At 74.2% G+C, this 56,029-nt stretch carries 53 protein-coding genes (1 of these 53 cut by a window edge); 35 read left to right on the forward strand and 18 right to left on the reverse strand.

The genetic code is table 11. The features are described from left to right. Positions 1-39: 39 nt before the first annotated feature. Positions 40-1,623, reverse strand: coding sequence for a sodium:solute symporter (locus ABZ479_RS34880; RefSeq protein ID WP_500465299.1), 1,584 nt, complete (start codon positions 1,621-1,623; stop codon positions 40-42). 8 nt (positions 1,624-1,631) lie between these two features. Next, positions 1,632-2,627, reverse strand: coding sequence for an N-acetylglucosamine kinase (locus tag ABZ479_RS34885; protein ID WP_500465300.1), 996 nt, complete (start codon positions 2,625-2,627; stop codon positions 1,632-1,634). A 205-nt stretch (positions 2,628-2,832) separates the two neighbouring features. Here ABZ479_RS34885 and ABZ479_RS34890 point away from each other — a divergent pair, with 205 nt between their 5' ends. The 5 genes from ABZ479_RS34890 (at position 2,833) to ABZ479_RS34910 (ending at position 8,326) form a co-directional block, all read left to right on the forward strand. After that, positions 2,833-3,783 (forward strand): MurR/RpiR family transcriptional regulator, encoded by a 951-nt coding sequence (locus ABZ479_RS34890; protein WP_500465301.1) that lies wholly within the window; start codon positions 2,833-2,835, stop codon positions 3,781-3,783. A gap of 58 nt (positions 3,784-3,841) precedes the next feature. Continuing rightward, positions 3,842-4,738: an N-acetylmuramic acid 6-phosphate etherase gene (murQ, locus tag ABZ479_RS34895; protein WP_500465302.1), complete on the forward strand. Its 897-nt coding sequence runs from the start codon at positions 3,842-3,844 to the stop codon at positions 4,736-4,738. Positions 4,739-4,946: 208 nt separating this feature from the next. Further along, positions 4,947-7,358 carry an ATP-binding SpoIIE family protein phosphatase gene (locus ABZ479_RS34900; protein WP_500465303.1) on the forward strand — a complete coding sequence of 804 codons (2,412 nt, stop codon included), beginning with the start codon at positions 4,947-4,949 and terminating at the stop codon, positions 7,356-7,358. Positions 7,359-7,433: 75 nt separating this feature from the next. Beyond that, positions 7,434-7,817 (forward strand): DUF488 domain-containing protein, encoded by a 384-nt coding sequence (locus ABZ479_RS34905; RefSeq protein WP_500465349.1) that lies wholly within the window; start codon positions 7,434-7,436, stop codon positions 7,815-7,817. A gap of 122 nt (positions 7,818-7,939) precedes the next feature. Next, the gene (locus ABZ479_RS34910; protein ID WP_500465304.1) at positions 7,940-8,326 is read left to right on the forward strand and encodes a thioesterase family protein; all 387 of its coding nucleotides are present in this window, start codon (positions 7,940-7,942) and stop codon (positions 8,324-8,326) included. Here ABZ479_RS34910 and ABZ479_RS34915 read toward each other — a convergent pair. From ABZ479_RS34915 to ABZ479_RS34925, 3 genes are all read right to left on the reverse strand, one after another. Further along, entirely contained in the window at positions 8,289-8,873 is a 585-nt protein-coding gene (locus tag ABZ479_RS34915; protein WP_500465305.1) for a hypothetical protein, read from the reverse strand. The genes ABZ479_RS34910 and ABZ479_RS34915 overlap by 38 nt on opposite strands. A gap of 88 nt (positions 8,874-8,961) precedes the next feature. Beyond that, the gene (locus ABZ479_RS34920; RefSeq protein ID WP_499606727.1) at positions 8,962-9,135 is read right to left on the reverse strand and encodes a hypothetical protein; all 174 of its coding nucleotides are present in this window, start codon (positions 9,133-9,135) and stop codon (positions 8,962-8,964) included. Positions 9,136-9,263: 128 nt separating this feature from the next. Continuing rightward, entirely contained in the window at positions 9,264-10,049 is a 786-nt protein-coding gene (locus ABZ479_RS34925) for an SDR family NAD(P)-dependent oxidoreductase (RefSeq protein WP_500465306.1), read from the reverse strand. A gap of 100 nt (positions 10,050-10,149) precedes the next feature. Between ABZ479_RS34925 and ABZ479_RS34930 the strand changes: the two genes are divergently transcribed. Further along, positions 10,150-11,088: a LysR family transcriptional regulator gene (locus tag ABZ479_RS34930; protein WP_500465307.1), complete on the forward strand. Its 939-nt coding sequence runs from the start codon at positions 10,150-10,152 to the stop codon at positions 11,086-11,088. 9 nt (positions 11,089-11,097) lie between these two features. Here ABZ479_RS34930 and ABZ479_RS34935 read toward each other — a convergent pair whose 3' ends face one another. Beyond that, positions 11,098-11,598 (reverse strand): hypothetical protein, encoded by a 501-nt coding sequence (locus ABZ479_RS34935; protein ID WP_500465308.1) that lies wholly within the window; start codon positions 11,596-11,598, stop codon positions 11,098-11,100. A 235-nt stretch (positions 11,599-11,833) separates the two neighbouring features. Between ABZ479_RS34935 and ABZ479_RS34940 the strand changes: the two genes are divergently transcribed. Then, positions 11,834-15,556 carry a S8 family serine peptidase gene (locus ABZ479_RS34940; protein ID WP_500465309.1) on the forward strand — a complete coding sequence of 1,241 codons (3,723 nt, stop codon included), beginning with the start codon at positions 11,834-11,836 and terminating at the stop codon, positions 15,554-15,556. 111 nt (positions 15,557-15,667) lie between these two features. Here the strand turns inward: ABZ479_RS34940 and ABZ479_RS34945 are convergent, their stop codons facing one another. Continuing rightward, positions 15,668-16,306: a TetR/AcrR family transcriptional regulator gene (locus ABZ479_RS34945; RefSeq protein ID WP_500465310.1), complete on the reverse strand. Its 639-nt coding sequence runs from the start codon at positions 16,304-16,306 to the stop codon at positions 15,668-15,670. Positions 16,307-16,460: 154 nt separating this feature from the next. Between ABZ479_RS34945 and ABZ479_RS34950 the strand changes: the two genes are divergently transcribed. From ABZ479_RS34950 to ABZ479_RS34960, 3 genes are all read left to right on the forward strand, one after another. Further along, the gene (locus tag ABZ479_RS34950; protein WP_500465311.1) at positions 16,461-17,423 is read left to right on the forward strand and encodes a zinc-binding dehydrogenase; all 963 of its coding nucleotides are present in this window, start codon (positions 16,461-16,463) and stop codon (positions 17,421-17,423) included. A 1,481-nt stretch (positions 17,424-18,904) separates the two neighbouring features. Next, positions 18,905-19,285, forward strand: coding sequence for a hypothetical protein (locus ABZ479_RS34955; RefSeq protein ID WP_500465312.1), 381 nt, complete (start codon positions 18,905-18,907; stop codon positions 19,283-19,285). Positions 19,286-19,534: 249 nt separating this feature from the next. Continuing rightward, complete coding sequence (locus ABZ479_RS34960) at positions 19,535-19,738, forward strand: hypothetical protein (RefSeq protein ID WP_499606718.1); 204 nt, start codon at positions 19,535-19,537, stop codon at positions 19,736-19,738. 58 nt (positions 19,739-19,796) lie between these two features. On the opposite strand, the gene ABZ479_RS34965 is transcribed toward ABZ479_RS34960, so the two are convergent. Beyond that, entirely contained in the window at positions 19,797-23,603 is a 3,807-nt protein-coding gene (locus ABZ479_RS34965) for a carboxypeptidase regulatory-like domain-containing protein (protein WP_500465350.1), read from the reverse strand. 133 nt (positions 23,604-23,736) lie between these two features. After that, positions 23,737-24,288, reverse strand: a complete 552-nt coding sequence (locus ABZ479_RS34970; protein WP_500465313.1) for an RNA polymerase sigma factor — start codon at positions 24,286-24,288, stop codon at positions 23,737-23,739. 45 nt (positions 24,289-24,333) lie between these two features. Between ABZ479_RS34970 and ABZ479_RS34975 the strand changes: the two genes are divergently transcribed. Then, a complete protein-coding gene (locus tag ABZ479_RS34975) occupies positions 24,334-25,728 on the forward strand; it encodes a serine/threonine-protein kinase (protein WP_500465314.1) in 1,395 nt (464 codons plus the stop codon). Positions 25,729-25,870: 142 nt separating this feature from the next. After that, positions 25,871-26,644 carry a DUF4232 domain-containing protein gene (locus ABZ479_RS34980; protein ID WP_500465315.1) on the forward strand — a complete coding sequence of 258 codons (774 nt, stop codon included), beginning with the start codon at positions 25,871-25,873 and terminating at the stop codon, positions 26,642-26,644. 13 nt (positions 26,645-26,657) lie between these two features. Here the strand turns inward: ABZ479_RS34980 and ABZ479_RS34985 are convergent, their stop codons facing one another. Beyond that, positions 26,658-27,365: a TMEM175 family protein gene (locus ABZ479_RS34985; RefSeq protein WP_500465316.1), complete on the reverse strand. Its 708-nt coding sequence runs from the start codon at positions 27,363-27,365 to the stop codon at positions 26,658-26,660. 414 nt (positions 27,366-27,779) lie between these two features. Between ABZ479_RS34985 and ABZ479_RS34990 the strand changes: the two genes are divergently transcribed. The 5 genes from ABZ479_RS34990 to ABZ479_RS35010 all read left to right on the forward strand — a co-directional run bounded on the left by ABZ479_RS34990 (position 27,780) and on the right by ABZ479_RS35010 (position 31,984). Beyond that, positions 27,780-28,214 (forward strand): VOC family protein, encoded by a 435-nt coding sequence (locus ABZ479_RS34990; RefSeq protein ID WP_500465317.1) that lies wholly within the window; start codon positions 27,780-27,782, stop codon positions 28,212-28,214. Positions 28,215-28,292: 78 nt separating this feature from the next. Further along, complete coding sequence (locus ABZ479_RS34995; protein WP_500465318.1) at positions 28,293-29,198, forward strand: LysR family transcriptional regulator; 906 nt, start codon at positions 28,293-28,295, stop codon at positions 29,196-29,198. An 85-nt stretch (positions 29,199-29,283) separates the two neighbouring features. Continuing rightward, positions 29,284-30,153: an alpha/beta fold hydrolase gene (locus tag ABZ479_RS35000; protein ID WP_500465319.1), complete on the forward strand. Its 870-nt coding sequence runs from the start codon at positions 29,284-29,286 to the stop codon at positions 30,151-30,153. 138 nt (positions 30,154-30,291) lie between these two features. Then, positions 30,292-31,188, forward strand: coding sequence for a DUF427 domain-containing protein (locus ABZ479_RS35005; protein WP_500465320.1), 897 nt, complete (start codon positions 30,292-30,294; stop codon positions 31,186-31,188). A 79-nt stretch (positions 31,189-31,267) separates the two neighbouring features. Beyond that, positions 31,268-31,984 (forward strand): SDR family oxidoreductase, encoded by a 717-nt coding sequence (locus ABZ479_RS35010; RefSeq protein ID WP_500465321.1) that lies wholly within the window; start codon positions 31,268-31,270, stop codon positions 31,982-31,984. 32 nt (positions 31,985-32,016) lie between these two features. Here the strand turns inward: ABZ479_RS35010 and ABZ479_RS35015 are convergent, their stop codons facing one another. Then, entirely contained in the window at positions 32,017-32,673 is a 657-nt protein-coding gene (locus ABZ479_RS35015; protein ID WP_500465322.1) for a DUF2238 domain-containing protein, read from the reverse strand. A gap of 167 nt (positions 32,674-32,840) precedes the next feature. Here ABZ479_RS35015 and ABZ479_RS35020 point away from each other — a divergent pair, with 167 nt between their 5' ends. The 4 genes from ABZ479_RS35020 to ABZ479_RS35035 all read left to right on the forward strand — a co-directional run bounded on the left by ABZ479_RS35020 (position 32,841) and on the right by ABZ479_RS35035 (position 36,059). Then, entirely contained in the window at positions 32,841-33,314 is a 474-nt protein-coding gene (locus ABZ479_RS35020) for a carboxymuconolactone decarboxylase family protein (protein ID WP_499606706.1), read from the forward strand. Between the two features lie 26 nt (positions 33,315-33,340). Next, entirely contained in the window at positions 33,341-34,264 is a 924-nt protein-coding gene (locus ABZ479_RS35025) for an RNA polymerase sigma-70 factor (RefSeq protein ID WP_500465323.1), read from the forward strand. A gap of 290 nt (positions 34,265-34,554) precedes the next feature. Continuing rightward, the gene (locus tag ABZ479_RS35030) at positions 34,555-35,133 is read left to right on the forward strand and encodes a GNAT family N-acetyltransferase (protein ID WP_500465324.1); all 579 of its coding nucleotides are present in this window, start codon (positions 34,555-34,557) and stop codon (positions 35,131-35,133) included. Positions 35,134-35,147: 14 nt separating this feature from the next. Next, positions 35,148-36,059: an EamA family transporter gene (locus ABZ479_RS35035; RefSeq protein WP_500465325.1), complete on the forward strand. Its 912-nt coding sequence runs from the start codon at positions 35,148-35,150 to the stop codon at positions 36,057-36,059. Between the two features lie 91 nt (positions 36,060-36,150). On the opposite strand, the gene ABZ479_RS35040 is transcribed toward ABZ479_RS35035, so the two are convergent. Further along, positions 36,151-36,645 carry a PaaI family thioesterase gene (locus ABZ479_RS35040; protein ID WP_500465326.1) on the reverse strand — a complete coding sequence of 165 codons (495 nt, stop codon included), beginning with the start codon at positions 36,643-36,645 and terminating at the stop codon, positions 36,151-36,153. A gap of 94 nt (positions 36,646-36,739) precedes the next feature. On the opposite strand from ABZ479_RS35040, the gene ABZ479_RS35045 reads away from it, so the two are divergent. Then, entirely contained in the window at positions 36,740-37,210 is a 471-nt protein-coding gene (locus ABZ479_RS35045; protein WP_500465327.1) for a winged helix-turn-helix transcriptional regulator, read from the forward strand. 362 nt (positions 37,211-37,572) lie between these two features. On the opposite strand, the gene ABZ479_RS35050 is transcribed toward ABZ479_RS35045, so the two are convergent. After that, complete coding sequence (locus ABZ479_RS35050) at positions 37,573-38,673, reverse strand: PucR family transcriptional regulator (protein ID WP_500465328.1); 1,101 nt, start codon at positions 38,671-38,673, stop codon at positions 37,573-37,575. Positions 38,674-38,892: 219 nt separating this feature from the next. Continuing rightward, positions 38,893-39,876, reverse strand: coding sequence for a helix-turn-helix domain-containing protein (locus tag ABZ479_RS35055; protein WP_500465329.1), 984 nt, complete (start codon positions 39,874-39,876; stop codon positions 38,893-38,895). A gap of 58 nt (positions 39,877-39,934) precedes the next feature. Between ABZ479_RS35055 and ABZ479_RS35060 the strand changes: the two genes are divergently transcribed. Further along, on the forward strand, positions 39,935-41,203 hold the full coding sequence (locus ABZ479_RS35060; RefSeq protein WP_500465330.1) for an MFS transporter: 1,269 nt from the start codon (positions 39,935-39,937) through the stop codon (positions 41,201-41,203). 170 nt (positions 41,204-41,373) lie between these two features. Continuing rightward, positions 41,374-41,604: a DUF397 domain-containing protein gene (locus tag ABZ479_RS35065; protein ID WP_500465331.1), complete on the forward strand. Its 231-nt coding sequence runs from the start codon at positions 41,374-41,376 to the stop codon at positions 41,602-41,604. 95 nt (positions 41,605-41,699) lie between these two features. Here the strand turns inward: ABZ479_RS35065 and ABZ479_RS35070 are convergent, their stop codons facing one another. Next, positions 41,700-43,325, reverse strand: a complete 1,626-nt coding sequence (locus ABZ479_RS35070; RefSeq protein WP_500465332.1) for an FAD-binding oxidoreductase — start codon at positions 43,323-43,325, stop codon at positions 41,700-41,702. A gap of 116 nt (positions 43,326-43,441) precedes the next feature. Here ABZ479_RS35070 and ABZ479_RS35075 point away from each other — a divergent pair, with 116 nt between their 5' ends. Together ABZ479_RS35075 and ABZ479_RS35080 are read left to right on the forward strand one after the other, a co-directional pair. Next, positions 43,442-44,053 carry a TetR/AcrR family transcriptional regulator gene (locus ABZ479_RS35075; RefSeq protein WP_500465333.1) on the forward strand — a complete coding sequence of 204 codons (612 nt, stop codon included), beginning with the start codon at positions 43,442-43,444 and terminating at the stop codon, positions 44,051-44,053. 159 nt (positions 44,054-44,212) lie between these two features. Beyond that, on the forward strand, positions 44,213-44,659 hold the full coding sequence (locus tag ABZ479_RS35080; RefSeq protein WP_500465334.1) for a hypothetical protein: 447 nt from the start codon (positions 44,213-44,215) through the stop codon (positions 44,657-44,659). Between the two features lie 42 nt (positions 44,660-44,701). Here ABZ479_RS35080 and ABZ479_RS35085 read toward each other — a convergent pair whose 3' ends face one another. Beyond that, positions 44,702-45,442 (reverse strand): sulfite exporter TauE/SafE family protein, encoded by a 741-nt coding sequence (locus ABZ479_RS35085; RefSeq protein ID WP_500465335.1) that lies wholly within the window; start codon positions 45,440-45,442, stop codon positions 44,702-44,704. Between the two features lie 255 nt (positions 45,443-45,697). On the opposite strand from ABZ479_RS35085, the gene ABZ479_RS35090 reads away from it, so the two are divergent. From ABZ479_RS35090 to ABZ479_RS35115, 6 genes are all read left to right on the forward strand, one after another. Beyond that, the gene (locus ABZ479_RS35090) at positions 45,698-47,335 is read left to right on the forward strand and encodes a phosphodiester glycosidase family protein (RefSeq protein WP_500465336.1); all 1,638 of its coding nucleotides are present in this window, start codon (positions 45,698-45,700) and stop codon (positions 47,333-47,335) included. Positions 47,336-47,464: 129 nt separating this feature from the next. Further along, complete coding sequence (locus ABZ479_RS35095; protein ID WP_500465337.1) at positions 47,465-48,580, forward strand: PP2C family protein-serine/threonine phosphatase; 1,116 nt, start codon at positions 47,465-47,467, stop codon at positions 48,578-48,580. Positions 48,581-48,622: 42 nt separating this feature from the next. Continuing rightward, complete coding sequence (locus ABZ479_RS35100; protein ID WP_500465338.1) at positions 48,623-48,844, forward strand: hypothetical protein; 222 nt, start codon at positions 48,623-48,625, stop codon at positions 48,842-48,844. Between the two features lie 141 nt (positions 48,845-48,985). Next, a complete protein-coding gene (locus ABZ479_RS35105) occupies positions 48,986-49,681 on the forward strand; it encodes a TetR/AcrR family transcriptional regulator (protein WP_500465339.1) in 696 nt (231 codons plus the stop codon). A gap of 40 nt (positions 49,682-49,721) precedes the next feature. Further along, on the forward strand, positions 49,722-50,927 hold the full coding sequence (locus tag ABZ479_RS35110) for a cytochrome P450 (RefSeq protein ID WP_500465340.1): 1,206 nt from the start codon (positions 49,722-49,724) through the stop codon (positions 50,925-50,927). Between the two features lie 61 nt (positions 50,928-50,988). Next, positions 50,989-51,210 (forward strand): ferredoxin, encoded by a 222-nt coding sequence (locus ABZ479_RS35115; protein WP_499606682.1) that lies wholly within the window; start codon positions 50,989-50,991, stop codon positions 51,208-51,210. 31 nt (positions 51,211-51,241) lie between these two features. Here ABZ479_RS35115 and ABZ479_RS35120 read toward each other — a convergent pair whose 3' ends face one another. Continuing rightward, on the reverse strand, positions 51,242-52,189 hold the full coding sequence (locus tag ABZ479_RS35120) for a glycosylasparaginase (RefSeq protein ID WP_500465341.1): 948 nt from the start codon (positions 52,187-52,189) through the stop codon (positions 51,242-51,244). Positions 52,190-52,916: 727 nt separating this feature from the next. On the opposite strand from ABZ479_RS35120, the gene ABZ479_RS35125 reads away from it, so the two are divergent. Further along, on the forward strand, positions 52,917-53,840 hold the full coding sequence (locus ABZ479_RS35125) for a DivIVA domain-containing protein (RefSeq protein ID WP_500465342.1): 924 nt from the start codon (positions 52,917-52,919) through the stop codon (positions 53,838-53,840). 9 nt (positions 53,841-53,849) lie between these two features. Here the strand turns inward: ABZ479_RS35125 and ABZ479_RS35130 are convergent, their stop codons facing one another. Beyond that, positions 53,850-54,596, reverse strand: a complete 747-nt coding sequence (locus tag ABZ479_RS35130) for a class I SAM-dependent methyltransferase (RefSeq protein ID WP_500465343.1) — start codon at positions 54,594-54,596, stop codon at positions 53,850-53,852. Between the two features lie 145 nt (positions 54,597-54,741). Here ABZ479_RS35130 and glgA point away from each other — a divergent pair, with 145 nt between their 5' ends. Continuing rightward, the gene (glgA, locus tag ABZ479_RS35135; protein ID WP_500465344.1) at positions 54,742-55,941 is read left to right on the forward strand and encodes a glycogen synthase; all 1,200 of its coding nucleotides are present in this window, start codon (positions 54,742-54,744) and stop codon (positions 55,939-55,941) included. Positions 55,942-55,955: 14 nt separating this feature from the next. Next, on the forward strand, positions 55,956-56,029 hold the 5' portion of the coding sequence (glgC, locus tag ABZ479_RS35140; protein ID WP_499606677.1) for a glucose-1-phosphate adenylyltransferase. It continues 1,147 nt past the right edge of the window; the window shows 74 of its 1,221 coding nt (coding positions 1-74); its start codon is at positions 55,956-55,958; the stop codon falls past the right edge of the window.

The following is a 56,029-nucleotide window of genomic DNA, read 5'->3' on the forward strand; positions in this document are numbered from 1 at the left end:
GGGGCCGCCCGTCGGCGGCCCCCACCCCGGGAGTCCTCGTCAGGCGCCGGCGCCCGCCGCGACGCGGCCCGGTCCGGAGCCGGACTCCGGTCCGCCGTCGGTCAGCTCGACCTCGTGCACCTCGCGGACCTCGGGAGCCTTGTGGAACAGGCTCATCACACCGCCGATGACCAGGGTGATCAGCACGCCGATCGGCACCAGCCACTGGGCGGCGATGGCGGTCGGCACCGTCGCGCCCGCCACGGTGACGTCGATCTTCACCGAGCGCACGATGTAGGTCATCACGCCGACCGTGACCAGGAACGCGACGACCGCGTCGACCTCGTTGGCGCGCCTGACGATCCGGCCGAGCAGGAAGGCGCCGAGCAGCGCGCCGTAGGTGTAGCCCGCGATGGTCAGCCCGGTGATGTACACGTTGCCGGTGCTGGTGCTGAAGGCGCAGGCGAAGACCGCCATGAGCACGGCCCAGACCAGCGTCATCACCCGGGCGAGCTTGAGCAGCGACTCCTCCGAGGGGGTGCTGCGGAAGAAGCTGTGGATGATGTCGGCGACGGTCGAGTTGGACATGGAGTTCAGCGCGGAGGACAGGGAGCCCATCGCGGCGCCGAGGATGCCGGCCACGAGCAGGCCGGAGATCACCACGGGCAGCCCGTGCAGGATGAAGTTCGGGTAGAGGTTGTCGGAGCTGTGCAGGCCCAGGTCGGCGAAGCTCTTGCCCTTGTTGTACGACCACAGCAGCGCGCCGACGAGCGAGAAGGCGGCGAACTGGAGGGTGACGAAGACGCCGGAGGCGATCATGGCCTTCTGGCCGTCGCGCAGGGAGCGGGTGGCCAGGACGCGCTGGACGATCAGCTGGTCGGAACCGTGGCTGGCCATCGCGAAGATGGCGCCGCCGATGATCGCGGTCGGCAGGGCGAACGGGCTGGTGAGGATGTGCGCGAGGTCGAAGTTGGTGTCGAACAGCTTGAAGTGGCCCGAGTGCAGGGCGTCGGAGAAGCCGCTGGTGCCGACGTGGCCGGAGAGCACGGCGATGGCGAGGATGGCGCCACCGAGGTAGAGGCCCATCTGGATGGCGTCGGTCCAGATGACCGCCTTGATGCCGCCGAGGTAGGTGTAGACGACGGTGATCAGCGTGAGGACGATGATGATCACGCGGTAGCTCGCGTTCACGCCGAACTCGTCGAGCAGCAGCTTGATCGGGATCGCGGAGGCGAACAGGCGGACGCCCTCGGCGAGGAGGCGGGTGAAGACGAAGGTCACCGAGGCGAGCCCTTGCAGCTTCAACCCGAATCTGTTGCCCAGGTACTGGTAGGCGCTGACGAACCCGCCGCGCTTGTACAGGGGGATCAGCACGGTGGCGACGACCACGCGGCCGATGACGTAGCCGAGGGCGAGTTCGACGTTGCCGAAGCCCTGCCCGCTGTAGGCACCGCCGGGCACGCTGATGACGGTCAGCACGCTGGTCTCGGTGGCCACCACGGAGAAGGAGACGGTCCACCAGGGCATGTGCCCTTCGCCGACGAAGTAGTCCTTCGCCGTCTTCTGCCGTCCGGCCAGTCGCAGTCCGATCCAGGCGATCGCGACCAGGTAGACGACGATCACGACGAGGTCGAGTTGACGCACGCTCGCTCCTAAGCAACAGCCGGCGGGATCACCGGCGCGGTGGGGACAGTGGGTGACGTCGTCCGGCGGACTCGGACGACGTGGGGTTCGTGCGGCACGGTGGCGTCCCGTGCCAGCAGGCGCGCGCCGTCCAGCGGGTCCCCGAGCGGGGGCCGCGGGTCCAGCGGTCGCGGGGAGGCCTCGAGCGCCGCGCGCAGCGGCGCCATGAGCGGTTCACCGAGGCCGGTCAGCCCGCCGGTGACGGTGACGGGCAGGACCTCGCCGCCGATCCGGGCGGCGGCGGCGAGGACGGCCTCGCCGAGTGCGGTGGCGGCGTCCCGGACGATCTCCCCGGCGACGGGGTCGCCGGCGGCGGCCGCCGCGGCCACGTCCGGGGCGAAGGAGGCCGCGGTGCGGGCGGGGTTGCCGCCGGCGGCGAGTGCCGCGGGCAGGGTGTCCGGGTCGCCGAAGCGCCGGGTGGCGGCGGCCAGCAGGGCGGTGGCCTGGCCGCGGCCGTCGTGGGCGCGCAGTGCGGCCCGCAGGCCGGTCACCCCGATCCACGCGCCGCTGCCCTCGTCGCCGAGCCAGGGGCCCCAGCCGTCGACGCGGGCGTACGAGCCGTCCTCGCCGATGCCGATGGCGACCGACCCGGTGCCGATGGCCAGCACCACGCCCGTACGGCCGCCGAGGGCGCCCGCGTGGGCGGTGACGGCGTCGCTGGTGACGGCGACCTCGTCGGCGGGCAGGTCCCGCAGCAGCAGTCCTGCCAGGGTGCGGGCGGCCTCGGGGGCCGCGGCCGCTCCGGCGGCGCCGACGCAGACGGCGGCGAGCCGGCCGGGGGCGTGCCCCTCGATCAGCGGCAGGACGGCGGCGCGCACCGCGGCACGCGCGGCCTCGACACCGCCCTCGGCAGCGAGCCCGGGTGCCCCCGGGACCTCGTGGACGGGGCCGGCGGTGCCGTCCGTGCCGACGAGCACGGCACGGCAGCCCGTCTTCCCCAGGTCCACAGCCACTGCTGCTGTCATGCGGCACGCCCTCGTGTCGTACGGGATCCGGCACCTCGGGTGGTCACGGTCGGCGGTGACCGGTGCGGATCGCGGTGCAGCGAGTATCGGAAGGCAGACCTCCGTATGTCAATAAGTAACTTCACGAAATGCATCACGTAAATTTTTGACGCAGCCGACGGGACGTGGTTACGCTGACGCCACCCACTCAGGAGGGAACCCATCCATGGCCTCCCAGGACCCGACCCCCGCCTCCGCGCCGCCGGCACAGGAGACCGCCTCCGGCGGCGACATCCTGGCCCGGGTCCGCGCGGCCATGCCCGGCCTGGCGCCCTCCGAGCGGCGGGTGGCGGAGGCCGTCCTGGCCGATCCGGCCCAGGCGTCGGAGCTGTCCATCAGCGCCCTCGCCGAGCGGGCCAGCACCTCGGTCGCCACCGTGATGCGCTTCTGCCGGACCATGAAGCTGGGCAACTACCCGCAACTGCGGCTCGCGCTGGCCGCGGCCGCCGCCCGCGAGCACGCCCTCGGCGGCGAGCGCCCGACCCCGGGCACCGACATCAGCGCCACCGACACCCTCGAACAGATCGTCCACAAGATCGTCTACAACGAGGTCCGCGCCCTGGAGGACTCCGGGGCCGCGCTGGACGTCGAGGCGCTCGGCCGGGCCGTCGACGCCGTCGCGGGCGCCCGGCGCGTGGACATCTTCGGCATCGGCGCCAGCGCCTTCGTCGGCCAGGACCTGCACCAGAAGCTGCACCGCATCGGGCACATGGCGTTCATCTGGACGGACCGCCACGCGGCCCTGACCGCCACCGCCCTCCTCGGCCCCGGCGACGTGGCCCTGGCGATCTCCCACTCCGGGGAGACCGAGGACACCGTCGAGCCCCTGCAGGCCGCCGCGGAACGCGGCGCCACCACCATCGCCCTGACCAACGTCCCGGGCTCCACCCTGGCCGACAGCGCCGACCTGGTGCTCGCCACCTGCGCCCGCGAGACCCCCTTCCGCTCCGGCGCCACCGTCAGCCGGATCGCCCAGCTCGCCGTGATCGACTGCCTGTTCGTCGGCGTCGCCCAGCGCTCCTACGACGCCACGACCGCGGCGCTGCAGAAGACCTACGGGGCCGTGCAACGCCGCAGGCGCCCGCAGCCCCAGCGCCGCACACCGGCCGAAGACTGACCGCCGGCCCCGCACCACACCCCCGCACCACCAGCACCACCGAAAGGACGACCGCGCCGTGGACCTCAGCACACTCGGCACCGAGACCCGCAACGAGCGGACCGCCGAACTGGACCGCATGCCGGTCTCCGAGCTCCTGACCGTGATGAACGCCGAGGACCAGACCGTCGCCCTCGCCGTCCGCGAGGCCCTCCCCGAGATCGGCACCGCCGTCGAGGCGATCACCGAGTCCCTGCGCCGCGGCGGCCGGCTGGTCTACCTCGGCGCCGGCACCAGCGGCCGCATCGGCCTGCTCGACGCCGTGGAGTGCCCGCCGACCTTCGGCACCGCGCCCGAGCAGGTCGTGGGCCTGCTCTCCGGTGGCCCCGGCGCCTTCATCGTCGCGGTCGAGGGCGCCGAGGACGAGCCCGCCCGGGCCGTCGCCGACCTCGACGAGATCGGCATCAACGAGCGGGACACCGTCGTCGGCCTCGCCGCGAGCGGCCGTACCCCGTACGTCATCGGCGGCCTCCAGCACGCCGCGAAGCGCGGTGCCGTGACCGTCTCGGTGGCCTGCAACAGCGACGCCCTCGTCAGCCGCTACGCCGACATCCCGATCGAGGTGCCCACCGGCCCGGAGATCCTCACCGGCTCCACCCGGCTCAAGGGCGGCACCGCCGAGAAGATGGTCTGCAACATGCTCTCCACCGCGTCGATGGTCCGCCTCGGCAAGGTCTACGGGAACCTCATGGTGGACGTGCGGGCCACCAACAAGAAGCTCGTCGACCGGGCACGGCGCATGGTCGTCCAGGCGACCGGCGCCGACCCCGACACCGCGGCCGAGGCCCTGGACGCCGCGGGCGGCCACGCCAAGACCGCCATCGTCATGCTGCTCACCGGCAGCACCGCGGAGGACGCCGCCCGGCGCATCGAGCAGGCCCACGGCGACACCCGCACCGCCGCCGGCCAGGCCTGATCCGGTCGCCACGGGCGGCGGCCGGGCACGACGCTCCGGTCACGACGGTCCGGCACGGTCCACGCCACGGGCGCCCCGTCCGCACCCCCGGTCACCGCGCCCGCCGTGTAGGGCTCGGCGATCGGGGGAATCTGCCGCACTACGCGGCAGTTTCCCCCTGGGGAGGCGAGCCGCCCCCACACACGGCCATGGACGAGACGATCCCGACATGCACGCAGCGGAACCGGGGGACGCACACGGAGGACCGGCGGCGCACCAAGGCGCCGTCATCTCCGTCGACCCGGCGGGCCGCGTCGACGGATGGAGCGCCGGAGCCGAGAGCATCCTCGGCTACCGCCGCGACGAGGTGATCGGCCGGCCCGCGCTGGACCTCGTCGACACCGACGCGCGCCGGACCCTGGCGGCGGGCCTGGCCGCCCGCCGCTGGGCGGACCGGACGGTGCTCCGGGACAAGGCCGGGCGAAGGGTCGAGGCGGACGTCATGATCCGGCCGGCGTCCGCGGACGGCCGTTCCACCGTGTGGTTCGTCAGCGGGCCGCCCGGCCCGGCGGCGGGCGAGGACGGCGACGACGAGGCCGACCGCACCGTCGCCATGCTGGAGCGCGCCTGGTCCCAGTCGTCCGCGGCGATCGTCGTGTGGTCCCCCGGCCTGCGCCTGCTGTGGGCCAACGAGCGCACGGTCCGGCTGTTCGACGCCGAGGTCGACGCCATGCGCGGGCGCCGGCTCACCGAGATCCTCACCCCCGACAGCCAGCACTTCGCCGTCGAGGAGGCGCTGCGCCGCGCCCGTGACACCGGCACCACACAGTACGTCGTCACCCACGAGCAGGTGCCCGCGGAGAAGCGGCCCCGCCAATGGGCCATCCACGTGGACCCCCTCCAGGACGAGAGCGGCACGGTGGTGGCACTGTGCTCCATGGCGCGGGACAACTCCGCGGAGTACTGGGCCCGCCGTCGGCTGATCCTGCTCAACGACGCCCGCCGGAGCATCGGGCTCTCCCTCGACGTCGGCAGCACGGCCCATGAGCTCACCGACCTCGCGGTGCCCGACCTCGCCGACGTCGCCATGGTGCACCTGCTGCCCCAGGCACTCGGGGGCGGCACGACCTCCCGCGACCCGGTGGAGGTCCGGCTCGCGGCCGCGAGCGGCCGTGAGTGGCCACTCCCCCGGCTGGACCGCTTCCCCTGCGAGGGGCCCGGCGACACCCCCGGCTGGCACGTCGTGGACCGGCGGTCGCTGCCCGGCCGCGCCCTGTCCGAGCGCCGGGCCGTACGGGTCGACCTGCCGCACGAGGCCGCGATCTGGGCCGAGCTGGAGGGCGGCTTCGACCGGAACGCGCGCGGCGGAGCCATCTGCGCCCCGCTGACCGCCCGGGGCAGCACCCTCGGCGTGGTGACGTTCCTGCGCCGCGGGCCCGGGTTCGACGCCGACGACCTGCTGCTCGCCGAGGAACTCGCCGCCACGACGGCCATGTCCATCGACAACGCCCGCAACTTCCAGCGCGAGCACAGCACGGCCCTGACGCTGCAGCAGAGCCTGCTGCCCCGGGAGCCGCCCGTCCAGAACGCGGTCGACGCCGCCTACGGCTACCGTCCCGCCGACCTCGCCGCGGGGGTGGGCGGCGACTGGTTCGACGTGATCCCGCTGTCCGGCGCCCGCGTCGCCCTGGTCATGGGCGACGTCGTGGGACACGGCGTGCGGGCGGCCGCGACGATGGGCCGTCTGCGCTCGGTCGTCCGCACCCTCGCCGACGTCGACCTCCCCCCTGAGGAACTGCTCACCGGCCTCGACGACATCGTGAACCGGCTGGACCAGGAGAGAGCGGCCGACGCCCCCGATCCGGAGGTCGGGGCCTCGGTCCTCTACGCGGTGTACGACCCCGTCTCGCGCCGGTGCCGGATGGCCCGGGCCGCCCACGTGGAACCCCTGCTGGTGCTGGCGGACGGCACCAGCCACCGGGTGGAACTCCCCGAGGGACCGCCGCTGGGGCTGGGCGGGCTCCCCTTCGAGTCGGTCGAGATCACCCTGCCCGAGGACTGCATGCTCGTCCTGTTCACCGACGGACTGGTCAAGTCACGGCAGCGGGACATCGACGAGGGGATCGCCAGGCTCCAGGCGTCCCTGGCCGCGGCGACGTCCTCGATCACGGCGGTCTGCCAGGACATCATGGACACCCTGCTCCCCGAGGGCGGCAGTGACGACGCCGCGCTCCTCGTCGCACGCCCGCGCGCATTGGACGCCGCCGACGTCGCGCACTGGGACGTGCCGGCCGAGCCCGCCGCCGTCGCGAGGGTGCGCGACGAGGTGAACGCGAAGCTCGCCGACTGGGGACTGGAGGACCGGGCCTTCGCCACCGAGCTCATCGTCAGCGAACTGGTCACCAACGCCCTGCGGCACGGCCGCGCCCCCATCCGCCTGCGGCTCGTCAAGGACCGTTCCCTCATCTGCGAGGTCACCGACGGCAGCAACGCGGCCCCCCACCTGCGCCGGGCGCGCACCTTCGACGAGGGCGGGCGCGGCCTCTTCCTGGTGGCGCAGCTGTCCACCCGCTGGGGCAGCCGGCCCACCGCACGGGGGAAGATCATCTGGTCGGAGCAGCAGCTGGACCAGGCCGGCTGAGCCGGGCCGCGGCGGCGCACCGCCGGTAGAGTGAAGATCGCGGGGTACGGCGGCACCGGGAAGGCGGCGACGGCCATGGCCGGACGGTTCGGCTACCGGCGGATCTACGAGGACGCCTCGCCGCAGGAGGGCAAGCGCGTGCTCGTCGACCGGCTGTGGCCCCGGGGTGTCAGCAAGGAACGGGCTCACCTGGACGCCTGGCTCCGCGACGTGGCGCCGTCGGCGGACCTGCGCCGCTGGTACCACCACGACACCGAGCGCTTCCCCGAGTTCCGCGACCGGTACCTCGCCGAGCTGGAGGACGCCGATCACCGGCCGGCCGTCGAGCACCTGCGCGACCTCGCCGGGGACGGCAAGGTCACCTTGCTCACCGCCACCAAGGACGCCGACCACAGTGAGGCCGCGGTGCTCGCCGACTGGCTGGACTCCGAGGGGTCCTCGGGATCCTCAGGGCGCTAGGCGGTCGCTTCCGGTTCCTGCCGAGCGGCCCCGGATCGCCCCCGGGCACCACATGCGTCGACGGATCGCCTCGGCGGCGCGGATCGTCTCCCGGTGCCGGGAGGGCGCGCTAGCGTGGTGGCATGCGCCACGTAGTGACCGAGGCCGACACCGCGACGACGGTGGGCAGCGGAGACGTACCCGTACTGTCCACGCCGCAGTTGATCGCCTGGATGGAGGCGGAGACGGTGCACGCGGCGGCGCCCTTCACCGCGGCGGGCCAGACGACGGTGGGGACGGCGCTGCGCGTCGAGCACGTCCGCGCCACGCCGGTCGGCGGCAAGGTCGACGTCTCCGCGGACCCTCCCCCCTCCCCCACCGGCGGCCGCCTCACCTTCCGCGTAAGGGCCGTGGACGACGCGGGCCGGCTCGTCGCGACGGGCGAGATCGACCGCGCCGTCGTCGACCGGGAGCGTTTCCTGGCGGCCGCGCTCAGCGCGGGAGACGGTCCAGGAACTCCTGCGCGGTGATCGCCGAGCCGCCCTCGAACGACACCACGGGAACGACCTCGTCGTCGTACTGGACGACGGGCGTCCCCACGACGCCGAAGGAGCGGAACCCGCCGACCGCGTCCCCGGCCCAGCTCAGGTAGGTGCCGTCCGTGACCTTGCGGTCGAAGTCGGCGGACCTCAGGGCCTCGACCCGGCTGGCCAGCGACAGCAGCACCGGGGTCTCGGCGTAGCGGTCGTTCACCGGCGGGAACGGCTGCTCACGAAGGAGCACCGCCAGGTAGTCCATGAACTGCCGCTGCCCCGTGTCGCTCGCCGCGGCGAGGGCGCTCAGTCCGCGCTGGGAGCCGATGCCGCCCACGGTGTCGTCGATCTCCGCCGCGAAGTGGAACTTCAGGACCGTGCCGCCCTCGTCGGCGGTCCTCCGCATGGTGCCGAGCAGGTTCTCCGCCATGGTGTGGCTGGGGCGGTCCCGCAGTTCGAGGAACACCTGGAGGTCATGGGCGCTGTCCGGGTCGCCGTAGTACACCGTGGTGCCGCCGGCGCCCGTCGTGTTCGCCGGAATCATGATTCGAGCGTCCCACACCCGGCCGGACGGCACGACCTGGTCACGACCCCGGCGCGGACGGCCGCCCGTGGGTGCGGAGCCGGCGGGGTCAGTGCTTGAAGACGTCCTTGGTGCTCTCCTTCGCGCCCCGCATCTTCCCGCGCGTCTCCAGAGCGGCGCCCTTCGCGGCGAGCTTCTCCTTGTGCATCGCGTGGGCCGCCTTCCGCACGGTCTTCCCGACGACCTGCTCCATCTTCGCCTTGGTCTTCTCTGCGGCGCTCATCCCGGCACCTCCACGACCTCTCACCGGCCGCGTGCCCGTGGGACGGTGGTCGAAACCACCTGCGCGGCGCGGACGCGGCCGCTGAGCCAGTTCCCCGGGGCTGCCCGTGCGGGGCGCGGGGCCCCCGGTCACAGCAGCGACGCGGTCACCTCGGCGAGACGCCGGCGGTACTCCGGGTCGTACGCCTCGGCGGCCGCCCGGGCGTCCTTCTCCCCTTCGAAGTACCGGCCGGTGACCTCCGCCAGCTCGGGCGCGTCGACAAGGCGCCGGGTGGCCGCGACGCCCTGCTCCAGGGTGTCGACGACGTCCATGCCCGACCGCCGGGACATGGTGGTGGGCATGTAGCTCGCCGGGTGCACGCTGTTGACGGTGACGCCGGTGCCGGCGATTTCCCCGGCGAGGTCGAGGCTGTGGCAGATGAGCGCCAGCTTGGAGCGGCAGTAGGCGGCGACGTCGGTGTACTCACGGGTGAGTTGGGGATCGTCGAGGTCGAGCGGCTGCTGGCCTATGGAGGCGACGTTCACGATGCGGGCTGGCGCCGCGCGGCGGAGCAGCGGCAGGAGTTCCCGGGTCAGCACGAGCGGTGCCAGGTAGTTGACGGCGAGGCGCAGTTCGTGCCCGTCGGCTGAGGTCTGCCGCCGGGTGCCCTCCGCGTGGAAGCCGACGCCGGCGTTGTTGACGAGCACGTCCAGCCGGTCGTGCCGGGCGGCGACGGCGGCGGCCAGGCGCCGGACCTCGGCGAGCGAGGAGAGGTCGGCCCGGTGCGGTTCGCCCCCGGTGGCCGCGGCGACCTCGGCGAGCCGCTCGGGGTCGCGGCCGTGCAGCAGCAGGGTGTGCCCGCCGTCCGCGGCGAGGTCCTCCGCCAGGGCGCGGCCGAGCCCGTCGGAAGCGCCGGTGATGAGGATCGTGGCCATGTCGTTCACCTTTCTGGCCTGGTGACCGCCGGTCGGCCGGCGGTGGAACGTGCCCGACCCTAGGTCGCCTGTCCATCGGCAGGCCAATAGGATCGTCGACATGGTTCATCAGAATCCCGATGGCAGTGCGGCCGTCCCCGGCGGCCCCCTGGACCTGGGGCTGCTGCGCACGTTCCTGGCGGTCCACCGGGCCCGGTCGCTCACCACGGCGGCCCGGATGCTGGGCATCTCGCAGCCGACGGTGACCGCGCAGGTGCGCGCCCTGGAGCAGCAGCTCGGCCGGCAGCTCTTCGAGCGGCTTCCGCGCGGTGTGGCCGCCACCTCCGTGGCCGACGAACTGGCCGGGCAGATCGCCGGGCCGCTGGACGCGCTGGCCGAGGTCGCCGGCCGCGGCCGGCCGGGACCGGAGACGCCCCAGGAACCGGTGCACCTGGCGGGCCCGGCGGAGATGGTGTCGGTGCGGGCGCTCCCCGTCCTCGCGCCGCTGGCGGCGCGCGGCGTCCTGCTGCGCGTCACGACCGGCCTGGCCGAGGAACTGCTCGAGGGCCTGCACACCGGCCGCTTCGACCTCGTCCTGTCGGCGGTGCGGCCGCGCGGCCGGTCGCTGGCCGCGGTGCCGCTGATGGACGAGGAGTTCGTGCTGGTGACGTCGCCGGAGTGGGCGGCCGGGCTCGGGCGGCTCACCTGCGACGACCCCGGCCCGCTGCACGGGGTTCCGCTGGTGGCGTACGCCGAGGACCTGCCGATCCTGCGCCGGTACTGGCGCCACGTCTTCCGTACCCGGCTGAGCGCCCGGCCCGCCGTCGTCGTCCCGGACCTGCGCGGCGTGCTCGCCGCCGTCGTCGCCGGCGCGGGCGCGACGGTGCTCCCCCGCTACCTGTGCGAGGCGGAGCTGGCGTCCGGCGCGCTGGTGGAGTTGCTGACGCCGCAGGATCCGCCGATCAACACCGGCTTCCTGGTCACGCGGGCCGGCGCCCCCGGGCGCGCGCCGGTCACCGCCGTACGCGAACGGCTCCTGGCGGCGGCCCGCGACTGGTGAGGCCCGATGTCAGATGCGCAGCAGCCGGTTTGGCGCTGCGTCATCCACGACCACCACACGGCCGACCGCGGGGTCGAAACCCAGCACCGGGTGCCCGTGGTCCCCTTCGGCGGACATGAGCACCGCCTTGCCGAGCCGACGGCCGACGGCCCTGAGGAAGGCGCACAGGACGTCCACGCCCCTCTGGCCCCGCAACTCGCGCAGGTCCACGTCGAAGTCGACCTCCGCGGCCGAGTACATCCGGAATATCGCGGTCACACCCGGGACCGGCGAGACGGCCAACGTCGGTGTCCCCGCATCACTCTGACGCTCCGACAGATCCGCAGCCCGTGGCAGCGGCCCGAGGACTCCGTCCTGCTCGTACGTCCACGCCCAGCCGCGTGAGCGGACGAGGTCGAACACCGCCTGCCAGTCGCCGGCCGTGGTGCCGGGCACGCACACGTCCGGAAGGGACCCCATCAGCTCGGGGTCGAAGAAGTCGCGGACGTCGTCCCACAGCAGATCCGGCACCGCACCATGCTGCCCGCCCGGGCCTCCCGGCCGCACCAAGGTTTCCCCGTGTGCCCGAACGCCCGGTCATAGCGGGTCTTGTCGCCACTCGACGCCACTCGACGGCGTTCGGGCGGACCTGCGATGACACAACTGTGCCATGGCACAAGAGCGACGCCGCGGAACCCTTGAGCGGGGACATGACCGCCTCGAAGATCAATGGCCGTCCACTCTTCACATGGCTTGAGGAGTTTCCTTGCCCACGGTTCACATCCCCCGGCCCAGGTCCGGGGCGATCGCGCTCGGCGTGGTCGCCGCCCTGGCACTCGGGGTCATACCGGCCACGGCCGCCGTATCCGCGGACCACGCCGGTCGCGGGCCCGCCGCCGGCGCCGCACAACGGCCACCCGGCAACGGCGGAACGCACACCGTCACCCTCATCACCGGCGACAAGGTCACCATCGGCACCGCCGCCGACGGCACCGTCATCCGGTCCTTCCAGGGCGCCGGCGGCACGACCACCGGTTTCCACCGGGCGGTCGTCGACGGGGCGACGTACGTCTACCCCGACGCCGTCCTGCCCTACGTCAGCGCCGGGAAGCTGGACGAGCAGCTGTTCAACGTGACGCGGCTGATCGCCGACGGTTACGACGACGCGCACTCGTCCCGGCTGCCGCTCATCGTGAGCTACACCGACGCCGCCGCCAAGTCCCGCACCCGGCCGAAGATGGCGGGTTCGACCGACGTCCGCCGGCTGGACAGCATCCAGGGCGCGTCACTCGCCCAGAACCGGGCGCAGGCGCCGGCGTTCTGGTCGGCGCTGACCGGCGGTGCCGGTGCGGCGGAGGCCCGTTCGGCTAAGCCGACCCTCGCGGGCGGTGTCGCCAAGGTCTGGCTCGACGGCAAGGTGCAGGCCGACCTGGCCGACTCGACCGCCCAGATCGGCGCGGACAAGGTCTGGGCGGAGGGCAACACCGGCGAGGGCGTCAAGGTCGCGGTGCTCGACACCGGGGTCGACGCCGAACACCCCGACCTCGTCGACCGGATCGCCGACAGCGCCAGCTTCATCCCCGACGAGCCGGACACCCTGGACTACCAGGGTCACGGCACCCACGTCGCCTCGACGATCGCGGGCACCGGCAGCGCCTCCGACGGGAAGGAGCGGGGCGTCGCCCCAGGTGTCCGCCTGGACATCGGCAAGGTGCTCAACAGCGAGGGCAGCGGCCAGGAGTCCTGGATCATCGCGGGCATGGAATGGGCCGCCCGCGACCAGCAGGCCAGGATCATCAGCATGAGCCTGGGCGGTTCCGGTGACCACACCGACCCCATGAGCCAGGCGGTCGACCGGCTCAGCCGCGAGACCGGCGCGCTGTTCGTCATCGCGGCGGGCAACAGCGGACCGCACACCATCGGCAGCCCCGGTGCCGCGGACTCCGCGCTGACCGTGGGCGCCGTGGACTCCGCGGACCACCTCGCCGACTTCTCCAGCACCGGCCCGCGTGACGGCGACGCCGGCCTGAAGCCGGAGATCACCGCGCCCGGTGTCGACATCCTGGCGGCCCGTTCCCACTACAAGCGGGGCTCGGGCTACTACACCACGATGAGCGGCACCTCGATGGCGACCCCGCACGTGGCCGGCGCCGCCGCGCTGCTGGCCGCCGCCCACCCGGACTGGACCGGCCCGCAGTTGAAGGAGGCGCTGGTCAGCAGCTCCAAGGCCACCCCGGCGTACTCCCCGTACGAGGCGGGTGCCGGCCGCCTGGACGCACCGGCCGCCGTCCACACCTCGGTCTTCGCGACCGTCAGCGCCTTCTCCGGCTTCCACGCCTGGCCCCAGACGCCGGGCGAGACGGACGTCCAGAAGGTCACCTACACCAACACCGGCGACGCACCGGTCGCCCTGAACCTGGCGATCGACTCGAAGGCCCCGGCCGGGCTGTTCACGCTCTCCGAGGACAAGGTCACCGTCCCGGCGCACGGTACGGCCTCGGTCTCCCTGAGCGCCGAGCTGGACCGGCTGCCGCTCGACCAGTCGCTCAGCGGCATGGTCACCGGCACGGACGGCACCGGAACGGTCCGCGCCAAGACCCTGATCGGCGCCGCCAAGGAGGGCCGCCGGCAGAGCCTGACCGTCACCGCCAAGGACCGGTCGGGCAAGCCGCTGGCCGGCCGGGTCATGCTCACCGCCAAGGGCCTCTTCACGACGATCGACCTCGACGAGTCGGGCACCGGCACCGCGCGGCTGCCCGTCGGCACCTACAGCGGCTGGCTCACCGCGGACGTCCGGGGTGCGGGCGGCCCGCACTCGCTCGGCATGGCGCTCCTCGCCTTCAACGACGTGCAGTTGGACCAGGACCGGTCCGTCACCCTCGACGGCCGCAAGATGCGCCGGATCCTGGCGCGCGCCCCGCAGCAGACCACCGCCGTCGCACCGCGCCTGGACGTCCACCGGTCCTTCGGCGACAGCCTGGTCGAGTCGTCCATGCTGCCCAACGCGACCTACGACAGCATCTGGGCGCTCCCGACCGGCAAGAAGGTCACCGACGGCGAGTTCGAGTTCGGTGCCCGCTTCCGCCTGGAGCAGCCGGCGCTGACCATCGGGACGGCCACCAAGACCTACGCCGACCCGCTGGTCAAGCGCGGAGCCAAGCCGCTGCCCGCCGGCACCCGGACGCTCACCGCGGTCTACGCCGGTGAGGGCACCACCGCCGAGCTTGCCCGTACGCACGTACGCGGAAAGGCCGTCGTGGTGCGGGGCGACAACCCGTCCTCGATCCAGGCCCAGGCCGAGGCCGCCGCGGCGGCGGGCGCGCAGGTGCTCGTCGTCGTCAACGACGGCACCGGCCGGCTCCAGCCGTGGGACGAGTCCCCGTGGAGCCCGGAGAGCCCGGCGCCGCTGACGGTGGCGACCCTCGACGCCGACCAGGGTGCCGACCTGATCAGCGCGCTCGGGCGCGGACCGGTCAAGCTGAAGGTCACCTCGAACCCCACCACCGACTACCTCTACGACGTGGTGCACCACTGGTCCGGCGCCGTCCCGGCGGACCCGACCTGGCGCGTCAGCCGGCACGACCTCGGAAAGGTGGACGTCTCCTTCCGCAACCACCGCCAGGGCAAGGCGATGGAGTTCCGCCCCGACGTCTGGCGCGGCTGGGTGGTCGGCAACCAGCTCACCACCCCCGCCCAGGGCGACCGGACCGACTGGGTCACCGCCGACGCCAGTTGGCTGGACGACGCGTTCATCGCGGGCGAGACGGGGCAGCACGCGATGGACGTGCTGCGCTACCCGGCCGGGAAGACCGGCGAGGTCTCCTGGTTCGGGCCGATCCAGCGCCCCCGGATGGGCCCGATCGGCTACCAGCCGGTGCGCTACCTCGACGGCGTCTACATCCCCGCACCCGGCTGGGGCGACTCCGGCTCCGGCCACGTCGGCGAGGCCTACGGCAACTACGACGTCAAGGACTGGATGTCGCTCTACCAGGGCGACCGGCAGCTCAACTGGGGCAACGCCGAGTACCTGCCGATCACCGGGCTCGCCCCCGAGCGGCTGCCCTACCGGCTGGTCGTCGACAACGACCGCGCGGCCTGGACCCACCCGTACTCGACGCACACCCTGACCGAGTGGAACTTCACCTCGGCGGCCACCGGCCCCGAGGCGGCGGTGTCGCTGCCGCTGATCCAGCTCGACTACGGGGTGGACACCGACAGGACCGGCCGCGCCGACCGGCACGCCGGGCTGACGGTGGCCGCCTCGCACCTGCCCGGCACGACCGCCGCCATCGGGAAGCCCTCGCTCGAGGTCTCCTACGACGACGGGAAGACCTGGCAGCGGGCCGGCCTGGACCGCAGCGGTGACGGCTGGCGCACGGGCCTGCGCGCCCCGAAGTCCGCGGGCTTCGCCACGCTCCGGGTCACCGCCCGGGACGCGGAGGGCAACACCGTCTCGCAGACCATCACCCGGGCGTTCGGCCTGCGCTGACACCCCGGCGAACCACCCGGTGGGCGGGACCGCGAACAGCGGCCCCGCCCACCGGCGTTCCCGGGCCGTTCCGCCGCGCGCCACGCCGTGCGGGGCACCGCTCGCCCGCGGTCAGCGCTCGGGCGGCGCCGTGGGTGCCGTGGGTGCCAGCCGTGCCGGTGGTGGCAGCGGTGCGTGCCGGGGGCGGGCCTCGAACGCCTGGATGACCAGCCCCGCGAAGCGCCGGGAGGCCGTGACCTGGGTGGCGGCCGACGCGGCGTGGATCCCCTTGTTGGCCATGAGGACGAGGATCAGGTCGTCCAGGACGAAGTCGGGGCGCAGGCGTCCGGCGTCCTTGGCGCGCCGGGCCAGTCCCGCGACGGCCTTCACCGTGTACTCCCGGCCGGCGAGGTCAGGAGCCCCGGGAAAGGCCGACAGGAAGGCCTCGGTGAAGCCCCGGTCGCGTGCGTGCAGCTCGCAGATCCTCTCGATCACCCGGCACAGGCCGCGCCACGGGTCGGGGTCCGCGCACCCCTCGTCGACGATGGCGCGGCATGCCCGCAGTTGGTCCGCGAAGGCCTCGGCGATCAGCGCCTGCTTGCTGGGGAAGCGGCGGTACAGCGTGGCGGGCCCCACCCCCGCGCGCCGGGCGATCTCCCGCATCGGCACGTCCAGGCCGTCCGCCGAGAACAGCGCGCGGGCCGCTTCGAGGACGCGTTCGCGGTTGTCCGCGGCGTCGGAACGCAACTTCTGGGGCAATCGACCGGGCACGCTCTCACTTTACCCAAGCGGACGGGGGCGTCCGGTTACCGTCCACGACGTCAGAGCCCGCCACGAGCGCCCCGGTCCCACCGGCGGCGGTCGCCGGCGGGGTACGGAACGGGACCGCGCGGAGCGGTCCGGGAACGGGAACGTGGAGACGACGATGAAGGCAGTGGTGATCAAGGAGTTCGGCGGTCCCGAGGGACTGGCCGTCGTCGACCTGCCGGTACCGGTGCCCGCTGCCGGGCAGGTGCTCGTCGCCACCGAGGCGGTGGGCGTCGGCGGTGTCGACACGGTGATCCGGAGCGGGGCCCTGGCCGCGTACGGCTTCACGGAGGGCTTCGTACCGGGCAGTGAGGTGGCGGGCACCGTCACCGCGGTCGGCGACGGGGTCGACGCCTCGTGGACCGGGCGGCGGGTGTGGGCTTTCACCGGCACCGGCGGAGGCTACGTCGAACAGGCCGTCGTGCCGGTCGAGCAGGTGCTTCCCCTCCCCGGGGGCCTGCCCGCCGCCGACGCCGTGACGCTCGGCAGTGCCGGCGCGGTGGCGCACTTCGGCCTTCGCCACGCGCGGTTCGCCGCCGGGGAGAGGGTGCTGGTGCGGGGCGCGACGGGCAGCATCGGGATCATGACGGTGCAGCTCGCGGCCCGCGGCGGTGCCTCCGCGGTGGCGGTGACGACGTCGTCGGCCGCGCGCGGCGAGCGGCTGCGGCGTCTGGGCGCGACGCACGTGCTGGACCGCTCCGGCGCCGGCGGTCAGGACGCCCCGGCGGGCTACGACGTGATCGTCGACGTCGTGGCCGGCGAGGCCATGCCGTCGTTCCTCGACCGGCTCGTCCCGAACGGCCGCATGGTGGTCGTGGGCGCTGTCGCGGGTCAGCCGCCCGCGGACTTCGGCGCGACGATCATGGCGGCGTTCCGGAGGTCGTTGTCGTTCGCCACCTTCAGCACGGCCACCGTCGCCCCGGCCGACCTGCGGGCCGTGCGCGGCGAGCAGTTCGCCGCGGCCGCGCGCGGCGGGATCGAGACGGTGGTGCACGAGGTGCTGCCCCTGGACGCCGCCGTGCTCGCGCACCGGAAGATGGACGCGGGTGAGGTCTTCGGCAGGATCGTCCTGACGCCGTAGCCGAGGGCGCGCCGGCGCCCCGCGACGGCCGCCGCCGCCCGCCGTCGCGCCTCGGCCCGGCAGCCCTGCGCGTCGAGGCTTTCGGCGCTCCGCGGGCGGCGTGCCGGCGCCGTACGCGGCGACGGCGTCGAAGAAGCGGAGCGCCTGGCCGACGAAGGTCTCCCGGGTGAACTCCAGGTCGCCGTCGACCCAGTTGAGCAGGATCTGGTTGACCCCGCCGACCACGGCCAGGGCCATCGCGGTCACGTCGGCGCCGGGGGCGGTCCGGTCCTCGCGGAGCAGGGACTCCACGCTGCGGGACATCCGCCTCGCCCGCGCCCGCCTGATCGTCCCGGACGGCTGCCTCCGCGACCAGGGCGCTGGCATGGCCGCAGCGTTCGACGAGGACCGCGAGGTCTGGGCGACGCTCAAGATGCCGCCGTCCACTTCGGCCGGCGGTACACCCCGGAGTGGCCGACCGTCGAGTTCGGTTCCAGCGTCGTCGAGTCGGAGCAATCGCGGACGACGACCCTCGACCTGCTCAACCGCGCCGACGCCGTGCCGACCATGACGAAGGTCAAGATCCTTCACCCCGAGTGGGACGACACCGCCGTAGAGGCCGAGGTCGCCGCGATCCTGCGCGCGACCGGGCAGGCAGCGCCCGACCCCGTCGGCGCTCGCCCTCTGAGCCCTACCGCCGCCTAGGCGGAGGGCCAGCCGTCCAGCAATTCGCCCTGGCATCCCAATAGTGAACAACGCTCCGCGCATCGACCGTGCCGACAAGGAGCCATACATCGTTAGAACGAAAGAGGGACGCCGAATGCATATTCTCATTCGGGGGTGGCGGTTCCGCCGCCATCAAGGCTGACAGTTCCCCGAGCTCCTCTGCGGAGAGCTCATCCGTGATGTGCACCAACCACCCCAGATGCGTGCTTAGTTCCACGGAATGCCGATCTTCCGGAATATGGCGCCGCAGAATCTTGCGTAGAGCACCCCTCGTCGACTCATCGATCTTCCTGCCGACCGTCGAGCCGAAGTGTTCGGAAATCGCGGTAAGGAATGGCGTTGCGGCATACATCGCGGCCGCAGTCACAAGCCAATCACCGTAAATCGCACCAGTAACCACGACCGGTTCGGATCGTCCAGTGAACACGGCCTCGGACGGAGGCCCCTCACTACCATTGTCGCCGCTCATCTGCCTGTTACCTCCCAGTTCGAGCATGGCAGCGCAGGAACGGCGGTGCACACGAATCGGTGAACAGGGGGTGCCCTGTGGCGATCAGCCCCGACATGGTGGTCGACTCGCCGCCAGCACCTGTACGCCCAGGCCGAGCAGCGCCCGCTCGGCAGCATCGCCGACAGCTCGCCGACGGCCCTGAAGCCCCCGGATGGGCCGCCCCCAAGCTGTCGGCCGTACAGGCGTTGCGACGCGCCGCCACCGACGAAGGTCGAGCACCTGCACCCATCGCCCGGCAGCTCGCACAGGGCATGGACGCGCCTGGGTGGTCGCGTGGGACGGCGAGGGGGTATCCGACCGCATCTCGCGCCTCGCCCGCGAGGAGGCCGTCCCACTCGCCGTGACCGACTACGAGTGGGGAACGGCGACGCTGCTCGGCCCGCAGCGCATCGCAGCGTTCGTCGACCTGGTCCAGGACGCCGCGGAGGCCGACCGCGGCATGATCGCCGAGGACACGACCAGCGAAGGCCTGGGGTACCGCGCCCGCTCGACGCTCCAGAACCAGCGGCCGGCACCCACGCTGGACTACGCCGTGCCGGACCTCATGTCCGCGTACGGGGGCGTGAAGGCCGACGGCCTCGGGAGCGAACTGGGCCCGGAGGGGCTCCAGGCGTACCAGCGGTTCCAGTCGGTCTACCGGCAGTGACATCCGGCGCACGGCGCCGTGGCCCTCGCAGGTCCGAAAATCGTCACCCCCTTGACAGGTGATCACACCTGTGCGAACGTCGGCAGCAGCCGCGGTGGTACCCCGGCTCCGCCGATCCCCACCGGAGGGTTCCCGTGAGAGTTCTCAGCGTCATGAAAGTGGCCACCGTGGCCGTGGCCGTCGTCACCATCGCCTGCGGGTGCTTCCTCCAGGTCTTCTGAGGACGGCACGGAGAAAGGAAGGACCGGCATGCCGAACACGCGGAAGGTCGTCAGGGTCGTGAAGGTGGACCGGGCCGCGGACAGCGGCGCGGTGGCGCGCCGCGCCCGCTTCGGGGCCCTGCCCGAACGCGTCCTGCCCGGGGAGACCACGGAGGTGGTCCCCATCGTGGAGCGCTACCCCTCACAGGACCTCTACGACCACGAGAAGTGGCTCACCTGCAGGTGGGTGTAGCCGCGGGCGCGGCGCCCCCGGGCGGACTCCGGTCCTCCCGGGGGCGCCGCGCCGCGCCCTACCGGGTGCCCCCCGTGACGTGCAGGGACACCGGGACCGGCGGCAGCCAGTAGGGCGTGTCGCCACGCATGACGAGGGACGCCGTGAGGTCCTGCGGCCCGCGCAGGCCGCGGGCGTCCGTCGTGACGGTGAGGGTGGCGCGCTCGCCGGGGCGCAGGGTCAGACGCCCTGGGCTCGCCGAGAGCCAGCCCACGTCCGTCTCGGTCCCGTCCCAGCCGGGCAGTTCCTCCACGGTGGCCACCGGCACCGGGAAGCGGCTCTGGCCGCTGCCGCCCACCCGGTACAGGCCCGGGGCGCCGCCGCCGCGGTAGACGGCGGTCGCGGTGCGGGGCAGCGCGCTCCAGGTGTCGCTGCCCGGGTCGTAGGCGTAGCCCTCCGGGGTCAGGACCCTGTTGACGCCGACCCGCTTGAAGCCGCCGGACACCAGGAGCCGCCCGTTCGCGGCGGCGTAGGCGGCGGTGGCCAGGCCGACGGGCATGTCCGCGACGGGCTGCCAGGTGTAGGAGGCCGGGTCGTAGACGTACGCGGCGGACGTCTCCACGTACTCGTGCGTGCCGCCCGCGCAGTAGAGCCTGCCGCTGACGGCGCCGCAGGAGGCCCAGCTGATCGTCTGCGGGTAGTCGGCGGCCCTGGCCCACCTGCCGGAGGCGGGGTCGAAGACGTCGACGGTGCTCGCGCACTCGGTGTTGGTGCAGCCGCCCACGACGTACAGCCGCCCGTCGAGGACGGCGCCCGCCGCGCCGTAGTGGCCCTGCGGGACGGCCGGTCCCTTCGTCCAGGTGTTCCGCGCCGTGTCGTAGACCTGGAGGGTGCCGCTGACCGTCTCCTGCGGGCCCCAGCCGCCGACGGCGTAGAGGCGGCCGCCGATCATCCCGTGGGCGGTGGCCTGCCGGGGCTCGGGCGCCGGGGCGCCGCGGGTCCAAATGCCCTCCGACGGGTCGTACACGTACACGTCGGCGGTGGGCGCGGAGCCGTCGGAGCCGAGGACGGAGTAGAGCCTGCCCCGGTCGGTCTCCACCGCGTTGTCCATCACCGGGACGGGGAGGTCCGGAAGGGTGCGCCAGGCATCGGCGGGGGGTGCCGAGCCCGGGCCGGTGCCGGTGCGCTCGCCGACGCGGAGCGTGGCGGGGGCGGTGCCGGTGTTGCGGACCGTCACCTTGCGGACCGCCTTGCCGCCCGGTGCCGTGGTGGTGTCGATCCCGGTGGTGCCGAACGACAGCCGTCCCGCCGCGAGGCGGAAGGAGGCCCGGACGACCCGGTCGGGACGGACGGTCACGGTACGGGAGGCCGTCCGGTAGGCGGGCTCGGCGGCGATGACGGCACGGCTGCCGCCGCCCGGCACGAAGAGGCGGTAGAGGCCGTCGCCGACGCGCGGGTCGCCGCCGGCGGGGGCGGCCGGCGCCGAGGGCCCGTGGGCGCCGGCGCGCACCACCGCCGCGGCCAGTCCGTGTCCGGTGTTGGCGTCGGTGACCGTGCCCGCGACCACTCCGCCGCGGACCGGGGTGAGGGTCCGCCGGCTGACCGTCACGTCGTCGACGGCCCAGAGCATGCCGGGCCCGGTGAAGTGGAAGCGCAGTCGCACCGCGCGCTCACCGGCGTAGGCGGTCAGCGGGACCTCGACGCGGCCGCTGGTCCACAACTGGTCCTGGTGCCACACCGTCGTCCAGGTCCTGCCGCCGTCGTCGCTGACGTCGACGTCGCCGCTCTGCTCCGCGGCGCCCCGGTAGTCCGTGGCGAAGGCCAGCGCGGGATCACCGGTGCCGCCGAAGTCGTAGTCCGGGCTGACGAGTTGGGTGTCCAGGGCGGTGTCCCAGCCGGCGTGGTCGTTGTCGGCGACCGCGAAGGCCCCCGAGCCGCCGGTGGAGTTGCCGCGCCCGCCCGGATCGTCGAACGACCAGCCGCGGGCGGTCCCGGGGACGTCGACGACGCTCCAGCCCGCGGGGGCCCCGGCCGTGGAGTCGAAGGACTGGGTGCCGAGGTCGCGCACCGTCAGGCGGTAGGCGGGGTCGCCGGCCGCCCAGGTGTCCGCGGGCAGCGCCAGCCGCAGCTCCCGGTCGGCGGCGCCGACCGCCACCTGCCGTACCAGGGACCGGTAGTGCGAGTCGTCGGCGACGACCCGGAGGGTGTAGGTACGGTTCGCGGGCAGGTCGAGGCGGTACGCGCCGGTGTAGGGGTCGGACCAGGCCGGGGCGCCCGGAACGCCGTCCACGGTGATCTTCGCGTGCAGCGGCCAGCCGTGCCCCGAACCGTCGTTGACGGTGCCCGACACCCGGTGGGTCGCCAGTTTGCGCAGGGCGACGTCCCGGGTGGCGGCGGCGCCGTCGCGGACGTCGACGTCCGCCGCGCCGCCGGGCGCGTAGCCGTACGCCTGGACCTCGACGTCGTGCCGGCCGGCGGGCAGCGGCAGGGTGTAGCGGCCGCGGGCGTCGGTGGTGGCCCGGAAGACGCCCGCCGTCACCGCGGCCCCGGGCAGGGGCGAGCCGCTGCGCCGGTCGGTGACCGTGCCCGTCACCGTGCCGTGCGGCCCCATGCGGAAGGCGTCCGTGCCGTCCGGGGTGCCGAGGCCGGTGGGCCCGTCGTAGCCGGGGCCCGCGCTGCACAAGTAGGCGGGGGCGCAACGGCCGTTGGCGCCGTCGGTGACGTCGTGCAGTCCGGCGCCGCCGCGGGCGTACGAGTAGGTGTTGGGGTACGTCCCGGCGACCGGGGCGTCCGCGACGGCGTAGACGCCGGCGATGATCGGCGCCGAGGCGCTGGTGCCGCCCGCCACGCCCCAGCCGCCGCCGTTGTAGCCGTCGTAGACGGCGACACCGGTGGCCGGGTCGGCCACGGCGGACACGTCGGCGACCGTGCGTCCGGCGCAGCCGGCGTCCTTCTGGAACGCGGGCTTGGGCTCGTGGCGGGAGCAGCCGGAGCCGGTGCCGGCCCCGTCGTGGTCCCACACCGACTCCGACCAGCCTCGGGCCGTGCCTGCGTCCCGGGTGAGGGTGGTGCCGCCGACCGCGGTCACGTACGGGGACGCGGCCGGGTAGGCCACCCCGTAGCGGGAGTCGCCGGAGGAGGCGACGACGGCGACACCGGGGTGGTCGTAGTGGACGTCGGCCGCGGACTCGCCCGGGTCCTCGGGGAAGAACGCGTAGTTGGAGCCGTAGGAGTTGGAGACGTATCCCGCGCCGAGCGCCACGGCCCGGTCGACGGCGGCCCCCAGGTCGTCGACGCCGGCGGAGTCCGCCTCGACCAGCAGGATCCGGGCGCCGGGGGCGACCGCCGAGACCATGTCCAGGTCGAGGGAGATCTCCCCCGCCCAGCCGGGGTCGGGGTCCGGGTAGCGGGTGCCGCCGCGCTGGTCGACCTTGGTGAAGCAGCCGTTGGCGGTGGTGCAGGCGGGCAGCCCGTACTGCGCCCGGTAGACGGCGAGGTCGGCTTCGGCGTCCGGGTTGTCGAAGGCGTCGACGACGGCGACGGTCCGGCCCGCCCCGCCGCCGGCGGGCAGGCCGTACGCGCCGCGCAGGTCGGCAGGGCCAAAGCCCTCCGGTTCCTGCCCTGCCGTCCGCAGGCCCTTGCGCGCGGGGAGGTCGGTGCGCCGCAGGCCGAAGCAGGTGAACTCGTGCGGCTCGGGCGTGCCGCAGAGCGGCTCGACGTGGCCCGGCGGTGTGTGCGCGGACGCGGACGGCGCCGTGCCGGGCCCGTCCTCCGCGGCCCGGGCCGGACCGGGGGCGACCCCGAGCACGGCCAGGACGGCGGCGCTCAGCAGACCGGCACCGAGGGACAGCCGTCTGCGCCGGTGGCGCGGACGGCTCGGGAACATGGACAATTCGCAACTCCTGTCGGCATCCTCGGGCGGCGGCACACACCGCCCCCGGATGGGTGAGTTGCGCGAAGTCCGGCACAAGTTCCCGGTCCGCCCGGGTAATTCGCGACCGACCGCGCCGCCGCGGCCGTCAGGCCGTGTCCACCAGCCACTGCCGTACCTGTCTGCGCGCCTTGTGCAGGCGGGACTTCACCGTGCCGAGCGGGATGCCGAGGCGCTCCTCGATCTCGCGGTACTCCATCTGGCAGATGTCGCGGTACACCAGCGGCGCGACCAGTTCGGGGCTGACGGCCTCCAGCCGTTCGAGGGCGTCCAGCAGGTCGAGCCGGGTCCCCGCGACCACGCTGGTCCTGCGCGGGTCGGGCGTGTCGGCATCGGCCGCGGAGAGGGGCTGTTCGGCGCGCCGCCGTTTGAGCTCGCGGTACTTCTGGCGGGCGCAGTTGGCGACCACCGTGTACAGCCAGGTGTGGAAGAGGCTGCGCCCCTCGAAGGAGCCGATGCTGCGGGCGACCTGGAACAGCACGTCCTGTGCGGCCTCCTCGGCGTCCTCGCGGTGGGGCAGGAAGCGGCCGCAGCGGCGCAGGACCTCGGGCCGGATCCGGGCGAGCAGCAGTTCCAGGGCCGCGGCGTCCCCGGCCGCCGCCCGCGCGGCGAACTCCTCCGTCTCCTGGGCGGGCGTCACAGGGGTCCTCCTCGGTCCTTCCGGTGGTCGGTGCATGATAGGCACATGCCCCCACCTCAGCAGATCGGCCGCTACCGGCTGGTGCGGCCCGTCGGCTCGGGGGCGTTCGCCATGGTGTGGCTGGCCCACGACGACGCGCTCGACGCGCCGGTCGCCGTCAAGGTGATGGCCGAGAACTGGGCGTACCGCGTGGACCTGCGGGAGCGTTTCCTCTCCGAGGCCCGGCTGCTGCGCATGGCCGCGTCCAGCCGGCTGGTGCAGGTCTTCGACATCGGGGAACTCCCCGACGAGCGGCCCTACTTCGTGATGGAGTACGCCGACGGGGGCACCCTGGACGACCTCCTCGCCCGCGGACGGCCGTCCCTGCCCGAGGCGCTGCGGCTGACGGCGGAGGCCGCCCGCGGCGTGGCGGCGCTGCACGAGGCGGGTGTCGTCCACCGCGACATCAAACCGTCCAACGTGCTGATCAGCGGCGCCCGGGAGGGCCGGGAGCGGGTGCTCGTGGCCGATCTGGGCCTGGCCAAGGCGCTCGCCCAGGCCTCAGGCCTGACGATGGCCGCCGGTTCGGCGGGCTACATGGCGCCGGAACAGGCCCGTCCGGACGGCGGCATCGACGTGCGCGCCGACGTGTACGGGCTGGGCGCCCTGCTGTACCACCTGGTCACGGGCTCGGTCCCGGGTCCCGCGGGCGAGGTCGTACGGCCCCGCCGGTTGCGCCCGGGCCTCCCGGCGACGGTCGAGCGGGCGGTGCTGCGCGCCCTGCAGCCGGACCGCCGCAAGCGCTGGCCCAGCGCGTCACGGTTCGCCGACGAACTGGAGGCGCTGGCCGCCCGGTCGGCCGGTCACGAGGAGGCGCGGCCGCGCCGACGCCGCGGGCGTGCCCTGGTGGTGGCCCTGTGCGCCGCGTCGCTGGCGGCCGCCGGCGCGGGCCTGGCCGCCTCACGTTCCGGTGCGCCCCGGGCCGCGGCGCCGACGGTGGTGAGCGACGCCACCGGCCGGATCCGGGTGGAGGTCCCCGCGGGATGGGGCCGGGAACTCGTACCGGGCGGCTGGGACCCCGGCGCGCTGGGGCTGCCCGGATCGCACGCGCCGGCCCTCCTGGTCACCTCGGACGCGGCGAGGTGGCAGGACCTGGGCGCCGGCGTCGACGGCGTGTTCGTCGGGCTGAGCGAGGGGGGCGATCTCACCGCCCGGGTGGGTGCGGTCCGTCACGGCGGCTGCCGCTACCGGGGCAGCCGGGGCTGGGGGAAGGACGGGCCGCCGGGGTGGAGCGGCCGGGTCCGGCACTGGACCGACTGCGGCGCGCGGGGCGGCTCGGTCGACGAGATCAGCCTCACCCGGGCGGGTGCCGCCTCGACCGGGGTGTACGTGCAGATCCGGCAGGCCGGCGGCCGCGACCTGACCGATGATGTCCTCGGCGGTCTGCGGATCACCGGGTGAGACACCGGCCGCCGCGTCCGGCGGCCGGGAGCGACCGCCGGGAAGGACCGCCGAGAACTTCCGCCGCCCGCCGTGCATCCCACGGGGTGTACGGATGCGGACCGGCACAGGGCCACCACGGCCTGCCGAGGAGGAACGGGACATGCACGTGGCCGAGCACGAGACGATGCGCGAGGAGATGCGGGCGAGGATGACCGGCGAACGGTCCGGGCGGAGCGCGACGCCGGGGCGTAGCGCACCGCGCGTCGGCAGGGGCCGGCTGCTCCCGCTGCTCGCGGGCGGTCTCGTCCTCGCGGCGGCGCTGACCGGCTGCGGGGACGGCGGCGCGAAGGACACCGCGAGCGCCCCCCGGACGCTGCCCGGCTCGGCCGGCCCGGCGAGCGGGGACCCGGCGGCCTCCGGCCCACCTCCCGGGGAGACCTCCGCCTCGGAGCCCCCCGTGTCCTCGCCGCCCCCCTCCCGGGGGCACGCGAGCACCCCGCCGCAGTCCGGCGGGCGTTGCCACACCTCGGACCTCTCGGCCTCGATCGGCCGCAACGACCCCGGCGCGGGCCAGGAGAACTTCCCGGTCGTCCTCACCAACCGCTCCGGCCGCACCTGCACGGTCCTCGGCTTCCCGGGCCTCGCCTTCGTCAACGCCGCCGGGGAGCAGGTGACCGTGGACCCGGAGCGCGCCACGGGTCAGACCGCGCGGCGGGTCACGCTGGCACCGGGCGCCAGTGCCTGGGCGGCGATGTCCTTCGCCAACCCGGGCATCACGGGCGTGACCACGGTGACCCCGGCGGCGGTACTGGTCACCCCGCCGGACGAGACCTCGTCGCTGAAGGTCCCGTGGACCGGCGGCAAGGTGTCCAACACCGGGAAGGCGTCCGTGCCCCGGCTCGGCCCGTTCCAGCCGGGGAGCGGGCCGGCGTGACGGACGCCGCCGTTCACCGCCGCCGGGCGGCCCCGACCAGCCTGCCGAGCGGCCCCTCGTGGAGTCCCTGGCTCGTGAGCGCGTGGTAGAGGATCACCACGGCGATGCAGACCACCCCCACGGCCGGGGCGACGAACCAGCCGCCGATGCCGCAGACCACGTACAGGACGAGGCCGGTCAGCGGCCGGATCCGCTGCGACCGGAGCCAGTGGGGGGACACGCCGGGCTCCAGCAGTTCCGGGCGGCCGCACAGGTAGCTGAACACCCCCCACCACGGGGCCGACATGACGGCCGCGACCAGCGCGTACAGGACGACCGCCACGCGCTGGTCGTGGGCGGTCCCCCCGTCACCGAAGGCGTCCCCCAGGACCGCGGTGGGGAACGGCACGATCACGGCGCTGAACAGGATCGCGAGGTTGATCCACAGCAGGCCGACGTCCATGCGCCGGATGCGGCGGAACAGCCCGTGGTGGTTGAGCCAGATGACACCGACGTAGAGGAAGGAGACGAGGAACGCCACGTAGGCGGGCCAGGCGACGGCGAGTGCCGGCACGAGGCCGCCGGGCGCGTGGTGCGGATCGTAGACGTCGAGGACGAGCAGGGTGATCACGATGGCGAAGACGGCGTCGCTGAAACCCTCGACCCGGTTGGTCTCCGACAGGCGCATGCCGTCGTCGGCGGCCGCGCTTGACGGAACGTCACGATCCGGTGGGTTCGGCATGGTGTGATCCTAGGGTCCGGGGCGCGGGGGCGATCAGATGCCGCGCAGCATGTCGGACCCGCGGGGAAGCCCCGTCCGGGCGGTGGCGCGGGGCCGCCGGGCCGGGCTGGGCCGCGGCACGAGGGGGTACGCCACCGGCTTGCCCGCGCGGTCGCGGGAGCCGGGGCCGGTGATCCGCCGGCGGCAGCCGGCCGGCCCGGGTCGTCGCCGTCAGGGTCGTCGCCGTCGGGGCCGTGCGGGCCGCCGGGCACGGGGACGACGCGTGCCTCCCCCACGGTGCCGGCGTGGCCGTCGGCACCGTGGCCGGCCGTACCCGCGCCTCCGGCCCGGAATTCGTTCCTTCTGCGCCGGCCATTCGAGCTGCGCATGCCTCATCGCTCGCGGTTTCGCAGGGCGTTGGCCAAGGATGGAGTGATGGACTACAGCCTCGAGGTCGTCATCGTCCCGGTGACCGACGTCGACCGGTCGGCGGCGTTCTACACGGAGCGCGCCGGCTTCTCCCTCGACGTCGACTACGCGCCCGCCGACGGATTCCGCGTCGTGCAGCTGACGCCGCCGGGTTCCGCGTGCTCGGTGCAGCTCGGCGTCGGTCTGACCGATGCGGTCCCCGGGTCACTGCACGGCCTGCACCTCGTCGTCGACGACGTCGAGCGGGCCCGCCGCGAACTGACCGAACGAGGTGTCGCCGTCGGGGAGCCGCGGCACAAATGGCCCGTCGAGGACTGGCGGGGCGGGTTCCGGCCCGGGGTGGACCCGGAGCGCCGCGACTACGCCAGCTCCGTCACCTTCGCCGACCCGGACGGCAACACCTGGGTGGTGCAGGAGCGCGGTTTCCACAGGGCGGCCTGACCCCGCGGGGAGCACGTCGTCCCACCGGAGCCGCTTTCGGTTCCTGTACGTTTCGAACAGTTCGGATAGATTTTACATATGGCGACACTGCGGGCACTGGAGTGCCTGGTGGCCCTGGTCGACGAAGGTTCGGTCACCCGGGCCGCGGCGTCCCTGCACATGTCGCAGCCGGCGCTCTCCCACCAGATCGCGGCGCTGGAGCGGGAGCTCGGCACCCCCGTCGTCGAGCGGCTGGCCCGCGGCGTGCGGGTGACGGCGGCCGGGCGCGCCGCGGCCGAGGAGGCCCGGATCGCGCTGGACGCCGCGGCCCGGGCCGTCCGGATCGGACGGCAGGTCGGGATGGGCGACGGCGGGCGGCTGCGGATCGCCTGCGCGGAGACCATGACCGCGTGGCTGCTGGTACCGGTACTGCGCCGCTGGCGCGCGCACCGGCCCGGGGTGCGGCTGGAGCTGGCGGAGTTCACCAGTGCCGACCGCATGGTGGAGCACCTGAACAACGGCGCCACCGACCTGGTCGTGGGACCGGAACCCACCGCGACCACCGCCCACACCGAGGTGCTGGGCCGGGAGGAGATGGTGGTGGTCACCTCGCCCGCCCACCCGTTCGCCGCCCGCGCCTCGGTCGGGCCCGGGGAGCTCGCCGGCGAGCCGTTCGTGCACTACGACCCCGGCAACGGCATGGCCGTCTGGGTGGACCGGTTCGCCGCCTCCCACCAGGTGACCCTGAGCCCCGTGCTGCGCACCCGCAGCCCGCGCACCGCCGCCCAGCTCGCGGGCGCGGGCATGGGGGTGAGCCTGGTGCCGGTGTCGGCGCTGGCCGGACGTCCCGCCGCGGTCGTCCGGCGGCTGGAGCCCCGTGTGCACCGCGACATCGTGGCGCTCACGCTGACGCCCTCGGACGCCCTCGTGCGGCGGTTCGTCGCCGACCTGCGCCGCCGGGGGCTGCCGAACGTGGACACCGCCGCCGCGCTCCCGGCCGCGTAGCCGCCGCGGCCCGGCCGCCGAGATGCCCGCCCCGAACAGGAACGCAACCGACCACAACCGACCACAGCGCCCGAGGAGGCCCGATATGACCGGCACCGTCCACTACCGCACCGTCACCGTCGACGGCCTGGAGGTCTTCCACCGGGAGGCCGGCGACCCATCGGCCCCCGTGCTGGTGCTGCTCCACGGGTTCCCGACGAGCTCGCACATGTTCCGGAACCTGATCCCCGCCCTCGCCGACCGCTACCGCGTGATCGCCCCCGACCACATCGGCTTCGGGCAGTCGGCCATGCCGGCGGTGACGGACTTCCCGTACACCTTCGACGCCCTCACCGAGGTCACCTCCGGCCTGCTCGAACAGCTCGGCGTGGACCGCTTCGCCGTGTACGTGCAGGACTACGGGGCGCCCATCGGATGGCGGCTCGCGCTGGCGGACCCGCGACGGGTCACCGCGATCGTCAGCCAGAGCGGCAACGCGTACACGGAGGGCTTCGCCAGGCCGTTCTGGGACGGGCTGTTCGCCTACGCCGAGGACCCGGGCCCGGGGACCGAGGCGGCCGTGCGCGGCGCGCTCACCCTGGAGGTCACGCGCTGGCAGTACCTGAACGGGGTGGACGACCCCAGCCTGGTCAGCCCCGACAACTGGGTCCACGACCAGGCGCTCCTGGACCGGCCCGGCAACGACGAGGTCCAGCTCAGCCTGTTCCGCGACTACCCGCGCAACGTCGACGCGTACCCGGCGGTCCACGCGTACTTCCGGGACTCGCAGGTCCCACTGCTGGCGGTCTGGGGCGAGCGCGACGAGATCTTCGGGCCCGACGGCGCCCGTGCCTTCCGGAAGGACCTGCCGGACGCCGAGGTCCACCTGCTGGAGACCGGGCACTTCGCGCTGGAGAGCCACCTGGAGACCGTCGCCGGGCACATCCGGGACTTCCTCGGCCGGGTCCTGACCTGAGCCGCAGGGGCCCGCGGGGCCACGGCCCGGAGGACAGCGGAGACCGCGGAGACCGGCCCGTCGATTTCCGACGTGGTCGCCTCCGAAAGACGAATCCTTGATCGCTTGTTCCGGGTACGCGGCGGACCTAGCGTCGAAGTGACCATCGCGAAGACCCACGAGGAAGGACGAGCCATGGGACTGTCCTGGCAGCAGGGGCCGCTCTCCACCACCCGGATCGGGCGCTTCCTGGTGCCCGGTCCGCTCCCCGAGCGGCTGCTCTTCGCCGAGCGCCTGCGACGGCGCATGAGGGTCAGGTTCGCCGGCGAGTGGATCGCCGACAGCGAGGACGTGGTGCTCCTCCACGAACCCGGCCGCTACCCGGTCGCCTACTTCCCGCGCTCCGACGTCCTGCCGGAGGCGCTGGTCGCGGGCGACCACGTCACCCGGCACAAGGACCTGGGGACCACGGCCTGGTTCGCGGTACGGGCCGGCGGCCGGACGACCGAGCGCGCCGCCTGGGAACTGGTCGCGCTCCCGGAGCACGCGTCCGAGCTCAGGGGGCGGATCGCCTTCGCCTGGCGGGCGATGGACGCCTTCTACGAGGAGGACGACCGGATCCTCGGCCACGCCGCCGACGCCTACCACCGCATCGACATCCGCACCACCTCGCGCATGCTGGAGGTCCGCTCCGAGGGCCACGTCGTGGCCCGCTCCGAGCACCCCGTGGTGCTGTACGAGTCGGGCTTCGCGCCCCGCTGGTACGTGCCGCGCGCGGACGTCGACGCGTCGGCGCTGACGCCCGCCGAGGACCGGACCTTCTGCCCGTACAAGGGCATCGCCGAGTACTACGACATCGGCGGCGTCCGGAAGGCCGCGTGGTCGTACCGCGACGCCTACCCGGAGGTCGGCCGCATCGACGGCCTGGTGTCCTTCGAGCCGGACAGGGTCGAGGTCGCCCTCGACGGCAAGCGGCTGGAGGCGGAGCCGGGCCAGCAGGTCCTCCCGCACGGCGTGGACCGCGGCCTCGACACGGACGAGGTGCGGGGCCGTTAGGGCGCGTCGTCGCAAGGGCCGTCCCGCCCGCACACCCACGCGCGATACACGCACACGATGAGATCGAGGGAGAGCCCCCATGTCAGCTTCCCTGCGGGACCGGACGGTCCTGGTGGTGGGCCGCGGCAGCGGCATCGCCCGGGCGGTCGCCGAGGCGGCACGCGCCGAGGGCGCCCGGGTCGTCGCCGCCGGACGGTCGCCAAGCGGCCTCGAAGAGGCCTACGAGGGCACGGACGTCGCCGTACGGCAGGTCGACCTCACCGACGAGGAGTCGATCGCGAGGCTCGCCGAGGACCTCGGCAACGTGGACCACGTCGTCTCCACGGCGTCCGCCCGGGCCCGCGGCAGGGTGTCCGAGCTGACGCCCGAGGCGATCGTCCTGTCCTTCCGCACCAAGGTGGTCGGGCCGATCATGCTGGCCAAGCACTTCGCCCCGCGCATGCCGCAGGACGGTTCCTTCGTGCTGTTCTCGGGCGTCGCGGCCCTCGAACCCGACCCGGGGTTCCTCGCGGTCGCCGCGACGAACGGCTCGGTGAACACCGTCACCCGGTCACTGGCCGTCGAACTCGCCCCGATCCGCGTGAACGCCGTGTCCCCCGGCACCATCGACACCGGCGCGTGGGACGGGCTGGGCGACGCGGGCAAGTCCGAACTCTTCGCCCGCCTGTCCGGGAGCAACCCCGCGCGGCGGATCGGCACGCCCCAGGACGTCGCCCAGGCGGTGGTGTTCGCGATGACCAACACGTTCATGACCGGGGTGTGCCTTGCGGTCGACGGCGGCCAGCCACTGGTGTGAGACCTCGCGGTCGCACGCCGGCCCGCCCGCCCTCACCCGGTCCGCGTCCCGGTCATGCGCGGCGCGAGGGCGTCCAGTTGACGGTCGTGCGCCCGGCTGAGCAGGAGCAGCGACAGCACGGCGCCCACCAGGGCGCAGAACATGTCCCACTGGGTGTCCCAGACGTCCCCCTGCGTGGCGAGGAAGGCGTCCGCGGCGTCCCCGCCGATCAACGCCGCCCACCACTCCAGCAGTTCGAAGAACGCGCTGAACGCCATGCACGCGCACACGGTCAGCGGCGCCAGCCACCGGCTGCCGCGCAGCGGGGAGGTGCGGACGAGGACCTCGCGCACCAGCACGGCGGGCACGAAGCCCTGCATGAGGTGGCCGATCCGGTCGTACGGGTTGCGCGACAGGTCCAGGGTGTCGCGCAACCAGTCCCCGAACGGGACCTGGGCGTAGGTGTAGTGACCGCCCACCGACAGGACCAGGGCGTGCAGGGCGAGCAGCGCGCACAGCAGCCCGGTCAGCGGGAACCGGCGGCGCAGCGCCACCGCGAGCGGCAGCCCGATGACGATCCAGAAGGTCTCCAGCACCCATGTGCCGCGGTCCCGGGGCTGGATCCCGGACACCACCAGGGCGGTGAGCGCGACGGCGGCGGCAGCCATCGGCAGTCCGGCGCGCCGGACGGGGACGGTGAGGTCTGTCATGCCCCCAAGGGTCGTGGGACCCGGCACGCGAACGCATGAGTACGGCTACTCACTTGGGAGACGCAGGTCACACCGTGCCGTGTCACTGGGGCGCGGGCCGCCTCGTCCCAGGGGGTGAGTCCGTGGACGACCGCGGACGTCCACACGGGACACAGGAGGAGCACACCATGGACGCGCGACTGGACTACTTCGCCGACCCGGCGGCGAGCAGGGCCCTCAAGCACTTCATGGCGGTGGGCACGTGGTTCAAGGAGTCGTCGCTGCCCGCCGCAACGCAGGAACTGGTGGCGCTGCGGGTCAGCCAGATCAACGGCTGCGCGGCCTGCGTCGACATGCACACCAAGGAGGCCGCCGCCGCGGGCGAGACACCGGTACGGCTGCACCTGGTCGCGGCGTGGCGGGAGGCCACGGTCTTCACCGAGGGCGAGCGCGCCGCGCTGGAACTGGCGGAGGCGGGCACCCGGGTCGCGGACGCGGGCGCCGGTGTCGGCGACGAGGTGTGGGCGCGCGCCGCCCGGCACTTCGACCGGGAGCAACTCACGGCCCTGGTCGTCCTGGTCTCCTTCATGAACGCGGTGAACCGGCTGAACGTCATCTCCCGGCAGCCGGCGGGCGACTACGTGCCCGGCCGGTTCCACTGACCGGGACCCGGGGAAGGGAATGCGGCGTGACCAAGGTGGAGGACTTCGAGGAGCTGCGGCCGCTGCTGTTCTCGATCGCCTACCGGATCCTGGGCAGCGTGGGCGAGGCGGAGGACGCGGTGCAGGAGACGTGGCTGCGCTTCGACGCCTCGTCCACCCGGCCCGTGTCGACGAAGGCGTTCCTTTCGGCGACGGTGACGCGGGTCTCGATCGACGTGCTGCGTTCCGCGCGGGTGCGGCGGGAGGAGTACGTCGGGCCCTGGTTCCCCGAACCGCTGCTGAGCGATCCGTACCAGGATCCGGCCCGGTCCGCGGAGCTCGCCGACTCGGTGTCGATGGCGGCGCTCCTGCTGCTGGAGCGACTCAGCCCGCTCGAGCGGTCGGTGTTCGTGCTGCGGGAGGTGTTCGGCTTCGGCTTCGACGAGGTCGCCGGGGCGGTGGGGCGTTCGGAGGCGGCGTGCCGTCAGCTCGTGGTCCGGGCGCGCCGGCACATGGCGGCAGGGCGGCCGCGGTTCGCGGCGGACCGCGAGGCGCGGGAGGAGCTGGCGCGGCGGTTCTTCGACGCGTTGAAGGACGGGGACGTCGACGCGTTGCGTGAGCTGCTCGCAGCCGACGTGCAGCTCGTGGGGGACGGCGGCGGCCGGGCCCCCCAGCTGGCGCGGGCCGTCGCGGGCGCGGAGAACGTGGCCCGGCTGCTGGGCACGGTCTTCCCCCTGCTGCTCCGGATCGGCGTGACGTTCGAGCCGCACGAGGTCAACGGCCAGCCCGGGGCGGTCTTCCGCGACCGGGACGGCAGGGTCCTGCACACCCTCGCCCTCGACGTGCTCGACGGGCGGATCCAGGCCGTCCGCACGGTGCTCAACCCCGGCAAGCTCGGCCACCTCGGCCCGGTCGCCGACGCCTGGGCCCTGCACCGGGAGGTGCAGCGGGCACGGAGGGAGGGGAGTTGACGCGCCGGCACGCCATCGCCGGCGCGCGGGTCGAGGACGACCGCGCCGAGCCGGGCGACGCCGCCGTCCGCGGCCCGCACGAGAAGTCCCAGCCCGCCCTCCTCCCCATGGTGAGGCGCGGGTCGCCGACGTCGTGCGGTTCCAGGACGGCCCGCACCACCGCCAGGTCGACGGGCACGGGCTCATCCACCCTGCCGACAAGGTGAGGATCGACGGGCTCGACCCCACGACAGCCCCTCCCCCGCCAAAAGCCTGTGCGGCCGCCGGGAGGGGAACCTACCCTCCCGGCCATGGAACTTCGCGAAGAGCTCCCCGGCGACCACGCGTCCGTGCGGGACGTCCACCTGCGGGCGTTCGGCGGCCACGGACGGGGCGTGGCAGACCTGGTGGACACCCTGCGCGGTGACGTCACTCCTGGTGGCGGGGGCTCGCTGGTGGCCGGGCTCGACGGCCGGGTCGTCGGGCACGTCATGTTCACCCGCGCCCTGCTCGACGCCCCGCGCCGGCTGGTCGACGTGCGGGTGCTGAGCCCGCTGGCCGTGGCGCCCGGGCACCAGCGGAGCGGCGTCGGCACCGCGCTGGTCCGGCACGGTCTGCGGATCCTCACCGAGCAGGCGGTCCCGCTGGTCTTCGTCGAGGGCGATCCCGCGTACTACACGCGCCTCGGGTTCCTGCCCGGCGGGGAACTCGGCTTCCGCAAGCCGTCGCTGCGCGTCCCCGACGCCGCCTTCCAGGTGTTGCCGCTCCCCGCGTACGAGCCCTGGATGACCGGCACCTTCGTCTACACGGACGCGTTCTGGCGTCACGACGCGGTCGGCCTGCGCGACGCGGCGGCGCCGGAAAACCACGTGACGCCCGGCGCACGGTAGCCGACAATCCACGCGTGGCCACCTTGAACGTCGACGGCACCGAACGCGGCCCGTACGTCCGTCGCTCGCCGACCGCGCGGGTCGGTCGCACCTACGGCGCGATCCCGCCGACGGCGCTGGTGCTGCTCGGCATCGTCAGCGTCCAGCTGGGCTCGGCCCTGGCCAAGAACCTGTTCACCGAGGTGGGCAGCTTCGGGACGGTCGCGCTGCGGCTCTTCTTCGCGGCGGCGGTGCTGACGCTGTTCTGGCGCCCGTCGCCGCGCATGAGCCGTCGCGCGTGGACGGTGGTGCTGGGCTACGGCGTGGTCCTCGGCACGATGAACCTGTGCTTCTACCTGTCGCTGGCCCGCATCCCGCTGGGGATCGCGGTGACCGTCGAGTTCCTGGGGCCGCTGGCGGTGGCCCTGGCCGGGTCGCGGCGGTGGCTGGACGCCTTCTGGACCGTGCTCGCCGCGTGCGGTGTGCTCCTGCTGATGGAGGGACGCGGCGAACTCGACCTGGTGGGGCTTCTGCTGGCCCTCGCGGCGGGCACGTGCTGGGGCCTGTACATCCTGGTCGGTGCCGCGCTCGGCCGTCACACCACGGAGGGCAACGGTCTGGCCCTGGGCATGACCGTCGCCGCGCTGGTCACCGTGCCGTTCGGCGTGGCCGACGGCGGGACGTCGCTGCTCCAGCCGTGGGTGCTCCTGGCGGGGCTCGGCGTGGCCCTGCTCTCCTCGGTGATCCCGTACTCGCTGGACCTGGAGGCGCTGCGCAGGATCCCCCCGCGCGTGTTCGGCATCCTGATGAGCCTCGAACCGGCGATGGCGGCCCTCATCGGCCTCGTCGTGCTCCGGGAGTCGCTGCACCTGTCGCAGTGGATCGCGGTGCTGTGCGTCGTGGCCGCCTCGGCGGGCGCCGCCCGCGGCACCCGTACGGACGCGTGACCGCCGGTCCGGACGCGTGACCGCCCGTCCGGCCCCGGACGACACGTCGAGCAGCGGTGGCCCGGGCCGCACGGCCCGGGCCACCCTCCGCTCAGCCCGTGGGGACGGGGAAGAGCATGCAGCTGCTCGTGGCGTGCGCGAGCAGGCGGTCGCCGGCGTCGAACAGCTCCGCCTGGGCGAGGGCGGTGCGGCGGCCCTGGTTGAGGACGGTGCCGACGGCACGGACCTTGCCGGTGTCGACGGTGACCGGGCGCAGGAACTTCAGGTTCAGGTCGAGCGAGGTGTAGCCCATGCCCTCCGGGAGGACGGACTGCACCGCGCAGCCGGCGGCGGAGTCGAGGAGGGTGGCGTAGACGCCGCCGTGGACGCTGCCGATGGGGTTGTAGTGCTCCTCCCCCGGTTCCATGGCGAAGACCGCGCGGCCGGCCTCGACCTCCTCCAGGGTGAACCCGAGGGTCGAGGCGATGGGGGGAGCGGGCAGCCGTCCGGCGAGCACGTCGCGCAGGAACTCCAGGCCGCTGGTGCGGCCGACCGCGGCCGCGGAGACCTTCGGGTCCCCCCACTCGAACGTGCGTGACCTCGCCATCGGGCGTTCCCTCCCTGACCAACTGACTTCGGCGTTCGAAGTTAGCCAGTCGCACCTCTGGATGTCAATGCCGAAGCCAGCCTACGATGGCCGCATGACCTGGCTGGACACCAGTACCGACAACTGCACGGTGCAGCGCACCCTCGACCTCGTCGGCGAGAAGTGGTCGCTGCTGGTGCTGCGCGACGCCATGAACGGCGTCCGCCGCTTCGACGACTTCCGGCGCCACATGGGGCTCTCCGAAGCGGTCCTGGCGGACCGGCTGCGCAAGCTGGTCGCCGCGGGGATCCTCGACACCGTGCCGTACCGCGAACCGGGCAGCCGCACCCGCAACGAGTACCGGCTCACGCCCAAGGGCTGGGACCTGTGGCCCGCGATGATCGCCCTCAAGCAGTGGGGCGACCGCTACACCGCCGACCCGGAGGGCCCGCCCCTGGAGGTCCGCCACCGCGACTGCGACGAGCCCGTCGGGGCCGTCGTGGTCTGCGCCGGGGGCCACGACACGCTCGCCCCCCGGCAGGCCTACACCCGGCCCGGTGCCTCCGCCCGGACGGCCGCCGGCTGACCGCCCGACCGGGCGGCACGCACGCGACGGCGCGCGGACGACGGCGGTCCTTCGCGGAAGTCCCGCGCCCCGCGGCCGCCGTGGCGGGCGCCGACACCCTCTCCCCCGTACCCCCCGTGTCCCCCGTCGAGGGCGTCGACGTCCAAGCCACCGGTCAGGACGCTCCCCCGGTCCTCAGTGGCCCCACGAGCGCGGAACCGGACCGGACCAGGCCGAAAGGCCCTGTCCTGCCCGCTCCGCGCGCATCGGCTCCGTTGTCGGTGCCGTGACGATGGTGACAGGGGAGGCACCCGGTGCACATTGCCGGATCCCGGCAGTCTTGACGCCTTGTTGACGGCCCGTTGACGGCGCCGCGTGCGGAACTACAACGGCTGGTCGGGCCAGCCGAGCAGCCGCGCGCCCATGGCCGCGGTCTCCAGGGTGTACCGGTGCAGCGGCTCGCCGGGGTCGTAGCCGGTCAGCACCTTGATCCGTTCCAGGCGGTAGGTGAACGTCCGGACCCCGAGGCCGAGCCGGCGCGCGGCCTCGGCGTTGACGTGCCCGGCCTCGGCGTGCGCGGTGATGGTCTCCAGCAGCGGTCCGGCCCCGCCCCGAGCCTGCTCCAGCGGACCGAGGACGGTGCGGACGAGGTCGGCCATCGCGGCCCGGTCCCGCATCAGCACGGGGAAGACCAGCAGTTCCTCGGCGCGCAGCACGGGGGGATGCAGGCGCAGCCGGTCGGCGACGTCCAGCGCCCCGAGGGCCTCCTCGTAGCTGCGCACGATGCCGCTGGTACCGGAGTGGGTGCGGCCGACCGCCACGCGGCGGGCGGCGCCGTGACCGGGGCCGGGGCGCAGTGCGGTGTCGGCGAACGCGTCGAACACGGCGCGCTCGCCGCCGGGGGCGATGCAGACCAGCCGGCCGTCCTTGCTCGCCACCAGGACCTCGCGGTGCCCGAAGCGGCCCACCAGTTCCCGCTCGATGCGCCGCACCACGGGCCGGCTGTCCTCGTACGCGTCCACGCCGCGTGCCACCGCCACCGCGTGTCCCCGCCCCAGCCGCAGTCCGAAGCGCTGGGCGCGCTCGGCGAGCCGTCCCGGGTCGCTGCGCCCGTACAGCAGGTCGTCGACGAACTCCCCGCGGGCCGCCTCCTCCTGGCCGGCCAGGAACCGCTGGGCACTCTCGTGGCCCTCGCCGAGCGCGGCCACCGCGGCGTCGAGTGCGGTCAGCACCGCCTCTCCGGCCCGCTGCGCCTCCCTGGCGGTGCCGGCGGCCGCGAGGCCCGGCAGCGTGGCCCACGCGTCACGGGTCGCCGCCAGGTAGGCGCCGAGGATGTCGCGCAGCCCGTACCCCCCGCCGCCGGCGCGCTCACCGGACCCGCGGAGCGCGTCCAGTTCGTCCCGCCGCAGTCGCCGGCCCGTGCCCGAGACCTCGCCCAGCATGCGCGCGTACGCCTCCAGGTCCTCCCGCGGTACGCGCCCCATGGCCCCGTCTCCCCTCCAGGCACACGTCGTTGCCGTCCCCCGGCAACCTGGACCGTATCAATCCTGCCCGGTTCGGTGATCACCGCCCCCTCGGCGGACGAGGTACCGGAACCCCCTCAACGGCACGCGCACGAAGCCGACTTGACGTACGGCCGTTCGAAGGACGATGATCTCCGCACACTCCCCAGGTCTCCCCCCGTGGCCTGGGGAGTGCCGCGTTCAGCCGTCCGTTCCCTCGGCGAGCAGGTCGCCGGAGGCGGTCCGCCGGTAGACGACACGGCGGTCGACACGCGTGCCGGTGACCAGTCCGGCGTCGCGCAGCACCGCCAGGTGACCGCCCACGGTGCCGAGCGACACCCCGAGGTGGGCGGCGAGTTCGCTGGGCGTCGCGGGACGCTCCAGTTCGAGGAGGATCGCCGCCCGGCCGGTCCCGATCAGCCGCCCCAGGGCCCGCCGGGGTTCGGGGCGCCGCTGCGTCCCGGCGGTGCCGCGCGCGGGGTAGACGAGCGCGTACGACGCCGGCGGCGCCTCGCACAGCCAGGTGCCCCGGGAGACGGCGGCGACCGGCACGAACAGCATCCCCTCGTCGCCGACGACCCGGTCCGGGGAGCCCCGGTGGCTGAAGCGGATCGCGTCCGCGCCGACCCAGGCGCTGTGCCGGCTCATGTGCTCCAGGGCGCGGGGCCAGCCGTACGCGGCGAGCAGCCCCGCCCGGTGGGTGACGTCCCGCTCCAGCAGCGCCCGGCGGCGCGGCCAGTCGGGTGCGACGTGCGCGGTCCACGTGCGGCGGAACACCTCGGCGGTCCTGGCGGCCCAGTCGCGTCCGGTCAGCCAGCGGAGGTCGTGCTCCTTCCAGCTCTGCGCCACCGACTCCTCCAGTTCGGCGCGCACCCGCGCGTCGGGCACCCGTGCCACGGCGGCCAGTTCGCCGTCGATCGCGGTCCGCATGCCGCCGCCCGGCGGCAGGACGACGTGCGCCGGCATCCACGTGCTGGAGGTCAGCAGCCGCACCAGGCCCTTCGCGAAGGGGTCGGCGTCGAGCGCGGCCAGGAACGCCGCGTGGTGGCGGTCGTGCCAGGAGGCCAGCCACGGGTCGCAGTGGCCGGCGGCCAGGACGTGCAGCGACGCGAGGGTCTCGGCCAGCGGCGACAGGGCGAACCGGGACCGCGACAGGGCCAGCGGGCTCAGCCGCAACAAGGTCATCTTTCGCCTCCCGCCGAAACGATAGTGCCCCGCACGGCGCCTCCAGCAGAATCCGCGCGTGCTCCCGCCCCTTCCGCCGCACCACGGCTTCCGCTGGTTCCTGACCGCCCAGACCGTGTCCCTGCTGGGCACCGCGATGGCCCCGGTGGCTTTGGCGTTCGCGGTCCTCGACGCCGCGGACGGCCTCGGCGACCTCGGTGTCGTCCTCACCGCATACATGGTGCCGCTGCTGCTGTTCCTGCTCGTCGGGGGCGCCACGGCCGACCGTCTGCCGCGCCGGACGGTGCTGGTCGCGGCGCACCTCGGTTCGGCCGCCACCCAGGGCGCCGTCGCCGCGCTCCTGCTGACCGGGCGGTACGCCCTGTGGCCGGTGGCCGCGCTGGGGTTCCTCAACGGTGTGCTCGCCGCGTTCACCACGCCGGCGCTGCGCGGCATCGTGCCCGAACTCGTCCCCGGGGACCGGATCCGGCAGGCGAACGCGCTGCTGGGTACGGTGCGCAACGCCACGAAGATCCTCGGCCCCAGCCTGTCGGGGGTCCTTGCGGCGTCCGTCGGCGGCGGACCGGCCATCGCCTTCGACGCGCTGACCTATCTGATCGCCGCCGGCTGCCTCACCCGCCTGCCCTCCCTCACCGCCGCCGCGGCGGCGACGTCGCGTCGCCGCCCGGGGCTGCTCGCGGACATCCGCGAGGGCTGGGCCGCGTACCGCCGGATCCGCTGGGTGTGGACGGTGTCGCTGTGCTTCTGCGTGGTCAACCTGGTGCAGGTCGGCAGCTGGCAGATCCTGGGCCCGGTGCTGACCCGGCAGCTCGCCGGTGAGGCCGCGTGGGGCCTCGTGCTCAGCGCGCGCGGTGCGGGACTGCTGGTGATGAGCGCGCTGATGTACCGGTTGACGGTCCGTCACCTGCTGCGGCTGAGTGTGCTGGCGGGGGTGCTCGGCGCGCTGCCGCTGCTCGCGCTCGGCACGCACCTGGGCGCGCCCTGGCTGGTCGCCGCCGCCTTCACCGCCGGGCTGGGCTCGTCGGTCGCGGGCATCGGCTGGGACACCTCCCTCCAGGAGCACGTACCGCCCGGCTCCCTCTCGCGCGTCTCGTCCTTCGACGACCTGCTGTCCTACGTCGCCATTCCCCTCGGCCAGCTCGGCGTCGGGCCGCTCGCCGACCGCGTCGGGGGGTACCCGGTGGCCGCGGCCGCCGGAGTCGTGTACGCCGCGGCGGCCCTGGCCCCGATCGCCTCCACGGCCGTACGCCGCCTGCCCCACGGCCGCCCCGCCGCCGCGCTCCCCGACGGGACCGCGGCGGCGCGCGAGCTTCCCCAGCAGAGTTGACGGTGCCTCACTTGACGTGATGGGGCTGTCGGTTCGGCGCACGATCGACGCCGCGTCGCCACGTGGTGCGGCCGGGATCGCGCCGGCAGGGCTGGAGGCGACATGCGCGTCGGGGCCATCGGAGTGATGCTGAGGAGAGACCGTCCATCCGACACCGACAGGAGATTCCCATGATGGACGCAGCCAAGGCCGAGCTGTACGCGAGGGACCTGTCCGGCGCGGACTGGGTCACGAGCAGCCACAGCAACAGGTGGGACAAGACGTGTGTGGAGGTCGCCGACCTCGGCGGCGGAGCGGTCGCGGTCCGCGACTCGAACCGGAGGGACCTGCCGCCGCTGCGCTTCACCGCGCAGGAGTGGGCGGCGTTCCGACTGGGCGTGCGCGACGGCGAATTCGGCTAGCGTACCGGCCGCGGAACCCGCCGGGGGCCCGGCTCGGCTCACGCCCGGCTCGGCTCACGCGAGCCCACGCGGTGAGCCGGGCGACGGGACACGGTTCAGCCGGCCGGCAGCAGGACGCCGGGGTTGAGGATGCCGGCCGGGTCGAGGGCGGACTTGGCGGCCGCGAGGGCGGCGGCGAAGGGGTCCGGGCGCTGGGTGTCGTACCAGGGACGGTGGTCGCGGCCGACCGCGTGGTGGTGGGTGATCGTGCCGCCGTGGTCGGCGACGGCCTGGGAGACCGCGGCCTTGACGTCGTCCCACTGGGCGACCGTGCTGCCCCAGCGGCCCGCGGCGTAGACGCCGAAGTAGGGCGCGGGCCCGTCGGGGTGGACGTGGCTGAACCGGCAGGTGACGACGCCCGTCCCGCAGACGGTGCGGATCGCCTCGTTCGCGGCGGCGGTGACCGCCGCGTGGAGCTCCTCGAAGCGGTCCCAGGTGCAGGCGGTCTCGAAGGTCTCGACGACCAGGGCCTGCTGGGCCAGGGCGTCCCGCTGGTAGGGCATGCGCAGGAAGGACGAACGCCAGGAGCGGTCCGCCCCCGCTCCCCCGCCCGCGTCGGTGGCGCCGTCCGCACCCGAGTCGGTGTGGCGGGGCGGCTCGGGCAGCCGGCCGCCGTGGTCGCGGCACAGTTCCAGGGCCCGGTCCATCCAGGGTTCCAGCGGGTGGTCGGCGGACTCGAAGGCGAGGATCAGGACGCTGCCGCCGGTGGTGACGCCCGCGTTGACGAGGGCCTCGGCGGGGTCCAGCAGACGGCAGTTCGACGGGTGCAGCCCGGACTGCGCCAGGGCGCGGGTGGCGGCGACCGCGTCCGCGAAGCCGGCGAAGTGGACGGAGGCGTTCGCCCGCCACCGGGGGCGTCGCTGCAGCCGCATCCAGGCCTCGGTGATGACCCCGAGGGTCCCCTCGGAGCCGAGGAACATCCGGTCGGGCGACGGTCCCGCGCCCGAGGCGGGCACGCGCCTGGACGTGCTGGTGCCGGAGGGCGTCACGACGCGCAGCGCCTGCGTCAGGTCGTCGATGTGGGTGCGGAGGGTGGCGTAGTGGCCGCCCGCCCGGGTGGCCAGCCAGCCGCCGAGCGTGGAGTACTCGAAGGACTGCGGGAAGTGACGTAGCGTCAGGCCGGTGGGCCGCAATTGCCGCTCCAGGTGCGGGCCGAGCACTCCGGCCTGGATGCGGGCGGAGCGACTCACCGGATCGACCTCCAGGACGCGGTCCAGGTGTCCCGTGTCGAGCGTGACCGCGGGACGGCCGTCGGCGAGGCGCGGTTCCACTCCGCCGACGACCGAACTGCCGCCCCCGAAGGGGATGACGGCGATCCCTTCGCGGGTGCACCAGTCCAGGAGGTCGACGACGTCCCGCTCGGTAAGGGGGCGGGCGACCAGGTCGGGGGCGTGGCGCAGGTCGCCGTGGAGGTTGCGGACGACGTCCCGGAAAGCCTTTCCGTGGGTGTGCGCGGCGCGGTCATGCGGGGTGGCGGAGCACAGGTGGGCCAGGGACCGCGGCGGCGCGACCCGTACGGGCGGCAGGTCGAGGGACGCGACGTCCGGCGGGAGGTGGACGGTCAGGTCGGCGTCCGGGAGCAGTCCCGCCACCCGGTCGGTCAGCGCGGCGCGTTCGGCGCCCCGCACCGCGTGCTCGACGGCGCCCCATCCCCACCACGACCGTGTGCCCGCGTGTCGCATGCGTGTCCCGCCCTTCACCTCAATCGATATGACCGACAGGTAAATTACCACTGGGTCACATCCGGCGGGAGGGGTCAACTGACCATGGGGTCAGTTCGCCGCCTACAATCACGGACGTGGCGAGCGCGAGAACCCGTACCGCCGGGACGAAGGGCGTGCCCCGCGCCGAACGTGAGGAGCAACTGCTCACCGCGGCCGTCGAGGAGTTCGGCCGCCGCGGCTACGCGGGTGCGTCGATGGCAGCGATCGCCGAGCGGGTCGGGGTCACCAAGCCGCTGCTGTACCAGTACTTCGGGTCCAAGGACGCGCTGTACGCCGCCGCCCTGGAGCGGGTCGCCGGCGCACTGACCCGCGCCCTCACCGAGGCCCTCACCCAGGGGGTCACCTCGCTGGGGACCCCGCTCGCGGTGCTGCGCGCCGTCTTCACCACGCTCGAGGGCCGACGCCACGCCTGGTTCGTGCTGTACGACCGGACGTTGCCCGCCGAGGGTCCGCTGCGCGAGGAGGCCGAGCGCCACCGTGCCGTCATCGACGGGCTCGCGGCCGCGGGCAGCGCGGAGTTCCTCGCCGCCCGCGGGATCGGCGACCCGCTGGACGCCGACGCGCTCAAGCACCTGTGGACGGGCACCGTCAGCACCCTGGTCACCTGGTGGATCCACCACCCCGGCGAGTCCGCGCAGGAGATGGCGGAGCGCTGCCGGCGCCTCATCACCGCGATCGTCAGCTAGTTCCGCGGCCGCGGAGGTTCGCTGTGCCCGTGGACGGCCTGCGGGTGCGGTGCGGGTGCGCCTGGGCCCGCCGCACGACCGAGAACCGCGCGGCGGGTCTCAGCGTCGCTTTCTTGCGGCGCCACGGCCCGCGGGGCGCGAAGGACAGCAAAGGTGATCATGAGACAGAAGTGGGTGCTCATCGCCGTTCTGGCGTTTCCGGTGGCTTTCCTGGGATGGGTCGCCTGGACGTTCGTCATGTCGCCCTTCTTCGGCGACCCGATGTCCCAGAGGGAAACCGTCCCCTGCGACGAGGCCATGCGCTTCGCGGACCAGGACGGACTGCCCAAGGGGGCTCACGACGCGAAGTGCACCGCCCTCAGTTGGCTGGACACGACCTATACGGCCCACTTCACGATCACGCGGACGGATCTGGACGCATGGCTGAACGAGGCCTACCCCGGCACCCGTCTCACCGTGGAGGACTGTCTGGGCGGACCGGCGGACGCCTGCACCCACATCGACCTGAACCCTCCCGCCGACGGCGGGGCGATGGCGGTGGACATCGTCGTGCGGTACGGCGGGAACTCGACCGCGGTCGTCGATTTCGAGCCGTTCGACGTGTGACCCGGCCGCCGGCCGCCCCTGCCCGCCCCCGGCCCCGGGGGTTCAGAGGGTGACGAGCCGTATCGCCGCGAGCAGGGTCAGGGCGACCGTGACGCGCTCGAAGACCTTCGGGCTGATGCGGCTGATCGTCGCGCGGCCGGCGACGGCCCCCGCGAGGACCGCCGGGGCGGCCGTCGCGCCGAAGGCCAGGGTGCCGGGCGTGATCAGCCCCAGGGCGACGCTGAAGGGCACCTTGAAGGCGTTGAGCAGCAGGAAGAACCAGGCGCTGGTGCCGAGGAAGCCCAGCATGGGCAGCCCCACGGCCAGGAAGTACAGGGACATGATCGGGCCCGCCGCGTTGGCCGTCATCGTGGCGAACCCCGCAAGGATCCCGGCGCCCGCGGCGACGGCCGGGTGCTGGGCGACCGGGTCGTCCGGGCCCCGGCGGCGGCTCCACCAGTGGACGGCGAGCATCGACAGCAGCAGCGCGCCGATGAGTTCGCGCATCCGCGTGTCGTCGACCCGGTCGACGACCACCACGCCCAGCAGCACCCCGACCACCACCCACGGGAAGAGCCGCACCAGTCGGCCCCAGTCGGCGTGCCGGCGGTAGGCGGCCACCGCCACCGCGTCGCCGACGAGGAGCAGGGGCAGCAGCACGCCGGTGGACAGCTTGGCCGGCAGCACCAGCGCGAAGAGCGCCACCCCCACCGTCCCCGCCCCGGAGACCCCGGTCTTGGAGTAGCCGACGAGGAAGAGGGCGAGCAGCGCCACGACCCACTGCGCCGGGTCGAGCGCGGGCATCAGGGCCGCCGGGGGACGGAGGGTGCGAAGGTCACGGCACGTTCTTACCTGGCGCGCGCCGTGCCGCCGCGGGCGGGGTGGGCCCGGCGGCGCGGCCGCGGGCAACTTCGCCGCGATCGCGTCGGGTTGTCATCGAGGGTTCCCCGGGGGTCCGTCGCCTGGTGGGCCGCGCGTCCCCGTGCGGGTCTGGGATGGCGGATCAAGGACCGGGCGGGGCGACGTACCGCCCGGTGGAACCGAACGTCAGGAGAGCGTATGTCCGTCACAGCCGCCGAACCGCGTGAGAAGGCGCGCCGGGTGGGGCAGGCCGCGCGGAGGGGGGCGGTGTTCGCCGCCGCCCTGGCGCTGGTCGCCGTCGTCCCGCCGGCCGTCGCGGGTGCGCAGTCGCCCGCCGCCTCCGGTACGCACGGGATCACGTGGACGACGCAGCAGGTGGCGCCCGGCCTGGAGGTCCGCAGCGGGGTGCTGCGGGACCCGTCGGCCGCGGGTGTGTGGACGGTGACCGTGCAGGCCCCCGCCGTCAACCGGCTGACGGGCGCCGCCACGTGGGCCCCGCTGGGTGACCGGGCCTGGGCCGACGCCACCGCGGCGCGGCTGCGGGAGGCCGGGTTCGAGCCGCGGCTGGAGGCGGTCGAGTGGGACACCTACGCCGACACCCCGCGCGGCGTGATGGGCTGGCAGGTCCGGGTCGGCCGGTACGCCACGCAGGCCGAGGCCGGCACCGCGAACACGGCGGTCGCGGCCGCCGGTTTCCGTACGACGGCCGAGTGGACCGGTTACGACGGGCGGCAGGCCGCCGACGGCGAGCGCGTCCACGTCGCCGTGGTGGACCCGAAGCGGCTGAACGGGTCGGTCGCGGTCAGCGACGGCGGCAACGTCGCCGACCGGGAGAAGACCTCCGCGGTGGCCGGCCGGCTGGGGTCGCTGCTCGGCGTGAACGGCGGCTTCTTCATCACCTCGGACGCCGACGGCGTCCAGGGCACCGTCGCGGGTCTTTCCGCGGTGGACGGCAAGCTGGAGTCGATGGCGGTCGGTTCGCGTGCGGCGCTGGTCCTCGGTGACGGCGGCCGGCGGCCGCGGATCGCGGACCTGTCCACCACGGTCACCGTGCGGGCCGGCTCCGCCCGCCACGCGGTGCAGGGCATCAACCGCCTGCCGGGCAAGGTCCGCAACTGCGGCCGGCCCGGTGGCGTCCCGACCGAGCAGCCGCGGCACGACACGACCTGCACCCTGGCGGACGACCTGGTGGAGTTCACGCCGGCGTTCCGGGCGGCGCTGCCCACGGGCGCCGGTGCGCAGGTGGTCCTCGACGCGCACGGGAAGGTGCTCTCGGCCGGCGCCCGCGGCGGCTCCGCCCCCGAGGACGGCACGGTGCTGCAGGGCACGGGCACGGCGGCGGCGTGGCTGACCGAGCACGCCAGGACCGGCAAGCGACTGGCCCTGAGCGAGGTCGTCCGGGACGCCGAGGGGCGCCGGGTCCGGCTCGGCCGCGGTGACAGCATCGTGAGCGCGGCGCCCACCCTGGTGGAGGACGGCCGTGTCCACATCGACGCCACCGGCGAGGGCACCCTGGACCCGCTGGACCTGTCGTTCGGCTTCGCGTGGTCCAACGTCCGCCAGCCGCGGACGATGGCCGGCATCGACCGGCGGGGCCGGCTCCTGCTGGTGACGGTGGACGGGCGGCAGCCCGGGGTGAGCGAGGGCTTCACCCTCGGCGAGGCGGCCCGGTTCATGCGGTCGCTGGGCGCGGTGCAGGCGCTCAACCTCGACGGCGGCGGCTCGTCGGCGATGGTGGTCGAGGGCGTCCTGGCCAACGTCCCCTCGGACGCGACCGGTGAGCGTGCCGTCGGCGACACGATCCAGGTCCTGCCGGGGCGCCGCGGCGGGCACTGACCCGGCCCGGCGGCGTCCTGCCCCCTGACGACCTCCGACCGCCCCGGGGCCCTGCCCCGGGGCGGTCGGCTGGTCCGTCCGGCCGGACGGGCAACGTTCCTCACCTTTTACGCCGGTATGATGCGCTTCGTGATCATGTCCGGATGGCTGCGGCGCCGACGTGCCGGCCCGGACGGCCGCCGGCTCACCTGGCGGCCGGCCCCGGTGATCCTGACCGTGCTCATCGCCGCCCTGGCGTTCGCCACCCCGCGCGAGATCGCGATCAGCCGCCTGCTGCCCGTCGCGCCCGCCCTGGCCGCCGCGATGTGGCCGGTGCTGGCGACGGTGCTGCTGGGCGCGTTCTGCCTGCTGGTCATGGTGGGCCTGAGCTTCGTCTACACCGACCTGGGCACCCCGTACACCGGGGCCGCCATCGTCGCGGTGACCCTGGCGGCGGCGTACGCCAGCCACGTACGGATCCAGCGCGAGGAGGCGCTCTTCCACGCCCGGCTGGTCGCCGACGCCGCGCAGACGGTGCTGCTGCGGCCGCTGCCGCGGCACATCCAGGGCATGGAGATCGAGTCGCTGTACCTGGCCGCACAGGAGCAGGCGCGCATCGGCGGCGACTTCTACGAGGTGGCCGACACGCCCTACGGGGTGCGGCTGCTCATCGGCGACGTACGCGGCAAGGGGCTGTCCGCCGTGGGCGCCGCCTCGGCGCTGATCAGCTGCTTCCGGGAGGCCGCGCACGACGAGCCCGACCTGCGGGGCATCATCCACCGCCTGGAGACCAGCATCGGGCGGCACAGCTCCGGCTACCCCGGCCAGGACCTGCCGGAGCGCTTCGCCACCGCCGTGATCGCCGAGATCCCGCACGGAGGCGGCCGCCTGCGGCTGCTGAACTGCGGGCATCCCGCGCCGATCGTCGTGCACGCCGGCCGCATCCGGGTGCTGGAGCCCAGCGCCGCCTCCCCGCCGCTGAACCTCGCCGACCTCATCGGCGACGCCTACGCCGTGGACACCCACGCCTTCGCCGCCGGCGACCAGTTGCTGCTCTACACCGACGGCGTCACCGAGACCCGCGACCGGGCCGGGGCGTTCTTCCCGCTGCCGGACTGGCTGCGGCGCCAGTCCCCGGCGGCGCCCCGCGAACTGCTGGACCGGCTGCACCGGGAGCTGCTGCACTACAGCGGCGGGCGGCTGGACGACGACATCGCCGCCCTGGCCGTGCGCACGCCGCGCGTCGTGACCCGCGACGCCCCGTAAACCGCTGTCGCGCGGGCCCGGAACGGCCCTACGCTCGCCGACATGCCCCGACCTCACGGATTCTCCTACCGCCGGCGCGGCGACGGCACCGTGGTCGTCACGCATGGCGCGCACACCGCCGCCGTCCTGCGCGGGGAACGCGCGGAACGCTTCCTGGAGGAGGTGGAGCGCGGCGACGCCCAGCTGGTCATGGCCCGCTGGACCGGCAACTACAAGCACGGCAACGAACGCACCGCCCGCGCCCACCCCCGCAACCAGGGCTGACGGCCCCCGGCGGGCCCACCACGGCCGTGCACCCCGTGCCGCCGTGCACCCTGTGCCGCCGTACTCCCTGCGTCGCCGTACTCCCTGCGTCGCCGCCCTACACAAAATGTACAGACTCGTTCTGTTTTGTAGGCTTTCCCTATGGAACGTCGTCGGCCGGCCGGTGCCGGTTCCACGACCGCGGTGGGCGCACCGCGGGTGAGCCTGCGCTCCGAGCAGCGTGACCTGACCCGCAACCGGGTCCTGGACGGTGCGGTCGAGGTCTTCGCCGCCAAGTCCTTCGTCGCCGCCACCATGGAGGACATCGCCCGCGCGGCGGGCGTCACCCGGGCCACGGTGTACGCCCACTTCCGCGGCAAGGCGGAGGTGATCGCCGCCCTGACGGACCGGGTGTACCAGGTCACCGACGCGCTGTACGCCGAGCTGGCCGCCGTCCCCGAGTGGACGCACGAAGCGGTCCGCGCGTGGCTGGAACGGGCCGCGGCGAGCTGGCGGGCGCTCGCGCCGACCATCCGCGTACTGCTGGCGGCCACCCCGTCGGCGGCCGGGGACGAGGGCAGCGCCCGCGACCGCTACCTGGCGGCGTACGAGCGCTATGTGGCCCTGCTGACCGCCGGACCCCGGCGCTGGCGGGGCGTCACCCCCGCGCAGGCACGGCAGCGCGCCCTGATGGCGGTGCTCCAGACGGGCTCGTTCCTCACCGCCTGGATCGCCGGCGGCCTGCCGGTCGACACCGACGACCCGCTGGACCTCCTCACCGACGACCTGTGCCACCTGCTGCGCCCCGCCCTCGCCGGCCGGCCCGCCGCACAGCGCCGTCCGCGCGGGCCGTCGTGAGGACCCCGCCCCACCCTCGAGTCCCCTGGAGGCAAGCGCCATGGCAGCGACCGAGCCCCGGAAGTACCCCTTCACCGAAGCCGACCGGCTGACCGTCGACCCGGCCTTCGCCGGACTGCGCAAGGACGAGCCGCTGTGCCGGGTCCGGTTCCCCTACGGGGAGGCCGCCTGGCTGGTCACCCGGTACGAGGACGTGCGCACTGTCCTGGGCGACCCCCGGTTCAGCCGGGCCGAGGCAGTCCACCGCGACGAGCCGCGCCTGCGGCCGCACCGTGGCCTGCGCGGCAGCATCCTCGACCTCGACCCACCGGACCACACCCGGCTGCGGCGGATCGTGGCCAAGGCCTTCACCGCCCGCCACATCGAGCGCCTGCGGCCCCGCACCGAGCGGATCGCGGCCGGCCTCGCCGACGGCATGGCCGCCCGCGGCGCGCCCGCCGACCTCGTCGCGGACTTCGCCCTGCCGCTGCCCGTCACCGTCATCTGCGAACTGCTCGGCGTCCCCCTGGCCGACCGCGCGGATTTCCGCACCTGGTCCGACGCGCTGCTGTCGACCACCAAGTACACCCCGCGGGAGGTCCAGGAGCACACGGACGCCCTGATGGCCTACATGGCCGGGCTGATCGCGGAACGCCGCGCCGCGCCGCACGAGGACCTCCTGGGCGCACTGGTCGACGCCCGCGACAACGGCGAACGGCTCTCGGAGCGGGAACTGCAGGTCCTGGCGGTCTCCCTGCTCGTCGCCGGCCACGAGACCACGGCCTCGCAGATCCCCAACTTCGTCTACACGCTGCTCACCCACCCCGCGCAGCTCGCGGCGCTGCGCGCCGACCCCGGCCTCGTGCCCGGCGCCGTCGAGGAACTGATGCGCTACGTCCCGCTGGGCAACGGCGCGGGCATGCCCCGTTACGCGCTGGACGACGTCGAACTCAGCGGCGGCACCGTACGCGCCGGTGAGGCGGTGGTGGTCTGCCCCGTGTCGGCCAACCGCGACGAAGCCGTCTACACCGACCCCGACCGGCTCGACCTGCTGCGCCAGGAGGCCTCCCACGTCGGCTTCGGGCACGGACCGCACCACTGCCTGGGCGCCCAACTGGCCCGGATGGAACTGCAGGTGGCCCTGAGTACCCTGCTGGACAGGCTGCCCGGGTTGCGCCTCGCCGGACCCGAGGAGAGCGTCGTGTGGAAGTCCGGCGTCGCCCTGCGCGGGCCCGAACGGATGCCGGTCACCTGGGACGGGGCCTGACGGCGACCGGCGCCGCCCGACGACATCGCAAGGCTTCCGACGACAGCGAAGGACACCCGCCATGACCTGGCAGATCGAGGTGGACCGGAACACCTGCATCGGCACCGGCTCCTGCGCCGGCATCGCCCCCGAGCACTTCGAGCTCCGCGACCGCAAGTCCTGCCCCCGGCACCCGACCGCCGAGCCGGACGAGCTCCTGGTCGACGCCGCCGAGTCCTGCCCGGTGGAGGCGATCACCCTCCGGGACGCGACCAGCGGCGAGCTGATCGCGCCCCAGCCATAGGCACGGCCGCAGCCGCGGGCCCGGGCGGCCCTCAGACCAGCGTGCGCGGGCGGAGCTCCGGCTCGGTGGAGGCGTCGGTCATCACGGCGTAGACGCTGCCCTCCTGGCCGGCGGCGCCGCCGTGCCGCCCGTCCGGGGTCAGTGCCAGCGCCCGCAGTTCGGAGCGGTACTCGTCGGGCAGGCCCGCCGCCTCCTCCAGCGCGATCCGGCACGCGTCGGCGGGCTCCTTGCCCAGCGTCAGCAGGTCGACCACCGTACGGGCCGTGCCACCGCGCAGGCTCAGCTCGCCGCGGCCGGTGCAGGCCGCCCCGCCACCGCGCAGGTCGCACCAGTTGCCCGCCCCCGGGACGGCGGAGTCGCCCACCCGTCCCGGGTACTTGAAGGGGTAGCCGGAGGTCGAGACGCCCACGCACATCTCGCCGTGCGCGTCCAGCGCGACGATGTTGATCGTCCCCCACGGCCCCTCGTGCGGCGCCATCCGCCGCACCAGCTCCAGCGCCGCCCGCCGGTAGCGGTGGTCACCGTCCACGGCCGGGGTGTTCTCCCCCTCGACCGCCTCGGCGGCGGTCAGCAACTGCTCGCGCCACATGGCCCGCGACGCGTCGGTCAGCAGCTCGGCGCCCTCGAACCCGTTCTCCCGCGCGAACAGCGCCGCGCCCTCCCCCACCAGCAGGCAGTGCTGCGGCAGCCGCTCCATCACGGCGCGCGCCACCGATATCGGGTTCGGGAACCCGCGCAGCGCGCCGACCGCGCCGAACCTGCGGTCCGAGCCCGTCATCACCGACGCGTCCAGCTCGACGACGCCCTGCGCGTTGGGCAGCCCGCCCGTGCCGACGTAGTGGTCGGTGAGGTTGTCCTCGCAGCGGCGCATCGCCGCCTCCACGGCGTCCAGCGCCGTCCCGCCGCGCCGCAGGACGTCCATCCCGGCCGGCAGGCCGACCTCGCTGCGCTCGCTTCCGATGATGACGGGCTGCGTCATGGCGTTCCCTTCGCTGGTGGGCCGGGCCGTACGGGCGCCCGGCGGCCCCGGCGCCCGCGACCAGCCGGTACGACGACGCCGTGAGCCTAGCGCCGGGCCCGCGGCGCCCGGCCACCGGCCGGGGTCCCCGGTCGGGCGTGCGGTGCGACGCGGTTCCGGCCCTCGGCCCGGAGGCGGCCGGCCACGACGAGGACGCTCCTCCGCCTTGCGATGCACCACAGCTGGGGGAACCGTGGGGCCCGCCCCACGAGCGGTGCAGGCACCCCACCCGGCGGTAGCCGGGCGAGCGACCGGTCACCGGCCGGGGTCCCCGGTCGGGCGCGTGGTACGACGCGGTTCCGGCCGGCCTCCGTGCCCGCCCCGGCGTACGCCTTCCGGTCCATCCCCGGGGGAGGAATCACTCCCCGGCCCCCACCCGGGGTCTCCCGGCGCCGCCCGTACCGGGGCCTCGGGGGCCGGTATTCACCCGTCCGGCCCTTTCGCCGGGCGCACGGGGAAATCCACGCTGTCTGCGGGCGCCGTGACAACACGGATGATCACAGTTGCCACTGCGCCGCCCGTAGTTGCGCCCTCCACGCCGCTCGCCCTGGTCCCACGATCGGCGCTGGTGACACCGCCCGCACCGCGCACGCGCGGTGTTCCCGGGCTGCCCCGGCCCGGCCCGCCGCCCAAGCTGGAGTTGACGGATGCGGTCAGGACTTGTCGACGAACACCTCGAGGTGAGCAGATGGCACAGACGCCGATTACCCCCGAGAACGTGCGCACGAAGCAGTTCACCACCGTCCGCCTCCGTGAGGCCTACGACGAGCGCGAGGTCGACGACTTCCTGGACCAGGTCCAGGCCGAGCTGACCCGGCTGCTGAGGACCAACCAGGACCTGCGCGCCCAGCTCTCCGCCGCCGAGGCAGCGGCCACCCGGCAGCCGGAGGAGCCCGAACTCGAGGTGGCGTCGGCGCCGCAACCCGAACCCGAGACCGAGCCCCAGGCCGAGGCCCAGGCCGAACCCGAGCCCGAGCCCGAAGTGGCGCCGGAGCCCGAGCCCGCCCCGGTGCTCGTCGCCCGGGCCTCCGGGCCGGCTGGACCGGCGGAGCCCGCGGACACCGAGGAGGCCGACGACGGGACCGCCGGGAGGCAGCCCGGATTCGCCGTCGACAGCACGGCCCGTCTGCTCGCCCTGGCCGAGCGCACCGCCGAACAGGCCGTCTCCGAGGCCCGCGCCGAGGCCCACAAGATCGTCGGCGAGGCACTCGGCCTGGCCGAGAACCTGCGCCGCGACTCCCGCGAGCGCGCCCAGGCCCTCGAGCACGAGGCCCAGGAGAAGCACCGCCAGGCGATGGTCGACCTGGCCTCCGCCCGTACCGCCCTCCAGCGCAAGGTCGACGACCTCCGCACCTTCGAGGACGCCTACCGCAGCCGTCTGACCGGCCACATGCAGTCCCAGCTCCGCCGCCTCGACCGCGACCTCGCGCGCTCCCTCGCCCCGCCCTCCGCTCCCCCGACGGTCTCCCTCACCCGCGCCACCGCCAAGCGCGCCGCGGAAGCCCGGCCCGTCCCCCCGGCCGCCGCCCCCGGCCCTGCCCCCGCACCGGAACCCGCCCCGGAACCCGCCCCCCTCACCGCTGCGGGCGCCCTGAGCGGCGAGGAGGACTAGGAACGCCGCTCACCCCTCGGCGGCGGGCAGCCGGTAGACGGAGACGTGCGAGCGGGACTCGGCGGTGAACTCCGCGCCGTGCCAGTCGGCGTGGCGGGACTCCAGGTCGAATCCCGCGAGCTGGGCCATGAGGTCGAGCTCGGAGGGCCAGACGTAGCGGTGCGGGGTGCGGAACAGGCTCGTGCGCTCGCCGTCGCGGAAGCGGAAGTGGTGCGAGACGACCCGCTGCCGCAGGACGTCGTAGGTGTCCACGCCCATGGAGCCGGACCCGGAGTGCCAGACCACGGCCTCCTGGCCGGGTGGCAGCTTGCGCAGCTCGGGGACCCACAGTTCGATCACGAAGCGCCCGCCCGGTGCGAGATGACGCGCGGCGTTGCGGAAGCAGGCGACCTGCTCGGTCTGGGTGAGCAGGTTGGCGATCGTGTTGTAGACCAGGTAGACGAGCCGGAAGGTGCCCGGGGCGCGGGCGGCGGACATGTCGCCGGTGACGACCGGGATCGTCGCCTCGTCCGCCTTGGCGCGCAGCCGGTCGATCATCGGCTGTGACAGCTCGATGCCGCTGACCGGCACGCCCCGCGCCGCGAGCGGCACGGCCACACGGCCGGTGCCGACGGCGAACTCGAGCGCCCGTCCGCCGTCGGCGAGCTCGGCGAGCCGGTCCACGACCGGATCCAGTACCTCCGGGGCGAACATGCCGGTGCCGGGGGTGTCGTAGCTGCCGGCGGTCTCCGCACCCCAGATCTCGTCCTGTCGCATGCGCATCACGATTCACGGAGCCGGCGGCGAAGTCGAGCGAATTCCGGGCGGGGCATCACGGGGCGAAAGGCGGGGAAGACGGATCGAACACCGTTCCACGGGGCATGGATGTCCCTACACGGCGACGGGACCCGGGGAGGCGCCCGTGAAGGTGGCACTGCTCACGCGGGAGTACCCGCCGTACGTCTACGGCGGGGCCGGTGTGCACGTGGAGTTCCTGGCCCGTGAGCTTCGGGAGCTGACGGATCTTCAGGTGCACTGCTGGGCCGGCGCGCAGGGGCAGGGCGCCGCGGACGACCGGGAGGGCGGCCCGGACGTCACCCGGCATGCCGCCGCCGCGGAACTCGGCGACGCCAACGAGGCGTTGCGCAGCCTGTCGGTCGACCTGTCGATGACCGCCGCACTGGCCGGCCGGGACCTCGTCCACTCCCACACCTGGTACGCCAACCTCGCCGGGCACCTGGCCAAACTGCTGTACGGCGTGCCGCACGTGATGACCGCACATTCCCTCGAACCGCTGCGCCCCTGGAAGGCGGAGCAGCTAGGCGGCGGGTACGCGCTCTCGAGCTGGGCGGAGCGGACGGCGGTCGAGGCCGCGGACGGCGTCATCGCCGTGTCGCACGGGATGCGCGCGGACATCCTGCGGAGCTACCCCGCGCTCGACCCGGCACGGGTGCACGTCGTCCACAACGGCATCGACACCCGTCTGTACCGGCCGGACGCGTCCACCGCGGCGCTCCGCGCGCACGGCGTCGACCCGGGCCGCCCGTACGCCCTGTTCGTCGGGCGGATCACACGGCAGAAGGGGGTGCCGCACCTGCTGCGGGCGGCCCGGCGGATCGATCCGGGCCTGCAGATCGTGCTGTGCGCCGGGGCGCCCGACACCCCGGCGATCGACCGGGAGTTCCGTGAGCTGGTGGAGGAACTGCGGGCGGCGCGCGGCGGGGTGGTCTGGATCCCGCAGATGCTGCCGCGGTCCGAGGTGGTGCAACTGCTCACGCACGCGGCGGTGTTCGTGTGTCCCTCGGTGTACGAGCCGCTGGGCATCGTGAACCTGGAGGCGATGGCGTGCGGCACCCCGGTGGTCGCCTCCGCGGTGGGCGGGATCCCGGAGGTGGTGGCGGACGGCGTCACCGGGCTCCTCGTGCCGTACGAGGAGAAGGACCCGGAGGCGTTCGAGGCGGGACTCGCCGCGGCGGTCGGCGCGCTCGCCGGCGATCCCGGGGCGGCGGCGCGCATGGGGACGGCAGGCCGCGAGCGCGCGGTGGCGGAGTTCGGCTGGGACGCGGTGGCCCGCCGCACCGTGGACGTGTACGAGGAGATCTGCAGGTCGCAAGGGCGGTAGCGGCAAAGGGGGCAGTGATGCGCGGCGGACCTTCGGTGCTCGGAATCGTGCTCGCGGGCGGGGAGGGCAAGCGGCTGATGCCGCTGAC

The organism is Streptomyces sp. NPDC005722 (genome assembly GCF_040630935.1).
GTDB lineage: Bacteria > Actinomycetota > Actinomycetes > Streptomycetales > Streptomycetaceae > Actinacidiphila.

Bases quoted from the DNA above. Each gene is read 5' to 3' on its own strand.
- ABZ479_RS35020 (WP_499606706.1), top strand. From the start codon at position 32,841: ATGGACGCGCGACTGGACTACTTCGCCGACCCGGCGGCGAGCAGGGCC.
- ABZ479_RS34990 (WP_500465317.1), top strand. From the start codon at position 27,780: ATGGACTACAGCCTCGAGGTCGTCATCGTCCCGGTGACCGACGTCGAC.
- ABZ479_RS35085 (WP_500465335.1), bottom strand. From the start codon at position 45,442: ATGCCCGCGCTCGACCCGGCGCAGTGGGTCGTGGCGCTGCTCGCCCTC.
- ABZ479_RS35125 (WP_500465342.1), top strand. From the start codon at position 52,917: ATGGCACAGACGCCGATTACCCCCGAGAACGTGCGCACGAAGCAGTTC.
- ABZ479_RS34995 (WP_500465318.1), top strand. From the start codon at position 28,293: ATGGCGACACTGCGGGCACTGGAGTGCCTGGTGGCCCTGGTCGACGAA.
- ABZ479_RS35065 (WP_500465331.1), top strand. From the start codon at position 41,374: ATGATGGACGCAGCCAAGGCCGAGCTGTACGCGAGGGACCTGTCCGGC.
- ABZ479_RS35110 (WP_500465340.1), top strand. From the start codon at position 49,722: ATGGCAGCGACCGAGCCCCGGAAGTACCCCTTCACCGAAGCCGACCGG.
- ABZ479_RS35015 (WP_500465322.1), bottom strand. From the start codon at position 32,673: ATGACAGACCTCACCGTCCCCGTCCGGCGCGCCGGACTGCCGATGGCT.
- ABZ479_RS35030 (WP_500465324.1), top strand. From the start codon at position 34,555: ATGGAACTTCGCGAAGAGCTCCCCGGCGACCACGCGTCCGTGCGGGAC.
- ABZ479_RS35045 (WP_500465327.1), top strand. From the start codon at position 36,740: ATGACCTGGCTGGACACCAGTACCGACAACTGCACGGTGCAGCGCACC.
- ABZ479_RS35055 (WP_500465329.1), bottom strand. From the start codon at position 39,876: ATGACCTTGTTGCGGCTGAGCCCGCTGGCCCTGTCGCGGTCCCGGTTC.
- ABZ479_RS34980 (WP_500465315.1), top strand. From the start codon at position 25,871: ATGCACGTGGCCGAGCACGAGACGATGCGCGAGGAGATGCGGGCGAGG.
- ABZ479_RS35130 (WP_500465343.1), bottom strand. From the start codon at position 54,596: ATGCGACAGGACGAGATCTGGGGTGCGGAGACCGCCGGCAGCTACGAC.
- ABZ479_RS34975 (WP_500465314.1), top strand. From the start codon at position 24,334: ATGCCCCCACCTCAGCAGATCGGCCGCTACCGGCTGGTGCGGCCCGTC.
- ABZ479_RS34905 (WP_500465349.1), top strand. From the start codon at position 7,434: ATGGCCGGACGGTTCGGCTACCGGCGGATCTACGAGGACGCCTCGCCG.
- ABZ479_RS34900 (WP_500465303.1), top strand. From the start codon at position 4,947: ATGCACGCAGCGGAACCGGGGGACGCACACGGAGGACCGGCGGCGCAC.
- ABZ479_RS35040 (WP_500465326.1), bottom strand. From the start codon at position 36,645: ATGGCGAGGTCACGCACGTTCGAGTGGGGGGACCCGAAGGTCTCCGCG.
- ABZ479_RS34950 (WP_500465311.1), top strand. From the start codon at position 16,461: ATGAAGGCAGTGGTGATCAAGGAGTTCGGCGGTCCCGAGGGACTGGCC.
- ABZ479_RS34890 (WP_500465301.1), top strand. From the start codon at position 2,833: ATGGCCTCCCAGGACCCGACCCCCGCCTCCGCGCCGCCGGCACAGGAG.
- ABZ479_RS34960 (WP_499606718.1), top strand. From the start codon at position 19,535: ATGCCGAACACGCGGAAGGTCGTCAGGGTCGTGAAGGTGGACCGGGCC.
- ABZ479_RS35105 (WP_500465339.1), top strand. From the start codon at position 48,986: ATGGAACGTCGTCGGCCGGCCGGTGCCGGTTCCACGACCGCGGTGGGC.
- ABZ479_RS35100 (WP_500465338.1), top strand. From the start codon at position 48,623: ATGCCCCGACCTCACGGATTCTCCTACCGCCGGCGCGGCGACGGCACC.
- ABZ479_RS34930 (WP_500465307.1), top strand. From the start codon at position 10,150: ATGGTTCATCAGAATCCCGATGGCAGTGCGGCCGTCCCCGGCGGCCCC.
- ABZ479_RS34885 (WP_500465300.1), bottom strand. From the start codon at position 2,627: ATGACAGCAGCAGTGGCTGTGGACCTGGGGAAGACGGGCTGCCGTGCC.
- ABZ479_RS34915 (WP_500465305.1), bottom strand. From the start codon at position 8,873: ATGATTCCGGCGAACACGACGGGCGCCGGCGGCACCACGGTGTACTAC.
- ABZ479_RS34910 (WP_500465304.1), top strand. From the start codon at position 7,940: ATGCGCCACGTAGTGACCGAGGCCGACACCGCGACGACGGTGGGCAGC.
- ABZ479_RS34985 (WP_500465316.1), bottom strand. From the start codon at position 27,365: ATGCCGAACCCACCGGATCGTGACGTTCCGTCAAGCGCGGCCGCCGAC.
- ABZ479_RS35010 (WP_500465321.1), top strand. From the start codon at position 31,268: ATGTCAGCTTCCCTGCGGGACCGGACGGTCCTGGTGGTGGGCCGCGGC.
- ABZ479_RS35080 (WP_500465334.1), top strand. From the start codon at position 44,213: ATGAGACAGAAGTGGGTGCTCATCGCCGTTCTGGCGTTTCCGGTGGCT.
- ABZ479_RS35000 (WP_500465319.1), top strand. From the start codon at position 29,284: ATGACCGGCACCGTCCACTACCGCACCGTCACCGTCGACGGCCTGGAG.
- ABZ479_RS34920 (WP_499606727.1), bottom strand. From the start codon at position 9,135: ATGAGCGCCGCAGAGAAGACCAAGGCGAAGATGGAGCAGGTCGTCGGG.
- ABZ479_RS34965 (WP_500465350.1), bottom strand. From the start codon at position 23,603: ATGTTCCCGAGCCGTCCGCGCCACCGGCGCAGACGGCTGTCCCTCGGT.
- ABZ479_RS35090 (WP_500465336.1), top strand. From the start codon at position 45,698: ATGTCCGTCACAGCCGCCGAACCGCGTGAGAAGGCGCGCCGGGTGGGG.
- ABZ479_RS34925 (WP_500465306.1), bottom strand. From the start codon at position 10,049: ATGGCCACGATCCTCATCACCGGCGCTTCCGACGGGCTCGGCCGCGCC.
- ABZ479_RS35050 (WP_500465328.1), bottom strand. From the start codon at position 38,673: ATGGGGCGCGTACCGCGGGAGGACCTGGAGGCGTACGCGCGCATGCTG.
- ABZ479_RS35070 (WP_500465332.1), bottom strand. From the start codon at position 43,325: ATGCGACACGCGGGCACACGGTCGTGGTGGGGATGGGGCGCCGTCGAG.
- ABZ479_RS35120 (WP_500465341.1), bottom strand. From the start codon at position 52,189: ATGACGCAGCCCGTCATCATCGGAAGCGAGCGCAGCGAGGTCGGCCTG.
- ABZ479_RS35115 (WP_499606682.1), top strand. From the start codon at position 50,989: ATGACCTGGCAGATCGAGGTGGACCGGAACACCTGCATCGGCACCGGC.